At 44.1% G+C, this 56,740-nt stretch carries 62 protein-coding genes and 2 tRNA genes (1 of these 64 only partly in view); 17 read left to right on the top strand and 47 right to left on the bottom strand.

The features are described 5' to 3' along the window. Positions 1-408, top strand: a 408-nt coding sequence (locus tag ICE89_RS02750) for a hypothetical protein (protein ID WP_370625313.1), incomplete at its 5' end; no start/stop codon positions are given. A gap of 25 nt (positions 409-433) precedes the next feature. Here ICE89_RS02750 and ICE89_RS02755 read toward each other — a convergent pair. The 16 genes from ICE89_RS02755 to fliF all read right to left on the bottom strand — a co-directional run bounded on the left by ICE89_RS02755 (position 434) and on the right by fliF (position 14,132). After that, a complete protein-coding gene (locus ICE89_RS02755; RefSeq protein WP_216264758.1) occupies positions 434-2,281 on the bottom strand; it encodes an acetylglucosamine transferase in 1,848 nt (615 codons plus the stop codon). Between the two features lie 35 nt (positions 2,282-2,316). Next, positions 2,317-3,093: a flagellar biosynthetic protein FliR gene (fliR, locus tag ICE89_RS02760; protein ID WP_216264759.1), complete on the bottom strand. Its 777-nt coding sequence runs from the start codon at positions 3,091-3,093 to the stop codon at positions 2,317-2,319. 33 nt (positions 3,094-3,126) lie between these two features. Next, positions 3,127-3,396 (bottom strand): flagellar biosynthesis protein FliQ, encoded by a 270-nt coding sequence (fliQ, locus tag ICE89_RS02765; protein WP_216264760.1) that lies wholly within the window; start codon positions 3,394-3,396, stop codon positions 3,127-3,129. Between the two features lie 9 nt (positions 3,397-3,405). Continuing rightward, positions 3,406-4,209, bottom strand: a complete 804-nt coding sequence (gene fliP, locus ICE89_RS02770; protein WP_370625315.1) for a flagellar type III secretion system pore protein FliP — start codon at positions 4,207-4,209, stop codon at positions 3,406-3,408. Next, positions 4,196-4,813 carry a flagellar biosynthetic protein FliO gene (fliO, locus tag ICE89_RS02775; protein ID WP_216264762.1) on the bottom strand — a complete coding sequence of 206 codons (618 nt, stop codon included), beginning with the start codon at positions 4,811-4,813 and terminating at the stop codon, positions 4,196-4,198. The genes fliP and fliO overlap by 14 nt, the downstream gene beginning before the upstream one ends. A 17-nt stretch (positions 4,814-4,830) precedes the next feature. Beyond that, the gene (gene fliN / locus ICE89_RS02780; protein ID WP_216264763.1) at positions 4,831-5,181 is read right to left on the bottom strand and encodes a flagellar motor switch protein FliN; all 351 of its coding nucleotides are present in this window, start codon (positions 5,179-5,181) and stop codon (positions 4,831-4,833) included. Continuing rightward, positions 5,168-6,187: a flagellar motor switch protein FliM gene (gene fliM / locus ICE89_RS02785; RefSeq protein ID WP_216264764.1), complete on the bottom strand. Its 1,020-nt coding sequence runs from the start codon at positions 6,185-6,187 to the stop codon at positions 5,168-5,170. Before fliM ends, fliN begins: the two co-directional genes overlap by 14 nt. A gap of 18 nt (positions 6,188-6,205) precedes the next feature. After that, positions 6,206-6,691 (bottom strand): flagellar basal body-associated protein FliL, encoded by a 486-nt coding sequence (gene fliL, locus ICE89_RS02790; protein WP_216264765.1) that lies wholly within the window; start codon positions 6,689-6,691, stop codon positions 6,206-6,208. Between the two features lie 172 nt (positions 6,692-6,863). Further along, positions 6,864-7,283, bottom strand: a complete 420-nt coding sequence (locus tag ICE89_RS02795; protein WP_216264766.1) for a hypothetical protein — start codon at positions 7,281-7,283, stop codon at positions 6,864-6,866. Positions 7,284-7,399: 116 nt separating this feature from the next. Continuing rightward, positions 7,400-7,750: a BLUF domain-containing protein gene (locus ICE89_RS02800; protein WP_216264767.1), complete on the bottom strand. Its 351-nt coding sequence runs from the start codon at positions 7,748-7,750 to the stop codon at positions 7,400-7,402. 6 nt (positions 7,751-7,756) lie between these two features. Continuing rightward, positions 7,757-8,926 (bottom strand): flagellar hook-length control protein FliK, encoded by a 1,170-nt coding sequence (locus ICE89_RS02805; protein ID WP_216264768.1) that lies wholly within the window; start codon positions 8,924-8,926, stop codon positions 7,757-7,759. Between the two features lie 12 nt (positions 8,927-8,938). Next, entirely contained in the window at positions 8,939-9,400 is a 462-nt protein-coding gene (gene fliJ, locus ICE89_RS02810) for a flagellar export protein FliJ (protein ID WP_216264769.1), read from the bottom strand. A gap of 2 nt (positions 9,401-9,402) precedes the next feature. Beyond that, positions 9,403-10,860, bottom strand: coding sequence for a flagellar protein export ATPase FliI (fliI, locus tag ICE89_RS02815; protein ID WP_216264770.1), 1,458 nt, complete (start codon positions 10,858-10,860; stop codon positions 9,403-9,405). Further along, complete coding sequence (locus ICE89_RS02820; protein WP_216264771.1) at positions 10,857-11,504, bottom strand: FliH/SctL family protein; 648 nt, start codon at positions 11,502-11,504, stop codon at positions 10,857-10,859. Before ICE89_RS02820 ends, fliI begins: the two co-directional genes overlap by 4 nt. 1 nt (position 11,505) lies before the next feature. After that, complete coding sequence (gene fliG, locus ICE89_RS02825) at positions 11,506-12,513, bottom strand: flagellar motor switch protein FliG (protein WP_216264772.1); 1,008 nt, start codon at positions 12,511-12,513, stop codon at positions 11,506-11,508. Further along, entirely contained in the window at positions 12,513-14,132 is a 1,620-nt protein-coding gene (gene fliF / locus ICE89_RS02830) for a flagellar basal-body MS-ring/collar protein FliF (protein WP_216264773.1), read from the bottom strand. The genes fliG and fliF overlap by 1 nt, the downstream gene beginning before the upstream one ends. A 252-nt stretch (positions 14,133-14,384) precedes the next feature. Here fliF and fliE point away from each other — a divergent pair, with 252 nt between their 5' ends. Further along, on the top strand, positions 14,385-14,765 hold the full coding sequence (gene fliE, locus ICE89_RS02835) for a flagellar hook-basal body complex protein FliE (RefSeq protein ID WP_216264774.1): 381 nt from the start codon (positions 14,385-14,387) through the stop codon (positions 14,763-14,765). A 19-nt stretch (positions 14,766-14,784) separates the two neighbouring features. Here the strand turns inward: fliE and ICE89_RS02840 are convergent, their stop codons facing one another. The 14 genes from ICE89_RS02840 to ICE89_RS02905 form a co-directional block, all read right to left on the bottom strand. Next, the gene (locus tag ICE89_RS02840) at positions 14,785-15,099 is read right to left on the bottom strand and encodes a hypothetical protein (protein WP_216264775.1); all 315 of its coding nucleotides are present in this window, start codon (positions 15,097-15,099) and stop codon (positions 14,785-14,787) included. A gap of 127 nt (positions 15,100-15,226) precedes the next feature. Continuing rightward, positions 15,227-15,493 carry an EscU/YscU/HrcU family type III secretion system export apparatus switch protein gene (locus tag ICE89_RS02845; protein ID WP_216264776.1) on the bottom strand — a complete coding sequence of 89 codons (267 nt, stop codon included), beginning with the start codon at positions 15,491-15,493 and terminating at the stop codon, positions 15,227-15,229. Beyond that, positions 15,486-16,391: a flagellar hook-length control protein FliK gene (locus tag ICE89_RS02850; RefSeq protein ID WP_216264777.1), complete on the bottom strand. Its 906-nt coding sequence runs from the start codon at positions 16,389-16,391 to the stop codon at positions 15,486-15,488. The genes ICE89_RS02845 and ICE89_RS02850 overlap by 8 nt, the downstream gene beginning before the upstream one ends. Positions 16,392-16,406: 15 nt before the next feature. Beyond that, the gene (locus ICE89_RS02855; protein WP_216264778.1) at positions 16,407-16,706 is read right to left on the bottom strand and encodes a flagellar protein FliT; all 300 of its coding nucleotides are present in this window, start codon (positions 16,704-16,706) and stop codon (positions 16,407-16,409) included. Positions 16,707-16,877: 171 nt separating this feature from the next. Beyond that, complete coding sequence (locus ICE89_RS02860) at positions 16,878-17,528, bottom strand: response regulator transcription factor (protein ID WP_112294491.1); 651 nt, start codon at positions 17,526-17,528, stop codon at positions 16,878-16,880. A gap of 78 nt (positions 17,529-17,606) precedes the next feature. Next, complete coding sequence (locus ICE89_RS02865; RefSeq protein WP_216264779.1) at positions 17,607-18,908, bottom strand: EAL and HDOD domain-containing protein; 1,302 nt, start codon at positions 18,906-18,908, stop codon at positions 17,607-17,609. 198 nt (positions 18,909-19,106) lie between these two features. Beyond that, positions 19,107-19,460 (bottom strand): hypothetical protein, encoded by a 354-nt coding sequence (locus ICE89_RS02870; RefSeq protein ID WP_216264780.1) that lies wholly within the window; start codon positions 19,458-19,460, stop codon positions 19,107-19,109. Between the two features lie 175 nt (positions 19,461-19,635). Further along, entirely contained in the window at positions 19,636-19,842 is a 207-nt protein-coding gene (locus ICE89_RS02875; protein ID WP_216264781.1) for a hypothetical protein, read from the bottom strand. A 26-nt stretch (positions 19,843-19,868) separates the two neighbouring features. Further along, the gene (locus ICE89_RS02880; protein ID WP_216264782.1) at positions 19,869-20,234 is read right to left on the bottom strand and encodes a hypothetical protein; all 366 of its coding nucleotides are present in this window, start codon (positions 20,232-20,234) and stop codon (positions 19,869-19,871) included. Positions 20,235-20,291: 57 nt separating this feature from the next. Then, positions 20,292-21,338 carry a fumarylacetoacetate hydrolase family protein gene (locus ICE89_RS02885; protein WP_255558638.1) on the bottom strand — a complete coding sequence of 349 codons (1,047 nt, stop codon included), beginning with the start codon at positions 21,336-21,338 and terminating at the stop codon, positions 20,292-20,294. 73 nt (positions 21,339-21,411) lie between these two features. After that, positions 21,412-23,028 (bottom strand): EAL and HDOD domain-containing protein, encoded by a 1,617-nt coding sequence (locus ICE89_RS02890; RefSeq protein ID WP_215368818.1) that lies wholly within the window; start codon positions 23,026-23,028, stop codon positions 21,412-21,414. A 52-nt stretch (positions 23,029-23,080) separates the two neighbouring features. Beyond that, positions 23,081-23,536, bottom strand: coding sequence for a CBS domain-containing protein (locus ICE89_RS02895; RefSeq protein ID WP_216264783.1), 456 nt, complete (start codon positions 23,534-23,536; stop codon positions 23,081-23,083). Between the two features lie 237 nt (positions 23,537-23,773). Next, complete coding sequence (locus ICE89_RS02900) at positions 23,774-24,793, bottom strand: murein L,D-transpeptidase family protein (protein WP_216264784.1); 1,020 nt, start codon at positions 24,791-24,793, stop codon at positions 23,774-23,776. A gap of 33 nt (positions 24,794-24,826) precedes the next feature. Continuing rightward, the gene (locus ICE89_RS02905) at positions 24,827-25,804 is read right to left on the bottom strand and encodes a tetratricopeptide repeat protein (protein ID WP_216264785.1); all 978 of its coding nucleotides are present in this window, start codon (positions 25,802-25,804) and stop codon (positions 24,827-24,829) included. A gap of 359 nt (positions 25,805-26,163) precedes the next feature. On the opposite strand from ICE89_RS02905, the gene ICE89_RS02910 reads away from it, so the two are divergent. Both ICE89_RS02910 and ICE89_RS02915 read left to right on the top strand, forming a co-directional pair. After that, the gene (locus tag ICE89_RS02910; protein ID WP_216264786.1) at positions 26,164-26,955 is read left to right on the top strand and encodes an SPOR domain-containing protein; all 792 of its coding nucleotides are present in this window, start codon (positions 26,164-26,166) and stop codon (positions 26,953-26,955) included. A 107-nt stretch (positions 26,956-27,062) separates the two neighbouring features. Continuing rightward, a complete protein-coding gene (locus tag ICE89_RS02915; RefSeq protein WP_216264787.1) occupies positions 27,063-28,028 on the top strand; it encodes a M23 family metallopeptidase in 966 nt (321 codons plus the stop codon). Here the strand turns inward: ICE89_RS02915 and ICE89_RS02920 are convergent. The 3 genes from ICE89_RS02920 to ICE89_RS02930 form a co-directional block, all read right to left on the bottom strand. Next, a complete protein-coding gene (locus ICE89_RS02920; RefSeq protein ID WP_216263772.1) occupies positions 28,025-28,489 on the bottom strand; it encodes a polymer-forming cytoskeletal protein in 465 nt (154 codons plus the stop codon). The genes ICE89_RS02915 and ICE89_RS02920 overlap by 4 nt on opposite strands. Positions 28,490-28,498: 9 nt before the next feature. Further along, a complete protein-coding gene (locus ICE89_RS02925; protein ID WP_216263771.1) occupies positions 28,499-29,368 on the bottom strand; it encodes an AAA family ATPase in 870 nt (289 codons plus the stop codon). A 496-nt stretch (positions 29,369-29,864) separates the two neighbouring features. After that, a tRNA-Arg gene (locus tag ICE89_RS02930) sits at positions 29,865-29,941 on the bottom strand. Between the two features lie 18 nt (positions 29,942-29,959). On the opposite strand from ICE89_RS02930, the gene greB reads away from it, so the two are divergent. Beyond that, a complete protein-coding gene (greB, locus tag ICE89_RS02935; protein ID WP_216263769.1) occupies positions 29,960-30,460 on the top strand; it encodes a transcription elongation factor GreB in 501 nt (166 codons plus the stop codon). A gap of 22 nt (positions 30,461-30,482) precedes the next feature. Here greB and ICE89_RS02940 read toward each other — a convergent pair whose 3' ends face one another. From ICE89_RS02940 to ICE89_RS02955, 4 genes are read right to left on the bottom strand one after another with little or no spacing between them, the layout of a single operon-like run. After that, positions 30,483-32,849, bottom strand: a complete 2,367-nt coding sequence (locus tag ICE89_RS02940; protein WP_216264788.1) for a RelA/SpoT family protein — start codon at positions 32,847-32,849, stop codon at positions 30,483-30,485. 15 nt (positions 32,850-32,864) lie between these two features. Beyond that, positions 32,865-33,068 (bottom strand): DNA-directed RNA polymerase subunit omega, encoded by a 204-nt coding sequence (rpoZ, locus tag ICE89_RS02945; RefSeq protein WP_011902918.1) that lies wholly within the window; start codon positions 33,066-33,068, stop codon positions 32,865-32,867. A gap of 44 nt (positions 33,069-33,112) precedes the next feature. After that, positions 33,113-33,751: a guanylate kinase gene (gene gmk / locus ICE89_RS02950; protein WP_216264789.1), complete on the bottom strand. Its 639-nt coding sequence runs from the start codon at positions 33,749-33,751 to the stop codon at positions 33,113-33,115. Positions 33,752-33,767: 16 nt separating this feature from the next. Further along, a complete protein-coding gene (locus ICE89_RS02955) occupies positions 33,768-34,697 on the bottom strand; it encodes a YicC/YloC family endoribonuclease (protein WP_216264790.1) in 930 nt (309 codons plus the stop codon). A 68-nt stretch (positions 34,698-34,765) separates the two neighbouring features. Between ICE89_RS02955 and rph the strand changes: the two genes are divergently transcribed. The 3 genes from rph to hemW are packed head-to-tail and all read left to right on the top strand — an operon-like array spanning position 34,766 to position 37,285. Next, positions 34,766-35,506 (top strand): ribonuclease PH, encoded by a 741-nt coding sequence (rph, locus tag ICE89_RS02960; protein WP_216264791.1) that lies wholly within the window; start codon positions 34,766-34,768, stop codon positions 35,504-35,506. Positions 35,507-35,514: 8 nt separating this feature from the next. Next, positions 35,515-36,105 (top strand): RdgB/HAM1 family non-canonical purine NTP pyrophosphatase, encoded by a 591-nt coding sequence (gene rdgB, locus ICE89_RS02965; protein WP_216264792.1) that lies wholly within the window; start codon positions 35,515-35,517, stop codon positions 36,103-36,105. Further along, a complete protein-coding gene (hemW, locus tag ICE89_RS02970) occupies positions 36,098-37,285 on the top strand; it encodes a radical SAM family heme chaperone HemW (protein WP_216264793.1) in 1,188 nt (395 codons plus the stop codon). The genes rdgB and hemW overlap by 8 nt, the downstream gene beginning before the upstream one ends. A gap of 27 nt (positions 37,286-37,312) precedes the next feature. On the opposite strand, the gene ICE89_RS02975 is transcribed toward hemW, so the two are convergent. Further along, positions 37,313-38,110, bottom strand: a complete 798-nt coding sequence (locus ICE89_RS02975) for an enoyl-CoA hydratase/isomerase family protein (RefSeq protein ID WP_216264794.1) — start codon at positions 38,108-38,110, stop codon at positions 37,313-37,315. Positions 38,111-38,117: 7 nt separating this feature from the next. Further along, a complete protein-coding gene (locus ICE89_RS02980) occupies positions 38,118-39,107 on the bottom strand; it encodes a tripartite tricarboxylate transporter substrate binding protein (protein ID WP_216264795.1) in 990 nt (329 codons plus the stop codon). A 76-nt stretch (positions 39,108-39,183) separates the two neighbouring features. On the opposite strand from ICE89_RS02980, the gene ICE89_RS02985 reads away from it, so the two are divergent. Beyond that, entirely contained in the window at positions 39,184-40,431 is a 1,248-nt protein-coding gene (locus tag ICE89_RS02985) for a CaiB/BaiF CoA-transferase family protein (protein ID WP_216263757.1), read from the top strand. Between the two features lie 104 nt (positions 40,432-40,535). Here ICE89_RS02985 and ICE89_RS02990 read toward each other — a convergent pair whose 3' ends face one another. Continuing rightward, positions 40,536-42,641 (bottom strand): alkyl/aryl-sulfatase, encoded by a 2,106-nt coding sequence (locus ICE89_RS02990; RefSeq protein WP_216264796.1) that lies wholly within the window; start codon positions 42,639-42,641, stop codon positions 40,536-40,538. Between the two features lie 85 nt (positions 42,642-42,726). Next, complete coding sequence (locus tag ICE89_RS02995) at positions 42,727-44,175, bottom strand: sensor histidine kinase (RefSeq protein WP_216264797.1); 1,449 nt, start codon at positions 44,173-44,175, stop codon at positions 42,727-42,729. A 46-nt stretch (positions 44,176-44,221) separates the two neighbouring features. Here ICE89_RS02995 and ICE89_RS03000 point away from each other — a divergent pair, with 46 nt between their 5' ends. After that, on the top strand, positions 44,222-45,175 hold the full coding sequence (locus ICE89_RS03000) for a hypothetical protein (RefSeq protein ID WP_216861937.1): 954 nt from the start codon (positions 44,222-44,224) through the stop codon (positions 45,173-45,175). A gap of 106 nt (positions 45,176-45,281) precedes the next feature. Further along, entirely contained in the window at positions 45,282-45,860 is a 579-nt protein-coding gene (locus ICE89_RS03005) for a hypothetical protein (protein ID WP_216264798.1), read from the top strand. A gap of 104 nt (positions 45,861-45,964) precedes the next feature. Here ICE89_RS03005 and ICE89_RS03010 read toward each other — a convergent pair. Next, positions 45,965-46,054: transfer RNA gene (locus tag ICE89_RS03010), tRNA-Ser, on the bottom strand. Positions 46,055-46,222: 168 nt separating this feature from the next. Between ICE89_RS03010 and ICE89_RS03015 the strand changes: the two genes are divergently transcribed. Further along, entirely contained in the window at positions 46,223-46,480 is a 258-nt protein-coding gene (locus ICE89_RS03015) for a type II toxin-antitoxin system Phd/YefM family antitoxin (RefSeq protein WP_216264799.1), read from the top strand. Between the two features lie 8 nt (positions 46,481-46,488). Then, on the top strand, positions 46,489-46,908 hold the full coding sequence (locus tag ICE89_RS03020) for a type II toxin-antitoxin system VapC family toxin (protein WP_216264800.1): 420 nt from the start codon (positions 46,489-46,491) through the stop codon (positions 46,906-46,908). Here ICE89_RS03020 and ICE89_RS03025 read toward each other — a convergent pair. Then, positions 46,905-48,038 (bottom strand): NAD(P)/FAD-dependent oxidoreductase, encoded by a 1,134-nt coding sequence (locus ICE89_RS03025; RefSeq protein ID WP_216264801.1) that lies wholly within the window; start codon positions 48,036-48,038, stop codon positions 46,905-46,907. The two genes, ICE89_RS03020 and ICE89_RS03025, sit on opposite strands and share 4 nt — an antisense overlap. Before the next feature lie 100 nt (positions 48,039-48,138). Between ICE89_RS03025 and pgi the strand changes: the two genes are divergently transcribed. From pgi to nadC, 4 genes are read left to right on the top strand one after another with little or no spacing between them, the layout of a single operon-like run. Continuing rightward, positions 48,139-49,629, top strand: coding sequence for a glucose-6-phosphate isomerase (gene pgi / locus ICE89_RS03030; protein ID WP_216264802.1), 1,491 nt, complete (start codon positions 48,139-48,141; stop codon positions 49,627-49,629). A 43-nt stretch (positions 49,630-49,672) separates the two neighbouring features. Beyond that, positions 49,673-51,058 (top strand): phosphomannomutase/phosphoglucomutase, encoded by a 1,386-nt coding sequence (locus ICE89_RS03035; RefSeq protein WP_216264803.1) that lies wholly within the window; start codon positions 49,673-49,675, stop codon positions 51,056-51,058. 39 nt (positions 51,059-51,097) lie between these two features. Beyond that, on the top strand, positions 51,098-52,225 hold the full coding sequence (gene nadA, locus ICE89_RS03040; RefSeq protein WP_216264804.1) for a quinolinate synthase NadA: 1,128 nt from the start codon (positions 51,098-51,100) through the stop codon (positions 52,223-52,225). A gap of 2 nt (positions 52,226-52,227) precedes the next feature. Then, positions 52,228-53,082 (top strand): carboxylating nicotinate-nucleotide diphosphorylase, encoded by an 855-nt coding sequence (gene nadC, locus ICE89_RS03045; RefSeq protein WP_216264805.1) that lies wholly within the window; start codon positions 52,228-52,230, stop codon positions 53,080-53,082. Between the two features lie 8 nt (positions 53,083-53,090). On the opposite strand, the gene ICE89_RS03050 is transcribed toward nadC, so the two are convergent. From ICE89_RS03050 to nadB, 4 genes are all read right to left on the bottom strand, one after another. After that, positions 53,091-53,429, bottom strand: a complete 339-nt coding sequence (locus ICE89_RS03050; protein WP_216264806.1) for a DNA-binding transcriptional regulator — start codon at positions 53,427-53,429, stop codon at positions 53,091-53,093. Next, positions 53,422-53,799 (bottom strand): type II toxin-antitoxin system RelE/ParE family toxin, encoded by a 378-nt coding sequence (locus ICE89_RS03055; protein ID WP_216264807.1) that lies wholly within the window; start codon positions 53,797-53,799, stop codon positions 53,422-53,424. Before ICE89_RS03055 ends, ICE89_RS03050 begins: the two co-directional genes overlap by 8 nt. 176 nt (positions 53,800-53,975) lie before the next feature. Beyond that, positions 53,976-55,355 carry a TAXI family TRAP transporter solute-binding subunit gene (locus ICE89_RS03060; RefSeq protein WP_216264808.1) on the bottom strand — a complete coding sequence of 460 codons (1,380 nt, stop codon included), beginning with the start codon at positions 55,353-55,355 and terminating at the stop codon, positions 53,976-53,978. 63 nt (positions 55,356-55,418) lie between these two features. Beyond that, positions 55,419-56,740, bottom strand: partial view of an L-aspartate oxidase gene (gene nadB / locus ICE89_RS03065; RefSeq protein WP_216264809.1) — the 3' portion only. 337 nt of this gene lie beyond the right edge of the window; the window shows 1,322 of its 1,659 coding nt (coding positions 338-1,659); the start codon falls outside the window, past its right edge; its stop codon occupies positions 55,419-55,421.

Below are 56,740 nucleotides of genomic sequence, written 5' to 3' on the forward strand. Positions count from 1 at the left end.
CTGACCGCGCTTGGTACTACAGGCATTGCCGGATTATCTACTTCGGCTATTAGTGGTATCTCTAGCGCAGCACTTGCTGGTCTGACTTCTACCCTAGCCGGTGCTTTGAGTAGCAGCGCTATTGCCAAGCTCAACTCTAGTCAATTGAATGCTTTGAGCACTTCTTACTTTGCCAATTTAACAAGCTCTAATATTGCCGTGCTTTCAACTTCAGCAATTGCTGGACTTACATCAACGAATGTTTCACAATTGAGTAGTAGTCAGTTTGGAGGATTAACTGCCGCTGAACTCAGTGCTATGACCACATCTGCACTTGCAGCACTTAATTCTAGTGGTGTTGTGACATTGACAAGCACGCAAACAGCAAGGCTTTCAGACAGTCAATACAGTGCTCTGATGGTAAGGTAGAGCCTTCACCAAGTCGCTCAACTTACTAAATTACTGAAGAAATTAAATCAGCCAAATCACTAGCATAGACTTCTGATTTGGCTGACCAGTAATCAATTACCGCCTTTTGCTTAAGATGTTCATTTAAAGCTGTTCTTTTTTCCTCATTAAGAGCTAACTCTAATGCTATTTCATAGTATTGGTCGTAAGAAACCGCAGAAAGCTCTCCAAGAGATAGGTCTGAAAGCAAGCTAGAGCAAACACGGGAAGCAAAAGATTCGCCTCGTATGGTAACAACTGGCAGACCTGCAAATAATGCATCACTACAAGTAGTGTGTCCGTTATACGGGAAAGTATCTAAAAAGAGGTCTGCCAGGCAATATCGGGCTAAGTGCTCATCGATACTAGGAACCCGCTTTGCAAAAATAATGCGACTAGGATCAATAGACTTCGAAGCATAAGCAATTAAATTTTGTTTCGCTGTTTCGTTTAGATCCATAAGCCACAAACAACTACTCTTTACTTCTTGAAGTAGCTTGATCCAAACCTCAAAGATTTGTGGAGTAATTTTATAGTTGTGATTAAAGCAACAAAAGATAAAGCCCTCTTCAGGCAATCCATACTGAGCTCTGGTTGCTATTTTTTCAGGCCGCTGAATACTTGCATCTCGCGGTAGATAGCATTGCGGTAGATACAATAATTTTTCAGCATAAGATCCCGCATACTGTGGGGGGGCAATATTTTGGTCCGCAATCAGACAATCAACATAAGGCAGACCTAAAGTGCCTGGATAACCTAAATAGGTCATTTGAATGGGAGCTGGTCTATGAGCTAGCACTCCTAATCGGCAGTCCGCTGTATAGCCCGATAGGTCAATTAAAACATCGATTTCAAGTAAATCTACCAATTGAGCAATTTCGACATCAGTCTTAACTGCACAATTAAAAAAATGATCAAAGCTAGAAGCGTAGCGCTGATAAATCACACTACCATCTTTTGCGCCAGTAAATAAACCGGTTAATTCAAACTTTTGTCGATCAAATTTTTCAATCGCTCCAATTAAAAGATAACCAACAGGATGCTCCCGAAAATCCCCCGATATAAAACCAATTCTTTTTTTATAGTGAGCATATTTTTTACCCGCATTCATTGGCTTTAGGTTGGGTAAAAATTTATGCTCACCAAATATGGTGGCACATTTTTTAGCTAAATCTACCGATCCGGAAATAGCCATGAATGCTAATGGATTACAGACTTTTCGACCTTGATCTACACCTTCAAAAATAGTAGCACAAATAGCATCATAATCTTCCCAATCACAAATATGCATTTTTGCGTTCATAAGTTGCCCCAATGCATAGGGAGCATCTTTATCAATATTAAGAAGATTTAAAAATACTAACGCAGCCCTCTCATACTCTTTAAATTGAGAAAGTAAAAGGCCCTGACCTTCGTGGGCGACGGCATCAAGTGGATTAACCTCAGCAGCCTGCATGAGGGTCAATAATGAATCTTTATGCCTTCCCAGAATTTGCAACGCACAGGCTTTATTGTGATACACGCCGGACTGACTTGGATCAATCTGAGTAGCTTGATCATAAATGGCAAGAGCATCCTCAAGGCGACCAAGATCTTGAAGACACTTTCCAAGTGCAGCGAAGCCCATGCCAACATTTGGATAGAGGTTTACTAAAACTGTAAAGCACTCTAAGGTCTGTAGCAATTCACCTTGATAGGTTTTCGCAACCCCCAGAGAATATAAAGCTACATAATTATTAGGCTCTAGTGATAACGACTCAAGTAAGTAAGGTTCTGATTCAAAATACTTACCCTCATTTTGAAAAGACAATGCTATCTCGTTGAGTTCTTCATAGCGCTTTTTTTGCTCGGACATAATCTAGCCTTGAGTTCTATTTAGTTTTTTATTGATTATCTAAACTTCAGCATGGCTTTACTAGCTTCCATGCCTTGCTCGAGAATAAACTGATAGGGAGCAGCCATGGTTGGCAGCATCAACATGATGACTAAAAATCCGACCGTCAATGTAATTGGAAAGCCAATACCGAAAATATTGAGTTGCGGTGAAGATCTTGTCAAAATACCCAAGGCTATATTGGTAATCAGTAAAGTGGCCACCACCGGTAAGGAGAGCTGCAAACCAATACTAAAAAGCTGGGCACCCCAACTTGCAATCATCTTGCCATCGATCATATGGGGCTCTAGGGTTACTGGAAAACTATAAAAACTATCTAACAAAGCCGCAATCATCATCAGGTGGCCATTCATACTGAGAAAAACTAACAACGCCAAGATACCCATCAGTTGGCTAATCACAATCGTACTACCTCCAGCTGATGGATCATAGGTGGTTGCAAAACCAAAACCCATCGTCATGCCGCATACCTGCCCCGCCATCTCAATGCCGCTAAAGATAATTTGCACCATAAAGCCAATCGCTAATCCAATCACCACCTGTTCTGCAATGACCAAGAGTCCACTAAGCGAGAGTAAATCAACCGCTGGCATGGGAGGTACTGCCGGCGCAATAATAATCGCCAATAAAATCCCCATGGCTACTTTAATGGGCATGGCAATAGCAAGATTGCCGAAAAATGGAGCGATAGAAACAAAACCTAAAATTCTAATAGCAGGCAGTAGGATGCTGACTACCCAAGCCTGAATCAAATCACTATTGAGGGTTAGCATTTTTTATTTTTGATTGCAGCTAAGATTGTTTTATCAACCCATTAATAGAGAGAAATTACTAAACATCCCTCTCATGTAGGAAACTAGAACGGCAATCATCCAAGGCCCCGCTATTAGGAGTGTGGCAAGGATACCTAATAACTTTGGAATGAAAGATAAGGTTGCCTCGTTAATCTGGGTGGCTGCTTGAAAAATAGAGACTATTAAACCAACCACTAAGGCGACAATTAATAGTGGTGCTGCAACCATTAAGGTAGTTTCCATAGCCAATCGGCCGATATTCATGACTGATTCTGGGGTCACGATAATTCCTTAAGAAGCAAAACTGGCTGCTAAAGAGCCTAGTAAAAGTTGCCAGCCATCTACCAAGACAAACAGCATGAGCTTAAACGGCAGAGAAATAATTGCCGGCGAGACCATCATCATACCCATGGCCATCAACACACTGGCAACCACCATATCAATAATTAAAAAGGGAATAAAAATACTAAAGCCGATCTGAAAGCCCGTTTTGAGTTCACTAGTCATAAAGCTGGGCACTAAAACACTCATCGGAATGTCATCTGGAGTGGCTACTTTTTTACCAGACATATTTAAGAACAAAGCGAGATCGGTTTCACGGGTTTGCTTGAGCATGAATTCTCTGATCGGAACTGATCCTTTGTCTAGAGCTTGCTGCATCGTGATCTTATTTTCATTGAGAGGCTGATAGGCTTCGTTATAAACGCGATCAAATACGGGACCCATCACAAAGAAGGTTAAGAATAGAGCTAAGCCCAACAAAATTTGGTTCGGTGGAGTTGCCTGTGCACCAATCGCCTGACGCAATAGGGAAAGCACAATAATGATGCGAGTAAAGCTAGTCATCATCAATAAAAGGGTTGGTAAAAAAGATAATGATGTCAGCAAAATCAGAGTCTGAAGACTCAGGCTGTAATTTTGGCTTCCACCAGGACCAGCGGAGCTAGTCAAAACATTCAATGATGAATTATTGGCTGCATAACTTGGTATCGTATAAAAAATACAAGCCAAGGCAAAGCCCAAGCACAAGGCCCAAAACAGAGTCTTGGCGTTAAGTGTGGCGGGTTTGAATTCATTTAGATCATTCATTGCCATCACCTACTTTAAGAATTTTCCGTAAAAAACGCTTCACATTCTCTTTGTGAAACTTGGCAGAATTGGTTTGAGGTATAAAGCTACTTTGTGTCTTGCGTGAATCTTCTCGATCTGCAGAGGACGTGAATGGCTGCCCTTCATCAAATTCTGGTCTAAATTCAAAACGAGGTTCGGGTTGATATTGTTCACGTCCACTACGCTTGGTACTTGGTGCTGTCTCATCCTCATAGAAAGGAGCCTCATCGTAGCCATCACTAAAGTCGAGTTCTGACACCTTAAAATTAGCCAAACTATTGACTTGGCCTGATGCCACACCAACAACTACCCAATTACCACCGATTTCAACCACAACTACGCGCTCGCGAGGCCCTACACTCACTCCACCCACTATTTTTGCAACGGACTGATTACCAATCTTCGCGTGATTGAGTTTTTTCATAGCCCAAGCTAATCCAGCAATCAATCCTAATACCAAAAGTAAGCCGAAAATTACTCGGAAAGGTCCGCCATCTGATTCTGGGACACGAGTGATCTGGGCCATAGCAACTTCACTAAAGAAGATGCTTGTGAGTATTGCCCAGTTTCGTATTGTCATGATGGTCATCGTGCTCTTTTTCTAGCTTATTTATTTAATTTACGAATACGCTCGATTGGCGTAATGATCTCAGTGAGGCGAATACCAAACTTTTCATTAATCACCACCACTTCGCCTTTAGCAATCATGGTGCCATTGACTAGAATATCCATTAAATCGCCAGATGCGGCATCTAACTCAACAATAGAGCCCTGTGTTAACTGCAGGAGAGACTTGATTGGAATTTTGGTTCGGCCGATTTCTACTGAAAATTGAACCGGAATATCTTTAATGAATTCCAAATCCTTTTCCTGTGGCAGGGACTTGTCGGCCCCTTCTAACTCATTAAACACTTCGGCGCCCGCTTGATTGCCAGATTCAATTTCATTTGCCATCATTGGCTCCTTTAATATATTCAGATGCGTCAGGTTTCAAGAGTTTTTCAACTCGCAATGCGTATTGATTGTTATAAATGCCATAGCGACAAGACAGCACAGGTACGTTATCTACTGTTACCGGTATTTCTGCTGAATAAGGGAAGGGAATAATATCGCCGCTCTTTAAGGCAATAATTTCTTCCATCAGCATCGTTTTATTACCTAAATTGGCAACTACCTCTACTTCAACTGCTTCTACCTGTTGAAGCAAAGTCTCTTCCCAAACATGATCATGCTCAGCAACCATGCCCTGAGTCTGCGATGTCAGAATATCCATGATTGGCTCGAGCATCATATAAGGTATGCACAAGTCAATCTCGTAAGGGGTTTCACCAATCGTCAGCGTAAACGTAGTGGTTGCCATTAACTCACTTGCCATAGCGATATTCACAAATGACAAATTCATTTCTGAGCTCACGTGATCACATTGGATCTCGTATGCTGGGGCCCATGCATCTTGATATGAATCAAAAAAGGTCTTTAACAGTGTGCCCACAATTCGCATCTCAGTAGCCGTGAATTCGCGACCCTCGATAGAAACTGGGAAGCGCGCTCCACCGCCAAAAAGATTATCAACGGTGTACAAGACCAAATTGGGATCGATGATCAACAAACCAGTACCACGTAGTGGTTTTAGTTTGATCAAATTAATATTACTAGGTTGACTGTGTTTAGATAACAACTCGCCATACTTACAGGTAGTCGTTGCTGAGGTCTTTACTTCTATCAACGTACCAAATAAGTTAGAGGCTGTAATTCTTAACAAACGAATAAAACGTTCATGAACTGTTTCAATCGTGGGCATACGGCCACGAACAAGACGTTCTTGGGTTCCTAGATTAAATGTCTTGGCTTGGGTACCATGCAGGCTTTGCTCCTGCCGTTGAGCATTTTTTTGTTCTTCAGTGAGCTCAACGTCTTTTAACAGCTCGTTAAGTTCACCCTCTGTGAGATTTTCATCTGCCATGATGGGCTCTTATTTTGCTTACTGAATGATGAAAGAAGTGAAATAAACGCCAGTGATCTTTTGCTCAGTCTCACTGCCACTAAATGGTTTTTGGAGTTGCTCAATAATTTCAGTCATCAAGGCATTTTTACCTTCTACTGAAGTAATTTCAGAGGCTTTTTTATTGGTGAGAATTAACAAAACACGACTTCTCAACTCTGGCATACGAGCTTTCAAATTGGCGCTCATTTCCTCAGAAGGTACTTGTAAGTTCAGCGTAGTTTGCAAGTACTGTTGCGGTTCAGCAGCCTCAGGACGCAAGTTCACTGTGAATATTTCCAAAGGAACAAAAATCTGCAGTTCGGGAACCTTTGGCTTTGAGGATTCTGCCGACTTAGAATCGGCTTTCATGACCAGGAAATAGTAAGCTGCTCCGCCACCAATGGCCAATGCGAGCACCGCACCTAGGATGATGAATAACATCTTTTTAGATTTGGGCTTAACCGGTTGTTCATTATCTGCCATTTACCGCTCCATTGTGAAAATTATTCCTCATTATCAATGGAATTGATGACACTAGATACTTAGAAAAGAGGGAGAAACACCCCTTATAAAGGCGTTTAGAGGCTACTTTGAAAACTGCTTTGGAGGTTTACTGCAGACTCAATTCCCTAAAATGGGAATATTCAGCAAAAGCTTAAGCCGATGTAATGAAACTAGCCCCCGGGAAAGCAGTGGGCTTAGCCTGATAAGGGTGACGCGGAACCATTTGACCGGCTGTGGCAGCCATTCCAGTTAATACTGACATCTCGTTTTTAGGAGCACTCGGGGTTTGCGAGCTTAGCAAACCATGTAACAAGGTGCTAGCTGCTGCATCACCTAATTTAGAGATACCCAAAGATGCTCCAGGCATGGCAACAGAGGCAACAGCCAAACCCCCAGAGAGAGTTTTACCTAAAAAGCTGCCTAATCCATCCATAAAACTAGATGAAGGCTCACCTACAGAAGATTTGCTTTTCCCTGCTACACCATGAAACTCAACGGAAACCCCTTTAGCAAGAAAGCCGGAATTCACTGAATTACCAAAAGAGCTAGGTAAATTGCCTAAATTAGTCATAGTCTGATTTTAGAGGGGTGAGCAGGATTCAAATCGGAGAATAAAAGGGTTTTTTACCCTTACTTCTGAACTTTGGGCAGGCTCTTGGCAGATGAGTTGGCTATTCATGACCGGTTTCAAAGCTTGTCCTGCCACTGAATTGGCGAGCCTACATGCTCGTATTCCTCAGTTTTGGGGTTATAAAAAGTCATTGCCCAGCTAGGATATTCGCGGGCGCTAATTTCACCCTCTTGGATAACACTCACTAGCGTATGACGAGAATCTTGCTCAATTTTGCCAAAAAGTGCTTTCACAGCCAACTCCTCGCCCTCGAGGACTTCCATGAAATTACCATCCTTAAATACCAACATACCGGTGATACCAACCTTGGTATTTTCACTGCTCATCACAAAAGCCATATCCAGAAACTTTTCTCGAGTAAAAGTCTCTGTTGCAGAGCTGACGTAGATGAGTTGATAAATAGCCATAAAAAATTAGACAAATACGCTAACAGTGCCATCGTACTGCATTGACAGACCTTGAGTCTGAGCTTTGCCCTCCTTGGGTGCTTGTTCACTGAGCAGCTGGCTCAAGGCGTTTTGATGTTCCGATGAAAGGTCAGAGTTGGCACCAGACTCCGCCTGGGAAGCTAGGGAGCTCGCCTGGCTATCTTCATAGCTAGCCCCAGAGCGCACATCCGCCTGCTCCAAAATGAGATCTGCTTGATGCATCGAGCTACGCAAATGCTCTAAGCCCTCTTGCAAGGCTTGGCACACATCGGCATTGTTTGACACAAAAGTCGCATTCACCTGATGATCTTTAACGGTAATCACAATTTTCAGAAGCCCAAGATTGTCAGGGTTTAGATTTAAAACAGCTAAATGCATATTAGCACCAACCATCAAAATCATTCTCTGAGAGATCTCCTCGCTCCACTGTAAAGAACCAAATAAAGCATGGACTTGACCATGCATGGTATTGGCTTGAATAGGTACTTCGCCAAATAGAGATTCGCTACCGGTACCAGCTTGACCGCCTTGGCCCTGGTTTTCTGAAGCAGAAATTCCCATGGCAGTAATCGCTTCGGTTTCTGGATTTGCACTCTTTTTGGGCGCTAGCTGATCTTTCTCATGAACTTCAAAACTAGTAGACTTTAATACTGCCTGGAAAGAACCTAGACGAGAGCGAGCTTGGGCCTGGAGAACCTCACCATCAGTATTTGGTCCAGATTCTCTAGAAAAAACACGCATATTTTTAGCTTGCGCTTGCATTTCGGCCAACTTGGCATACGCAAATTCGGTACGATCCCGGTTCAGTGTGCTTGCTTGAGGTGTAGATAATCGGGCAGAATTCACCTCGCCAGATTTAGCAATATTGACAAAAGCATCTGCCTGCCTATTAACAGCAGCCCTCACCTCATCTTGATGAGGATTATCTTTTGCTTGCAGTTTACTAGCCTGAACAATATTAGGTGACAGAAGTTGGGCGGTGTTCACCGTATTTTTAGCATCTAGCTCTTGAAATACCTTGACCTGGGAAGTGAGTAGTTGACTAAAAATAGGCAAAGTTGCTGCTCCAGCACCAGAATTAGATGACTTTATATTTTCTTGCCCAGCATTGGCGTTAAGTAAAGATTGCGTTTGGGCTTTGAGGTCAATATTCATAATGATCTCAATTTAGGCGCTATGGTTATTAGCAGCTAAGAAGCGCCTTTGATTACTGCTGAACTCGTCCATTTGCTTCTGCTCGCGTCTTGCAGCCTGCTTTTGGATCTGGAGTTGATTTCTTTCAATAATGACTTCATATGATCGTTTTTTAGCTTGGCATTTTTGCCAGTAGGCCAAATGATGCTTAACAATTTCTTCATATTGATGAATGGCGCTACCCTGACTCACAATTGCCTGGTCTAGGTTCTTCAAAAAAAGAATGTAGTTTTGCAAATCGGTGGCTGTGACGCCTTCGAGCGATAAAGCATTGCGCTGTGAGATATATTCATCACGATAAGTTTGTAAGCGTGTTTCTTGCTCACGAGCCTGGGCTGCTTCACGATTTGCCTTAGCCAACCTTTCTGCAGCCTTATCGAGATTGCGCTTGGCAAGCTCTAATAGGGTATTCATACCGCTCAAAGTGCTCGCCATGTTTAGCCTTGATGCCCAATAATTTGATTAAGCTGCTCGATACTATCTTGAGTATTGCATTGGGTTGCAAAATCTTGCTGCAAGAAACTTTCAATCACCGTACGTTTCTGAATCGCCTCATCTAAAACGGCATCAGCGCCAGGAACATAAGCGCCCACATTAATCAAATCTTGATTGCGGCTGTATTTAGAGCTAAGTTGTTTAAGCTTACGAGCTGATTGTTGATGCTGAGTATCCACAATACTGTGCATGACACGACTAATCGATTGCTCAATGTCAATTGCGGGATAGTGACCTGCTTCTGCTAGCACCCTATCAAGCACAATATGTCCGTCTAAAATTGCTCTGGCAGCATCAGCAATTGGATCTTGCTGATCATCGCCTTCTGTCAATACAGTATAAAAAGCAGTAATCGAGCCGCCGCCAACATCACTATTACCAGCACGCTCGACTAACTTCGGTAGTTTTGCAAACACGGAAGGCGGATAACCCTTGGTTGCTGGAGGCTCGCCGAGAGCAAGGGCAATTTCACGCTGCGCCATAGCAAAGCGGGTTAATGAATCCATAATCAGTAAGACATGCTTACCTTGACTGCGGAAGTGTTCCGCAATCGTAGCTGAATAATTGGCGCCTTGTAAACGCATCAGAGGCGATGCATCTGCAGGTGCTGCAATCACAACAGAGCGGACAAGACCAGCCTCACCCAAAATGTGTTCAATAAACTCTTTGACCTCGCGTCCACGCTCACCAATCAGGCCTACTACGATGACATCAGCATCGGTATAGCGGGCCATCATGCCGAGCAACACACTTTTACCAACTCCAGAACCAGCAAAAAGACCCATTCGCTGCCCGCGCCCTACTGTAAGTAGACTATTAATCGCTTTCACACCAACATCCAAAATTGTGTCGATTGGTGCGCGCTTTAAAGGATTGATCTGCTCGGACTGTAAAGGCGAAAAGTGATCTGCCTGCAGAGGACCCAAACCATCTAAGGGAACACCGGCAGCATCGAGCACACGGCCCAAGAGATGGTCACCAACAGGCAAGCGGGTCACCCTGCTTTCGCTCTGAACGGAATCAGTATGTTGATCAAAAGGCTTATGAAATTGTGAAGTACGAATAGGCATTGACTTCAAGATCACTTTGGCAGAAGGAGCAATTCCTTCAATATTACTTTGGGGCATCAAAAATAAACGCCCATGATCAAAGCCAACTACTTCCGCCTCAATCTGCTGACCATCACCCATTGGAATAACACATACACTACCAATTGGTAAAAATATTCCGCCTGCTTCGATCACTAAACCCGTCACCTTAGTAACGCGTCCAGCAACTTCAACATTATCTACAGTCGATACTGCACTGGAACAATGACGCAAGTAATTATTGAGAAGCCCGTCTAAATTTAGGTGAGCTTGATTAGCGACAGTTGCATCTAATTGGTTAGCAATAGTCATGACTTCTCCACAAGCCAATCATGGTTTTGACCTAAGGCATCACAAATTAAGCGCCAACGATTCTCATGCGAGGCATCTACGGTGTTGCCAGATGTTTCAATCATACAAGCACCACGTTCAATAGAAGGGTCTTCCTCTATTTGCCAGTTACTTAATTCATCTTGTAAATATTTCTGCACAATTTGGACATCTTCAGGATTTAACTTCAGATTGAGCGGTCCTTCGCTATCAATCAGGCTATTCGTAGCCTGTCGCAAAATCGGTAGGATAGCCTCTTGGTTAATCTTCAGATGCTCTTTGAGCATGGCTTTGGCGATATCTAAAGAAAGTGCCAACACATCTTCACATAAGACCTTGCTTTTTTCTTTAGCGGTATTGGAAAATCCGTTCATCAGATTTTTTATATCTGCTTGCTCTACTGCTAATTTTTCATTAGCTAAATTCATACCTGCTTCGTGACCACTTTTCATGCCGCGGTCATAGCCATCCAGATAGGCTTTGTCTAAGATTTCCTTAATTTTTTCAGGAGAAAAGCTAATAGATTGTGCAGCACTAGGTTCAGGCTTAACAGCTGGTTTAGTCGGAATCAGATCCGTAAAAAAAGATTCGCCGATTGCCTTGGGCCAGGCGCGAGAAGTTTCCATATTAGAGATAATCCTCACCGCCTCCGGCGCCCGGTAACATTACCGTGCCATCTTCTATTAAGCCCCTCACCACAATCAAAATCTCCTTCTGCTGCGCCTCTACTTCAGAAAGCTTAACTGGGCCTTTATTTTCTAAGTCGTCGCGCATCATATCAGCCGCACGGGATGACATGTTCTTGAAGATCTTTTCACGCAACTCAGCACTTGCACCTTTGAGGGCAGTTACCAATGCATCTGATTGAACATCACGCAAGATGGTCTGGATACCGCGATCATCAATGTTAATGATGTCGTCAAAGGTAAACATCTCATCATTAATCTTTTCGGCGATTTCAATATCATATTCTTTAATACGGTCCATTAAGACTTGCTGCGGAGCCTGACCAATATAGTTCATAATGTCTGCAGCAGCACGAATACCCCCAATTTGCTTTTTGGTAGAGGTCTGCGCTCCACTTAGTAGTCGAGCAAGTACTACATTCAGTTCTTTAAGCGCCTGAGGCTTTACTTCTTCCAAAGTAGCAATACGCAACATGGTGTCTTTGCGTAAATCTTCATTAAATAAAGTCAGAATTTGTGAAGCCTGCTCAGGCTCAAGATGCACTAAGATCGTAGCGATAATTTGTGGATGCTCATAACGAATAAGATCGGCTACGGCAGTTGCATCCATCCACTTAAGGTTATCAATACCCTCTGAATCTTTATTTTCTAAAATACGCTCAAACAGACCAGAAGCAGTTTCTTGACCCAAGGCCTGAGTTAAGACATTTCGAGTAAATGAATCGGTATCAATATTGAGAGAAGCACCCTCACCAGCATAACTAAAAAAATCGCGCAGTGTATCCGCAACTGTGGCCTGCTCTACCCTGCGAAGGGTAGTCATAACAGAGCTCAGCTTTTGCACATCTCGTGGTGAGACGTGCTTCATCACTTGTGATGCACCCTCTTCGCCGAGGGCAAGCATCAAAATCGCTGCTTTTAGAACACTACTCTCGCTTGGATTTGCCATTAGCCGTTTCCTACCCACCCTGCAACCACATCAGCCACCACTTTTGGATTTTCCTTAGCTAAGGCTTGTATGGTCTTGAGGTCTTTTTGATACGGAGTTAATTTTGGTATAGGTCTGCCATTTTCGTCAAGACTATCATCAATTACAGGAGCTTCATCTGGCGCCAGTAAATTTGCTAACATCGGTTTAATAGCTTTACGATACATAATAAAGAGAACAATTAATCCCAAAACAAGCTGGCCAATGTTTTTTGCCATTTCAATGTAAACAGGATCTTTCCAGACCGGCAAATCAGATATGTCAGCCTCCTTAACGGGTGTAAATGGGGTGTTAACTACGCTAATGCTATCGCCTCTAGCCTCATTAAAGCCCATAGCCTGCTTGGCTAAATCGATGATCTGCTGTTTTTCAGCGTCATTTAATGGGCGTGTAGTTGGCTTGCCTTCATCATCAACGTCAGTTTTATTGTTTACCACTACAGCAACAGAAAGACGCTTCACTCCACCCATGGATTTTTGAGTAAAGGAAATTGTTTTATCAATCTCATAATTTGTAATCGAATTTCTTTGTGTACTCATTGCGCTCTGAGCCGCAGCACTATTGGCGCCAGCACCAGCACCAGCTGCAGCGCCACCAGGAGCTGCATTATTCGTCGTATTCAAAGGGGCAGTTCCATTTGCAGGCGGTTGATTGGTTAGGGCTCCCGGTACACCACCATTGCTTGATCCTTGGGGAACAATGGATTCATTGGTTTGCAAGCTGCGAATAACGGCAACCTCAGGCTTTTGATTTGGCTTATAAATTTCATTGGCTTCTTCAGTATTCGAAAAATCAATTTCTACATTCGCCTCGGCCCGTACATTTTTCTCACCCAAAATTGGAGAAATAATCGCTTGGACACGAGAAACAATATTTTTCTGTAGATTTTCAACATACTTGAGTTGATTTGCATCTAAAGTTTTGGATCCGCCTTTGCTAGCATCGGAAAGTAAATTACCGTTTTGATCAACAATGTCAACATTAGCAAGGCTCAAATTGGGTACGCTACTTGAAATCAGATGCGCTATCGCGCCGACTTGATGTTGATCTAGAGTGCGGCCTTGCATCAACTTGACCAAAACAGATGCCGTTGGTTTTTGTGCATCCCGCACAAACACCGTTGATTTAGGTATGGCCAAATGGACTCGTGCGCCATCCACTCCGGAAATCGATTGAATGCTGCGCTCTAGCTCACCCTCTAAAGCGCGCTGAAAATTCACCTGCTCAACAAATTGAGAGACGCCAAATTTTTGGTTCTCAAGTAACTCAAAGCCAACATTACCACCTCTTGGTAGCCCCATTGCCGCTAGTTTTAAGCGCGTCTGGTAAGCCAAATCTGCCGGCACTAAGATTGAAGCCCCCCCATCAGCCAATTTATAAGGAATATTTTGCTGCTCTAGCACAGCCACGATGGCGCCGCCATCCTTATCATTGAAATTGGAAAACACAACCTTGTATTTAGGGCTCTGACTCCAAATCCAAAAGACTGCCATCACGGCAATCACCGCAGCGATACCGGCTGATAGAAGCACTTTTTTACTAGTGCCTTGCAAATTTAAGCGCGCTAACAAGCTTTCCATAACAATTTTCCCAGCCAATTAGTGAAATGAAAAGGTGGATTGAAGATCACTCTGGAAACTGATAAAATCGGTTTTTTGCATGATTAGTCCAATACGCCCTAATTAAATATGAAGATTAGCGCTTATTATGAAGAGAACAATTTCATTTCAATTGAAGGAATAAGGCCTTTTTTTCCTTCTTATTGCCAAAACTGCCGCCTTTCTTTACTGATACATTACATCCATTGATAAGTTTCAGTGAGGAGTTCAATCATGAGTGTCGGCGCTATTGATTCAGGGCGTATTCAAGCAATGTTAGCCCAGCTAAAGGCTGCGTCTTCTGCCGCCCCTGCAAACTTGGCCGCCCCCATTCAGGGTCTAGATGGTATCAAGGGACTTAATAACGGGGATGGCCCAAAGTCTGCCCCATCCATCGATTTTGCAACAGCACTGAGGTCATCTCTTGACCAAGTAAACCAAAACCAAGCCAAAGCCGTCGAGCTGGGTAAAAACTTTGCCCTAGGTGATGATAGCGTCAACCTATCTGATGTGATGGTAGCCACACAAAAAGCGAGCCTTTCTTTTCAGGCTACTGTCCAGGTACGTAATAAGCTCGTTTCCGCATATCACGATATCATGAATATGCAGGTGTAATAGTTGTATAAATTGGGGTCTATGCAGTAACTTTTTGTTCGGTAGCCTCAATCAACTCAGCGTGTGAATATTTAGAACCGACAACGTCGCCCACTAGATAAACAATTACATCCACGGCAAATTTTCGCAATTGCGATCTGGTTGTAAAGCTTTTACCACTAGAAAGAAGTACCAATACCTCTTTGGGATTAATCGCTCTGAGTTTGGGATGCAGAGAATTGCAAGTTTCTATCATATGAATCAGCGCTTCACCTGCGTTTGAACTTTGCATAAAGTGAGTGTTATAAGCAGCGCTCATTTGCAGAATCAGAGTGCTCTCAATGGATACTGACATTTTTTGGTCTCATTGTATTTAGATATTTCAACTAAGTTAACTACTTTCATAATTAATGCAAGTCAAGTATAACTTTATCTAAAAACTGAAGTGATAGCAATATTAGACCCCTAAGGTAAATGAAGACCTAATTACGCTCTTCCAATCGATATAGCCATGCTAGGATTTCTGCAACTGCTTGGTATAAAGCTGGTGGAATATTCTCATCAAGATCGACCTGCATTAATAAACCAACCAAGCCTTTGGACTCATGAATATAAATATTATTTTCTTTGGCTCTGGCAATAATTTGTTCAGCAACTAAGCCTTTACCGCTAGCTAAGACCTTAGGGGCAAATTCACCATGCTCATAGGTCAAGGCTACCGCCTGCTGCAAAATCTTTGCCTTATCCATGCTTTTTTACCTCAAGCGCTGCGAGCTCTTGGCCATTAGTATTAAAGGCATTCTTAAGCTCGCTGATTTCTTGACTAAAGAGGTTTTCGGTTTGAGGTTTTTCTGCGCTTAATTGCACACTTAAGACATTAGCTAGTAGAGTCAAGTGCGCTTTTACCTTACCTAATTTGGGTAACTCTAACTCAATCACACTCATCACAGCTTTCTCTACACCGCCATCAAAAGGCCATGAAGATGACTCCTCTTGCTCATAAGTCAATTGCCAATCTAGGTGCTGACCTGGCCAAATATTTCCGCTCCAGCGAATCGTTTGATTCTCTAAAGCATCTAACTGTTTATTTACTACTTGGGAAGCATTGAAGTTGGGACGATTTTGCGGCTCCTTCTTTAAATCAGCCAATGACCACTTACCTTTAACAAAATTCGCTAGATGGGACTCATAAAAAAGCCCACTCATGATGATGGCATTTTGGAGTTGGGCTGCAGTCAACTGTGCATTTTCAGGATGTTGCAGGAGAGGTGGTAATAAACTTTGAGCTTTTGATAGCTGTCCTTGTAATTGCGCTTCATCTTGCAATTGCGCAATGAGCAAACTCGTTCCACTTAAAATGACATTTTCCAATGCCGCCTGATTCGCACCAGCGCTTAGCAACAAAAAAGTAGGGTTTGGGTTATTGCCTAGAAAACGAAAATGCAGGACATCTCCTGGAGCAAAATGGCTCTCCAGTTTCATGCCAAAAACTTGATCGCCAATTTGCACCTCAGCTGTTCCCGAGGAATCAAAGGCAATAATTTTTCCTAGGTAATCCAGGCCAAGCTTTAAAGAGAGTTGGCTAGACTGCCCTATTCCCGTTGGAGCAATCACTGGATTGATGGCGCCAATCGGGTTTATGGGCATAAATCTTCTATCTATTTATTTCTTGAAAGACTGACCGCTCATGATGTCTGACAAGCGCAACATCCAGGGCTGCATTAAATCCATAATTTCTTTATCGTTTGATAGGATAGTTTTGAGGCAAGCAATTTTTCTCTCAAGAGCCTCAGGAGTCAGGGGCGCTTGCTCACCATGTACTGGAATTTGATGAATATAACCCTGGCACAGGATTTCTAATTTTCCGTAGCCATCCCAGTCTTTTTGACGAGCGGCTTCCAACATCTGCTGACTGATTTCAGTCACAGCTTCATACAAAGAGAGCATATCGCTATTGGGCATTAAATTTTGACTTGTAAAAGCGATTGCGTAATCGAATAAAAAACCTTGTTTATCTATAGTAGATTCTACAAAACCTCGGACTTAAACAATTCCAATATAAAACCCCTAAAAGCGGTTTAACTAAATTGATTAAGTAGGCCTCTAGTAACTTTTATACTGCAAAGACCAAAATTAAGCCAATAAATTGTTTTTAATCGCGTAATGCACTAATTCTGCATTTGTTTTCATGCCCATCTTTTTAAGTGTTCGGGTTCGATACATGCTGACAGTTTTAGGGGAAAGACTCAACTTTTCGGCAATGGCATTGACGGTAAGACCGGTAGCGACCATCATCATAAATTGATGCTCACGATCAGATAGGCATTGATGTGGATCAGCAGCAGTCTGAGCATCACCAAAACGTTCTGCCAAAATTTCTGCCACGATTGGGCTAATATATTTTGCGCCAGTAGCAACCCGACGAATCGCCAAGACCAACTCCTGGGTGGGCTCGCTTTTGGTAATGTAACCCAAGGCCCCGGCAGACAGAACCCGGGCGGCATATTGCGAAGGAGGGTGCATTGATAGAACCAGAATAGGTAACTTTTGATTATTGCGGCGAATAGATTTAATGACCTCAATACCATTTCGGTCCTGCAAATCAATATCGAGCACCAAACAGTCGAGCTCAGGGTTATCTGCTAGCTTAATAGCCTCTTTACCAGACTTCGCCTCAGCCACTACAGCTATGCCAGGGTGTGTGTTGAGCACCTGAATGAGCCCCTCACGGATGATCGCATGATCATCTGCAAGTGCAATACGTAGGTGCTTCATTAATGTCATAAAAGCTATCTCAATTAAGTTTTATGACATTCTAACGAAATCTTCAGAATTACCGAAAATGATAAATTTACCAGTAAATCAGCCCTTAACTGCACTCATTTGACGATCAAGTTCATTTGTCCAAGCGATTGCCTGAAGCTGCAAGTCTGTTAGTGACTGAGCTGAAATTCCCAAATGGCTTCTGGAGGCTTCCATGCGGCTAAAGTCGGCGGCCTCAATGGCGTCAGTTAAGACTAGCAATTGGCCCAAAATACCCTCATGGTGTAAGAGCGCATTTTGTAAATGCTCTGCTAGGTGAATATGTTTAAGCACTTCCTCAAGGGTTTGGCCAGTTACCCTATGGGCCAAAGAAAGAAGGCCTACCACAAAAGCCTGATCACTTAATCCAGGCTGAGTGATATCTTCATGTTGAGATAGAAGCTCAATTAAGCGCGCACGATTGACTACGCGGCGCTGTAGTTCTGAGGTGGCAGCATTACCAGCCTCTGTATAGATTAAGAGCAACATCCATTGCAATAACTGCTTTTGACCCAGAGTGACTAAAGCCTGGCGTACAGAGCTAATTTGTAAATGCCCTGCCACACCAACAGAATTGACCAAGCGAAAAAGTCCTAATGTGAGATCCGGGTTTGTCTTAAAAAGAGGCTCCAAAGTAGTAATACCCTCATCCTTAAACAGGAGGCCAACGATCTTCATCAAGCTCACTTGTAATGCTTGTGGTTTTTTACTACGCATCACCAAAGGCTGTGAAAAATAGGGGCCGCTGAATAAGTCAAATCCTTGTACTTTACAGGCCGCGAGTTCTTCTCCAGTCTTTACTTGGGTTGCCCAAAAAATGGGGTTTGCAAATTGACGTACATAATGAATTAAAGCAACAATTACCTCGGGGGAGCCAGCCAGCAAGTTCACTTTGACAATGTCCACCAAAGGCAAAACAGCGTCGATAGTTTCTCTGGCACCTTTTGCTTGGCTTGTATCGCCTAAACTAGAGTCTACTAATGCAATACGAAAACCAGCCGTTTTTAGCTCTTGTAAGCGCTTAAGCATTTCCGCATTGAGAGAAACGTCGGGCATGATTTCCAGAATGATGCGTTGAGCAGGCAAAATCTCCAGTGTATTACTCATGAGTAGCTTTTCAGTCACATGAATAAACCCATCAGCAGAACCCAACACCCCTTCTAAGCCAAAGTGACTCATTGAATTGACAATGACTTGGGTGCTAGTCGCTAAATCATCAGGTCGTCCCTCGTCTACGCTTTCGCGAGAACGAAAGAGCATTTCATAGGCCATCACCCTTCCCGAGCGATCAAACACAGAATTGCGGGCTAGGAAGATTTCAGAGGTACTTAAATCTGCAGAAGACTCAGTAGTGGCAATCATATAATCCTTGTTTAAAGATGCTCCAGCCAGCAAAAGGGCGGACTTTGGCTATCCTGATAATTAAGATACCAATGTAAAACGGATGGGGGATTTTCATATCTAAGAATAAGGCCATTTTTTTGGGCTTATTCTTGAAAACGCGTCTGCAGTGTGTGCAGAAAAAGAATAGTCTAAGGAGACCTTCTAAAGCTATTAGGTTTATACCTTGATATTAACTAGTTTTCCAGTCCCTGATGCTGGCATTAAATCGCTAGATGAAGGGCTTACGGAATCCTTAGGTGTAGGCTTAGAAGCTCTAGAAGCATCAAGCAAAGAGGATGCTGCTTTCATTTCCTCTACCTTGCCGCTATTTAGGGCGCTTTCAATCGTATTAAAAACGGCGGCTGGACTTAAACCACCAGCAATTCCACTCAATCCGAGAAGGGCTTGTTGCGCTGCAACTACATTTCCATTGCGTAAAGCAGACGTCAATGCGCCCAAGTATGCTTGGCGATTATTGTCGTTGGAGCCACCTGAACTAATGGCGGAAGTAGGTGTGATATCAATGCCCATAATATTCTCCTGAGTAGAACTATTCCTTTCAAACTTTTGTTAATAAACTTAAACATGTTGGCTAATATACAAGCCCTCACCATCTCTTACGGCCCCCAATCTAAAAACTTAAGCCCGATTCTCAGAAATAGTACATATTTACAATTAAAATTTAATAAGCCTTTGATTTATATAGTTATTTTTTATTCTCGAGAGCGTTTATTTTGGTAGCGATATCCATCGATTCTTGGCTTGCTTGCAAAATGGCTTGAATTTTTTTCTTAATAGCATCTGAACCAGATTCACCAAGAGAGTGCATTAATAACTCCGCATTTAAGCGAATGGATAGCAAAGGCTGACCCAAATCATGTAAAAGAGCCTCTATTTGTGTTCTCTGGTCCATTACGCTATCAATTTACACAGCTAAATCTAATTACAGGTCTTTTTGTTGCCCTGCACCACACAATTGCTGCCATTAGAGTAAATCGTTCGATTGCCGTTTGTCACTGAACTCCCCCCAGGAGAGTAGTAAGTAGTGGTACCAACTTGGGTTTGAGTTGAGCCGTTTGGGCCATTCATCACAGTTACGGGCTGATTACTATTAGGAGCACCTGGTATGTTGCCAGCGTCATATGGAACTACGACATAGTTGTTATTGTTGCCGTAGCCGTTGTTCCCATTATTGCCACCACGGCCAATATCTCGGGCCCCTGCACCACCAATTTCAGCGGCAAAGCCAGTGGAAGAAAGCATGATTAGAGCAACTGGGGCTACGAATAGTTTGAGCTTCATCATTTTATTCCTTTAGATCAATCTAGACCTCTATCCTACTCTCGAACCTAGTTTTAGCAACTATCCCAAAGTAAATTTGAGCTCACCAAGCTTTTCCACCACGCTGGTAACCACATCGCCTTTTTTCAGCCAAACTTGTTGATCTTTAGGCATGTTAGCAATAACTCCCTGGGGGGTGCCAGTGAAAATAATATCGCCTGGCTCAAGCGCCCAGTAGGTGCTGATGTAAGCAAGCAACTTTTGGACATTGTGAATAAAGTCTGAGGTATTGGAGTTCTGGCGCATCTCACCGTTTACAAAGGTCTGAATTTGTAAGTTATTAGGATCCCCTACCAAATCGGCCGTCACAAAATGGGGGCCAATGGGTGCGTATTGATCTAGCGTTTTACCAATCATCCATTGTCCACCTGGAAGATCAAGCTGCAAATCACGTGAAGTAAAGTCATTTGCAGTGCAGTAGCCAGCAACGTAATTAAGGGCTTCAGACTCAGGAATATTGCGGCCTTTTTTTCCAACCACCACTAAGAGCTCGGTCTCGTAATCTAGCTTATAAGAAACATCGGGTGGTGGTATTTCAAGAACGCAATGATGGGCTGCCAGACTATTGTCATACTTATTAAACAAGGCAGGAACTGCTGGCTTGGCTACCCCAACCTCTTCTGCATACAGTCGGTAATTGATTCCAACACAAATAATTTTTCCAGGATTCTTAAAAAGTCTGCCATACCGAATCTTCGATTCCATTAAATAGGGCACCCCGGACTTATCAGCGCCAGCTACGACTTTATTAAATGCAGTGGCGTTACCCTCTTGTAGCAGCTGATCCAAAGTGTATGGAGCAGCAATATTCAGCTTCTTAGAGACAGCCCGAATGTCGATCACCCCTTTTGGGCTGATGACACCCATCGTCTCAGAACCATCACTATTTTTAATGGAGAGGATCTTGGCATTCTTAACCATGATATGGGGACCACTATAGGATTCTTGCTCTTTGGCAAATTTAAATCTGCGCGCAGCAGCATCAGAAGAGAATCCCAAAGTTGAGGCTGCCACAATACCGATTCCAGATAAAGAAAAGGTCTTTATAAAGTGGCGACGTGCACTCATGTTTGCTCCAGCTTGATTAGTGATTTTGATAGTTTAACGGCTAATTAAGTCACTAATTTAATAACTTAGTTAGTTACTCATCAACCGGAGCTTCTGCCTGTTCCCAAACATCTTCATCCGGAGCCAATTGAGTTTGGGCAACGAATGTTTTAATAGCTAGAAGAGAATCTTGGGCAACATCATCCAAGGTAAGCAATCCCAATTCTCCTGAGCATAGCTGCTGGCATTTTTGTAAGTCACCAATTTCAGCAGCTTCAGCAAGAGTTAGTAAACCGCCCAAAACGCCACTTCGATCGGCAATGGCATCCACAACAACACCGGGCAAATTGAATTTGGATAGGATATCTCGACTAGATTCATCGAAGAGATTGTCAATCAAGGATAAACCGCCGACTAAGAATGCCAAATCGCTAGAGCCCAAGCCCGCTCCAGCAGGTAATTTGCCAGATGCCAATTCCATAAAGAAAGCTCTGACACAAACCAATTGAAGCAAAGGAGTCGACTCTAGTGAGACCTTAGCCTTACTATCTGCATATAACAATAATTGAGTCCAACGAGTAATACGTTTGACCCCAGAAATCACCGCCGCATCTCGAATATTTTCTGGCTTGGCTCGCTTTCTGCCAGCATCCACTTCCGCAATCACCATTAAATGCTTTGCTACGACTGGGTTCAACTCAATCTCATCGACAAGTTCGTGTAATTCGGGAGATGAAAGCAGTAAAGTAAGCAGCTTTAATATTTTGCGATAGTCATCGCCGCGATGCAATGAAAGTTCTGGATCAGGCTTAATAAAATAGAAGCCTTCGTAAGCATCAAAACCCAAGTCACGGGCTTTGTGGAAATCTTCTGGAGTCTCTACATGGGTTGCAATCATTTTCATTACAGCACCATCATCGCCAGTCTTTGCGCCCTTCTTCGCAGGAGACTTGGTATCTCTTGGTAAAGGAGTGGCTTTACAGAATTCGATCAGACTTGCCGCATTCTCAACTTGGTGAATATCAAGTTTGACATAACGAAACTTCGGCAAGATATCTTCAAGGCCATCAAACACTTCTGTCAAACCAGTAAGTACAAATTTGTACCCGATGTTCGCTAGCTTTTCGAGCTTTTCTATGATCTCTGGCACCTTAGGCTCATCAGAAGCATCAGGATTTTTGACATCTTTCTTGCTATCCTCTAGATCCTCATCCTCAGAAGCTTCCTTTTGAATTGCCTCCAGGATCTCAGCTAAATCCAATTGCAAAGGAAACTTCACGGCAGGAATACCGCGAAGCTCATCTCCCAATTGATGAGGGTGGATTTTGATAAAGCCAAGATGCTGGCCAAGTGACTGAGCTACACCTTTTGTCTTGAGTGCATAAAGCATCTCACTAAGCGTGACTTCTTTGACTTCATTACCATCGTCATCCCGCAAATTGGCATCCGTAATTTCATCAGGATAAGTGACTTCTGCCTTAGGATCTTCTGCCAGACGCTTAGCAATTTGAGCCAAGACCGCATTGCGTTCGTTAATTCTTTTGGCTTTGAGAGTGGTTCCTGGACGGAAGAAAAGTTCATAACCAATGATGGCTTGGTCACGATCAATAATTGGTTCGCGCCCTAGATAGGAATTTTCCGGAGCTACTTTTTCAGGCTCCCTGGGAGTCTGAACAGGAGTGGACTGAGTTTTTTTACCAAAGAGTGCCATTTATTTTCTTACTAAAAAGAATGCCTTTCTAATGAATAATGTATTGAGTAGGCTATTTATCAGCATTTTGTGAGTTATCCCACTCTTTAATGTAGCGCTCTAAAAATTTGATTTGGCCAGTTCTGTGCTCCAAAGTATCTTTGACGACATCGCCAATAGAAACAACACCTCTCACTTTGTCTTCATCCAATACTGGTAAATGACGAATCCTTTTAGAAATCATGATTTGCATACAGTCACGCAAATCATCTTCATAACCAACTGAGATTGGATTAGCAGTCATCACATCTTTGACCAATACTTCTTTAGCGCTTAGGCCAGGAAGCAGCACTTTAATAGCGCAGTCCCCTTGAGAAATAATTCCCACCAACATTTCGGAATCAATGACCAACACCGAGCGCACTAAATTATCGCGCATTAGCTCTAATACTTTTACAACATAATCAGAGGGCTTCACTGAGATGAGTGTATTCGATTTATTAGCCAAGCAATTTTTTACTAATGGCATACAGTGCTTATCCTTTTGTGTCTGGAGAGCAATATCAGCGCTGGAGCACCCAACAAGTAACAATATTGGTCATTGTAGATTCTATCTAAGCAATAGACTTTTTAATACAAATTCAAACAGCAATCCTTGATATAAGACTATCTTAGCCCCATCAGCATGGATTTGTATCAATATTAGGGAAAATCCTAAATAAGCTGGGGCGCATCAAATGCTGTTTTAGAGGATGCTTGTATTTTATTAAGTACGACTTTTGAACTTTAAGGTCCAGCTATTGCCGTTTTTATCCCAATATTCTCTGTAGACTGGGGAGCCCTCTGCCTGGCCAATCGGCTGATCAATCACCAAGGTGGATGTTGACTCTGGGGCATAAATTGCCTCAGGTGGTCTAGAAGTTTTTATTTTTAGGCTTTCGGCCCTAAATGCTGCGATTTCGTTGCTGACCTGAGCTGAACGCGCATTCCAATCAGACTTCTTTAGCCATTGAACTGAAGGAACCACACTCACATGGATCTGGCGTTTTTTAGCTAACTCAATAATTTCTCGGACATCATCGTTGGCAAAAGCAAGGCATCCATCAGAGGCCTTAGGGGCTCTACTGTAAGTGTTTTTGGGCACACCATGCAACCAAATTCCTGAACCGCTAATGTCTAACTTCTTATCGAGCGCATTTGGGAAGCTTAATTCCAGTGCACCAGCCCCAAAGATGGACCTTAATTGTTGCTTAGGGATCTGCATCGTGACAGAGTAGACGCCTAAGGGTGACTTGAGATCACCCTCTTTTTTCTTGCCTACACCTAATTTACCAATAGTGACGAAATAATCTTTCTCCCAGACAGGGTCACCATCTTTATTGCGCAAAAGATAGGCGCGAGAAATGGAGGCATCAACCAAAATGACATCTGCATTCTTAGGCATTTTCAGAACCTGAGCTGGGCGAAGATCTGTCAAATTAGGGATAACGGAATATCTTAACTGAAGCTCCGATAATAAATTTTGAGGGGCTTCAACATCCCGCACCTCGCTCGTAGACTTATTGGCAATTGCCCCGCCGGTAAGCGCAGTTAATAATTCAGCACGCATAAATGTTGCCAAACGGAAATTGGGATACTCAACTTCAGACTTATTTAATAAGTCTAGGGCTTTGTCGAGATTACCATTGCGAACCAATTCTTGAGTGGCCTGACGAACAGTAGCATCGCCATTTGCCAAACAAAGCATTGGGGCTATCAAAAAGCCAGCGATCAATAAGGTCTTCAAGCGCAATTTAGGTGTCCGCTATCAAGGTGAGAGTTATTTGTTAAATTCACGAGCAATCAACCAAGTTCCCTTGTCATTTACCCATTCCAAACACTTCACAGAATTTGTATTGACGTTTGCAGAGTTGTACTTCTGCCTAAAGGTAACAACAATCTTGCCTTTCGATTTAACCACTTTCATGATGCTAATTTCAACATTGATAGCACCTGGTTTAGCGACCCTTTGCTTCCTTTGCTCATACCACTCTGAATAGGATAAGCCTTTGTCAGGTGAAAAACTTGGCGAGTAATAAGCCAAATACGATTTCACGTTTTTACTTGACCATGCCTTAACCCATCCATTCATATTTGCATTGATGGTTTCGAGCTCTTGCGGAGGAGGTGCAGCATCTTTCTCGACTACTGCAACCTTAGCTGGTGGCGCCTCTGTAACTGGGGTAGCTACAGGGCTTGTCTTGGGCGCCTGGGTACTAGGTGCTGGAGCTGCTGCCGTCACTGTGGGCGTTGGGGGTGCGGGGGCTTTGGGAGCCTGTGTAACGACTACCGGCTTATCCACCAAATCAGTGCCGCCACTAGAGCCTGCTAATAGAACGGGTGGAGGAGACAAATTTTTTTCATTTAAAGCTTTTGCATAGGCCTCAGCTGCCTGAGCTGAATAAATTTTACGCAAACTTCTGAATGCAGGCGACGCAGTATTGAGGGAGGTTTCTAAAACCTTGCGCGCCTGATCTTTTTTATCTATCCCCCACAAGGCAACTGCGTAATTATTGGCCAGCAATAGATTTGTGTGGTCCTTTTCATAATATGGCTCTAAAAGGTTAGCAGCCTCTTGCCAGCGCCCCAACATTAATAAAGCTGAGGCTTTAGTGTTGGCATAGTCAACCGGTGATAAATCCTTCTTAAGCGCATCAGCTTGTGCAAGAGCTTCTTTTGAATCGCCTTTTAATAGAAGATTTTCTAGAGGCTGTGGAGAAACATAAGCAAATGCAGGAGCAATGCTTACAAAAAACAATAAAAGAGCACCCTGAAAAAATTGTATGAATTTGTGCGCTAGGCACAATTTTCTAGATAAGCGAATTTCAGTCAAAATGGATGGCATCAGGGGGAATGTGACAATTAAACCCGTCAATTTTAGCATTTTTGCAAAAACTATCAATGCGAACAGTCTTTTAGAGCGCTCTGACCCAATCGGCCCCCTCATATGAACCTTTAAATTTTTGCTCCATAAAGGGGCATTTTTACCCACTGATTGTAAGAATTTCTCTGTCTTTTCAAAAGCCAGCAAGACGAGCATCATCGATCACCAACTACATTAAAATAACCCTCTCTTGCAACCTCGCAAAAAACCTAGCATCTAAGGCCCGTAATTACGTGAAATACCTTATCGCCATCCTCCTTTTATCTACACAATTGGTTTTTGCTCAAAATGCCGATAGCGAGAAGCAAGGTGTTGTTGGGGTTCGCTACACCAAAAACGCCGATGGGATGATCGTCATTAAGTATGTCGAGCACAATTCACCAGCAGCGCAGGCTGGCATTCAAGTTAATGACATCATGATTAGCGTCGATGGATCAAGTCTTAAAGGAATGGATCCAGGCAATATTAAGAATATGCTTCGTGGCAAAGTAGGCAGTACTGCTGAGATCAAGCTGGAAAACTCTCAAACCAAGAATGAATATTCCGTTAGCGTGGTCCGCAAGATTGTCCGCTTTGGGGCGGACGATGGCTCAAAAGACTCGCTTAAAAAAACGACTGTAGTTGAGGCAAGCAATGCGGATAGGAGTGAGGCAGCCATCAAAGCCTCACCTCCTAAAACTACCACCAAGCCACCTGAAAAAATTCCAACAGCCACAACTCCATTGGCTGCAACACAAAATGTCTCTACTTTAAACCCAGAGAAAGCCTCTGCAAACCCTTCCAGTGACTCCAAATACTTTATTCAAACTGGGGCTTTTTTCACAAAAGAGATTGCCAATGATCAGGTTGCGGCCTTTAATCAAAAGGGCTATACAAGCTTTGTTGATCCTGCAAAAATTAATGGTAGTAATGTGTTCCGCGTGCGCATTGGGCCCTTGCCAACACAACAGAGTGCTGAAGCAATATCTAAAAAACTCGCTAGCCAAGGTATTAGCGCCTCAATTATCGAAGCCTCAAAGAACTGAGCGTTTGTAATATGAAAATGACGTATCCATTTAAGACCATAGCAAGTGACGCTATAGCAAAGCAAGCAAGCTAAGCCCCTCCTTTATTTCAAACATCGAATTACATTATGCAAATCATCTGGATTTCAGGGGCAACCTCCCACTGTAGAAAATTTAATATTACTAAGACGCAGTTAACACGTTTTACTGTTGCCCTCGGTATTCTGCTGATCATGATTGGAAGCGCAGTTTATTTCTTGGGTTTTAGGGTCGCCATCAAATTTGATCCCGGCATGGCACGCGATATGGGCGGTGTAATTACCTCAGAAGAGCTTTACCAGCTTGAGGACGAATATCGTGAAAAACTTGCCAAGCTCCAAGGCAACCTTAAGGCGATGGACCGGAAAATTGACGCCCTAAGTAAGATTAACGAACAGTATGCTGCGCTAGCAACACCACTCCCTTTAAAGGAAAGACGCAAAGATAAGGATAGTGAAGCGGGCGCAGGCAAAGGCGGTCCTTATCTACCCCTTTTCCCTTATCAAGTGAATTTTGACGAAAATGCTGGCCTTAGAATTAATCTTAGTAAAACCCTAGAATCCACAGAGAGTCTGAATCAGAAAATACAGTCCCTAAAAGAGGTTTGGCTTGAGAAGTATGAGCGCCTAATTCCTCTGCCTACAAAACCACCATTAGCCGCTGGCTACGGCTTAAGTAGCAATTTCGGTGCACGTGTCGACCCGATCACTAACAGTCCTGCCTTTCACCCTGGCATTGATTTCAATGCAAAAGCCGGCACTCAGGTTTTGGCTGCTGGTAATGGCACCGTCATTAAGGCAAAGCAGGATCCAGAACTTGGAAACGTGATTGAAATAAAACATACTGAGGGATTCACTAGTCTGTATGCTCATTGTCAAAAACTACTAGTAAACAAAGGTGACGTAGTCAGTCGCGGTCAACTCATTGCGGAGGTCGGTAATACTGGCCGCTCTACAGGGCCACATTTACATTTCAGTATTTATAAGAACGGCACACTACTCAATCCAATGGATGTCTTGGCTTTCACTAAGCCAGCAGCAGCTAAAGAGAACTAAGAAGAAATTCCTGCGTCTTGCTTGATCTTGTTGATAGTATCTTGCAGTTGCGTAGCTGAGTCGGAACTAGAGTTTGGCTCTGCCCTTTTCGAGATCATTTGACCATTGAGTGTGGCGCCTGGCTCAATGCCGATGGTGTCATACGTAACATCCCCATGAACGTTGGCGGTTGTATGCAACTCCACTCTTTCATGTGCATACGTGTTTCCATTCACCATGCCAGCAACGAGAATTCGGAATGCGAAGATATCACCATGCACTTCACCACCTTTACCGATAGCTATGGTGATTCTTTGGCCAGCACGCTCCTCGATATTGCCGAAAATCTTGCCATCTACTCGCACACTTTCAGAAACAATTAAGGAGCCATGAAATTCTGTAGCGCCCCCAATGATGGTTCCAAATGATTCAATCAACGGTTCAGAAAACTTGTGCTCTTTATTCTTTTTACCAAACATCATCGTACCTCGTTAATTTTGCTTTATCAGAAAGGCAGGAATAGACGCAGAAGTATTATCAATCAACTCACTAGACTTCAGTGCATGACCTTGAGAACGAGCTTGCATGCTTGATAATTTTTTGTTTTGACGGTAGCGATCTAATATCAAAATACCCTTACCTAGACCAGAATAAATGGAGCCCAATTTAGAAGTAGGCGCTTCACGCTCACGCCTTTTATCTAAAATCTGTTGGGCCACAAACTCCCCAAAGCGGCAAAAGTAATTTGAGATAGTGGCATTGCTGGATACGCAGAAAAAATCTTCATAAACAAAGTTATCAATATCATTAGCACGCAATACAGGAGGAGTGACGTAACACATTTTCAATGAAGCAAGATTTGTAGAAATACTGGTTTCTGCAAAATTAGTTTCGACTCTACTAGGAACTGCCATGATTGCTTGTTTATTTTTCGCAATAAAAGGGGTGTTGCGTAATACATATTCCAAGATAAATATTTCGGTACTAGCTAATTCAAATTTCGAAGTTGAAGTTGGAACTAAAATGATATCGAAATCATGCATGAAATTCTCCGCCATATTTGGCGTCCAAGTAAGATCCGAAATGCTGACATCAAAACCTGTTGAAAATTTACGCAAAGAAGATCTGGCGCTCAATAGTGTAATGCCAGCACTTTGATAAGACATCTCAGCTCGAAAAGTCTCAATACCAATATTAGGAGCCTTTTTAATCCAGGCAGAAGATGAACTTTGCTCGTCGTAATCAATCAATGAAATTTTCAAGCCCTTTTGAAGAGCTAGGTATGCAGCAAGATTAGCGGCAATCGTGCTTTTACCAACTCCACCCTTACGGTTTGTGACGAGTATTTTTATTGTTTCCATGAAAATCTCTTGCTCTGCTTTGCTGAAATAGGATATTCATCCTATTGCTATGCATCACAATTTGCAACAAATTTCTTAAAAATTAAGGTATTGCAGATCACTCTTCAATTTAAAAACTAACATTTGGGAGGATCGTTGTCGGAAATGTCATCAATATCCTTACATTTATAGACTTACTAGGATGTTGACACAATTAAAATAAGCTAGCTTATTTTGCCCCTGATGGAAAACTATTTGAGGCTTAACGACTGATAAAAGACTGTTCCCGCTAACTAATGGGGTCTACAAAATATATTTCATTAGAAATGATGGCGTTTGTTCAGCACTTACGCGAACTCTCCGGTGGCAAACCAGCAGGCTTCAAATTATGTATTGGACACCCCTGGGAATTGTTCGCTATCGTAAAAGCTATGCTCAAGACACAAATTTATTTTATTGTACAAAAGGCGATCTACTGTATAAAAGGTAAGGGCCCCCGACAGGAGGCCCTTATAGTTGGTGCGGCTGGCAGGAATTGAACCCACGACCCCTTGGTTCGTAGCCAAGTACTCTATCCAGCTGAGCTACAGCCGCAACAGCCATAATTATGCCATGAAAGAGAAGAACTACATTACACCCGCAGGTCATGAACGCATCAAGAGCGAGCTCCTGCAGCTCTTAAACCTTGATAGACCAGAGGTTGTGAAGGTTGTGCACTGGGCAGCCAGTAACGGTGATCGATCGGAAAATGGCGACTATATCTATGGAAAAAAGCGCCTGAGGGAGATCGATAGACGAATTCGTTTACTCAATAAACGCCTCGAATTTGCTGTGGTTGTTGATAATTCCACTCGAAAAGCTGGTGAACATGATGCCGAACAGGTGTTCTTTGGAGCAACCGTGACCTATGCGGCCTTAGAAGGTATGCAGGCCGGCAAGGAGACTTTGATCACCATTGTTGGTGTGGATGAGGTTGATTTGGATCAGGGGCATGTTAGCTGGGTTTCACCTTTAGCAAAAGCCCTCATTAAATCCCGCATTGGAGATTGTGTTTTTATCAAAACTCCAACTGGACCGGTTGAAATAGAGATTTTAGATGTTCAATATCTTTAAGGACTGAATAACTTAGGCTAGCCTAAGCAGATCGAGTACGCGTTACCCGCATAACGTCAGGATTAGAGCGCAGACTGCGCATCACTTTAGAGAGATGCAAACGATCGTAGACTTGGATCGTAAAGCGAATGGTGACCGAATCTTCTTTGAAGCGATCTTCCATAGAAACATTCATGATGTTGGAATCCGCAGCCGTTACGCTACTCGCCACTCTCGCTAACACACCCTTACCTTGCCGCGTATCAATCGCCAGATCTAACTCAAACTCACGATTGAGCTCTTTAGCCCACTCTACCTCAACCCACTTTTCACTGTCCTTAGACAACATACGCAATGCAATGGGGCAATCATTTGTATGGACTTGTAGCCCCTCACCTTTGCCGAGATAACCAATGATGTTGTCTCCCGGAATAGGATGGCAGCAAGTTTGAAAATGAATCGAATTGCCCTCGCGTCCATCAACTAAGATGGCTTGGCGTTGATGATGGTGGCTTGCCTCTTGATTGGGCGCAACCCAATCAGCAACACCTAAACGCATTTGCTCAGCCCCACCCTCATCATCAATCAAAATTTTCAGACGAATAGCCAGCTCTTGCGGAGAGCGTCTGCCTAAAGCAATATTGACACAAGCTTCTTCGCGGGTTTTATCACCGGTCCAATGCGTTAGCTTTTCCCAGATCTCAGGACTTAACAAGGCTGCATCAACGCCTTGCTGACGTAAAGCATTTGCCAAAAGACGCTCGCCCAGTTGAAGTGATTCAGAATAATGTTTTGTTTTAAGTGAATGTCGTATAGAAGCGCGCGCTTTTCCGGTGCGCACAAATGCCAGCCAACCTGGATTAGGTTGTGAGCTTGCTGAAGTAATAACTTCAACAATGTCGCTATTTTTAAGCTCACTACGCAAGGGCAATTGCAGACCGTTGATTTTGACGGCTACGCAGGTATTACCCAGATCACTATGGATAGAGTAAGCAAAATCTAGAGCAGTTGCGCCCCTTGGTAAGGCCCTAATCTGCCCAGTGGGTGTAAATACATAGACCGCATCTGGGAACAAGTCAATTTTGACGTGTTCCAAAAATTCTTGAGAGTCGCCACTGCTATCCTGAATATCAATCAAGGACTGCAGCCATTGGTGAGCTCTGTTTTGTACCTCACTCATATCAGGGGAGCCGTCTTTATAAGCCCAATGCGCAGCTACCCCAGCTTCAGCTACCGCATGCATTTCCGTTGTACGAATCTGAAACTCCACCGGCACACCTGAAGGACCCAATAAAGTGGTGTGTAAAGATTGATAGCCATTTAATTTGGGGATCGCAATGTAATCCTTAAATTTCCCTGGCATGGGCTTGTATAGAGAATGTAAGATACCGAGTGCGCGATAGCATTCATCAATGGAATGTACGGTAACCCGGAATGCATACACATCTAATACCTGCGAAAAGCTTAAATGCTTTGAGCGCATCTTAGTATAGATGCTAAAGAGCGTCTTCTCACGACCGCGCAGATCAACCTCTAAATTGGCTTTAGCAAAGGCCATGCGTGAAGCCTGCAAAATCTTCTCCACCATTTCCTTGCGGTTGCCGCGTGCACGCTTAACAGCGCCCTCAATGACTCGGAAACGCATGGGCATTGAGTAACGGAAACTGAGATCTTGTAGATCACGGTAAATGATGTTCAACCCAAGACGATGGGCGATTGGTGCGTAGATTTCGATTGTTTCAGCGGCTACACGACGGCGCTTCTCCATGGGTACAGCGTCCAGGGTGCGCATATTGTGGGTGCGGTCAGCAAGTTTGACCAAGATTACACGCACGTCACGCGCCATAGCCATGAACATCTTGCGAAAGCTCTCTGCTTGCGCCTCCGCATGACTTTGAAATTCTAATTTATCGAGTTTGGTTAAGCCTTCAACTAACTCTGCCACCTTATTGCCAAACTTTTCAACCAAATCTGCTTTAGTGCAGCCAGTATCCTCAATCACATCATGCATCAATGCAGCCATGATGGATGGCGCATCCAAGCGCCATGTTGCGCATAACTCGGCTACAGCAACAGGATGGGTAATGTAAGGTTCGCCGCTATGACGGTATTGACCTAGATGAGCAGCATCAGAAAACTGAAATGCCTTTTTAACCTGCGCAATTTCTTCAGGCTTTAGATAGGAAAGCTTTGCCAGCAATCCTTCAATTGAAACTACCTGATGCTTTAGAGGAAGGTTGGGCGCAGATGTCGGACCGAACAAATGACGACTCGATTGCGCCAACAAACTCGCAATGATGGATTTTTTACCGCTTTGAGCTGAGTCTCGTGATGAGTCAAGCGAAGCATCCTTAGACGAGATGCTTCCAACTTTTTCCGATGTATTGGCTAGTCCTAAAGGGAGCTCCACACCGGAACCCCTTAATTACAAAGGTACTTTGGTCAACATGTCACGGTCAGTCACACCAGCAGCTACTTCGCGCAATGCAACTACGGTAGCTTTATCTCTGGACTCAACGCGTGGGGAGTGACCTTGTACTAATTGGCGAGCACGATATGTCGCAGCCAAAACCAGTTCAAAACGGTTTGGAATAGTTTTAAGGCAATCTTCTACAGTAATACGTGCCATGCTGTACTCACTTAATTTAGCTTCAATACCTATAGGATAACTGATTAGACCCCGAGGCGCTTCAAAAGGGCTGGATTTCTGGCCATACTGGGGCCAGAGCGCAGACGGCTGGAAGCCAATATGTGCTTTAAATCGACCAAAGCCTGGTCAAAAGAATCGTTCACCACGATGTAATCTGCCTCATGAGCATGCAAAAGCTCTACATGGGCAGCTGCCAAGCGGCGTTGAATCGTTGCTTCATCGTCCTGACCACGCTTACGTAGACGCTCTTCTAAAGCCTCTATGGATGGCGGGAAGATAAAGATCCACTGCACAGAGGGTATTAACTCCCGAATTTGTTGGGCACCTTGCCAATCAATCTCCAACATGACATCACTGCCAGCTTGCATTTGAGATTCAATCCAAGGCTTTGAAGTCCCATAAAAATGACCATGGACTTCTGCCCACTCTAAAAAATGTCCCTGATCACGTTCTTGCAAAAAATCTTCTTTTGTCAGAAACCGATAATCCTTGCCATCTACTTCACCAGGTCGTGGCGTACGCGTGGTAGTTGATAAAGATAACTTCAACCCGGCTTCGTCTTTCAGCAAGGCATTAACCAGAGAAGATTTTCCTGCGCCTGAGGGCGCAACAATCATCAACATACTGCCTTGATAGGATGGTGTCGAAGTGGAGTTAGTCATAAATCAATAAAAAGGATTACTCGAGGTTTTGAACTTGCTCACGCATTTGCTCAATGAACAACTTGAGCTCTAGAGCTGCTTGCGTGCACTCTTCAGATACAGATTTGGAACTTAAGGTATTAGCTTCGCGATTCAACTCTTGCATCAAAAAATCTAAACGCTTACCAACAGGGCCTTTGCCTGCAAGTGCAGTGTCTACCGCTTGAAGATGGGTCTTTAAGCGCGCAAACTCTTCAGCTACATCGATGCGTACTGCATAAAGAACAACCTCTTGACGAATACGCTCCATCAGTTCAGCGCCCGCCTTGGCTTGTTCTTGAGCAGCTAGCGCTTCAGCGAGACGCTCTGTGAGCTTTTCTTGGTACTGGGCTACATATTCAGGAACTTTGGGCTCAATGATTTTAACGATGCCGCGCATCTTGCCAGTGATACTGGTAAGTACGCCAACCAAGGCCTTGCCTTCTGCATGACGACTCTCCATGAGAGCTGCTAGGGCTGCGCGCCCAGCTTCAACTGTGGCAGTGATCCAGCCATCTTCCTCGCCACGAGGCTCGGAAACAATGCCTGGCCAACGCAACACTTCAGCAATACTCAATTCTTGTGCTTTTGGAAAAGCCTCTTGGGCTTTCTCTTGAAGGGTATAAAGGGCATCAAGACGATCTCGACTAATTGCACCTAGGGCATGGGGATTACTTTTGGCAGCACCTGCTGCTGCACTATTGACCCGCCATGCCGCTCTAAACTCGACTTTTCCGCGCGATAGGCTTTGGGTAGCCAGTTCTCGCAAGGCAGGCTCTGCCCCACGACACTCGTCCGGAAGACGAAATCCTAGATCTAGAAAGCGGCTGTTAACAGCCCGACATTCCACCTGCAGATCAGCAACTACGCCCGCTCCTAGGGAGACTTGGCGAGAAGCGCTGCCATAACCAGTCATGCTCGATATCATATGGACATTGTAGATTCATTATTGAACTAGACCCGATCCAGACCTTAACCCCACAGGACCCCATTTCCATGAGCACAGCAAACCCAGCCAACATTGCCCGCCCTAGCGGCCGTAAGCCCACCGATTTGCGCCCAGTAACCATCTCTAGAGCCTTTACCAAGCATGCTGAAGGTTCGGTATTAATCGTCTTTGGGGATACCAAGGTGCTGTGTACTGCCAGCATCCTCGAAAAAGTGCCTCCACATAAGAAAGGCTCTGGGGAAGGTTGGGTTACTGCTGAATACGGCATGCTACCCCGCTCCACCCATACCCGCAGCGATCGTGAAGCTGCCCGCGGCAAACAATCTGGTCGCACTCAAGAAATTCAGCGCCTCATTGGCCGCGCCATGCGTAGCGTCTTTGATTTAAAAGTATTGGGCGAGAGAACCATCCACCTCGATTGCGATGTGCTACAGGCTGATGGCGGAACACGCACCGCATCCATTACTGGCGCCTATGTTGCGGCTCGAGATGCAGTAAACCAACTTCTTAAAAGTGGCGCACTGAGTAAAGACCCAATCATTGATAGTGTTGCTGCAATTTCTGTTGGCATCTACCAAGGCATTCCAGTGCTAGATTTAGACTACCCAGAAGACTCTTCTTGCGATACCGATATGAATGTGGTCATGACCGGTAAAGGCGGCATGATTGAAGTGCAAGGCACAGCTGAAGGTGCGGCATTTTCAAGGGTAGAACTCAATGCACTCCTAGACTTGGCTGAGCAAGGCATTCAAGAGCTCACCCAAATGCAAAGCGATGCATTGAAATAAAGATCGACATGCAAAAACTCGTTCTCGCATCTAACAATGCCGGCAAGGTAAAAGAGTTTCAGGCACTATTAGCGCCCTTGAACTTTGAAGTGATCCCCCAAGGTGAATTAGGCATTCCTTCTGCAGAAGAGCCTCACTTCACCTTTGTGGAGAATGCTCTTACCAAGGCAAGGCATGCAAGCGCTGCATCAGGCTTACCGGCGTTGGCCGACGATTCCGGTATATGTGCGCATGCTTTAAACGGCCAGCCTGGCGTTTTGTCGGCCCGCTTTGCTGGCGAGCAAGGTGATGATGCTGCGAATAATCGAAAACTCATTCAAGACTTGCAAGATCAGCCAGATAGAGGGGCGCATTATGTGTGTGCCTTGGTTTTCGTGAATAGCGCAAATGATCCAGAACCTATCATTGTGCAAACACGTTGGTATGGGCAGATTGTTGAGCAAGCTGCCGGTAGCAATGGTTTTGGGTATGACCCCTATTTCTTTTTGCCGGATCAAAAATGCACCGCTGCTGAATTAGAGCCAGAAAAAAAGAATTCAATCAGTCACCGGGGTCAAGCGCTACGTGAATTGATTGCACAACTCAAAAGTCGTGCTTAATTCAAGCCCTAATAAAGTAACGTTGACTGCATTGCCTCCATTGGCTTTGTATATTCACTTTCCTTGGTGCGAAAAGAAATGCCCCTATTGCGATTTCAATTCACATCAAATTAAAGAAGGCGATAGTAAGGCGGGCTTTGATGAGCAGCGCTATATCAATGCACTGATTGCTGACCTAGAAACTGAATTGCCTAATATTTGGGGTCGACAGGTTCACAGCATCTTTATTGGCGGCGGAACGCCTAGCCTGCTATCTGCCGAAGGCATGGATCAATTACTTTGTGCCGTTCGTGCTCGAGTGAATCTTGAGCCTGATGCTGAAATTACGATGGAGGCAAACCCAGGATCCATCGAGGCCGATAAATTTGCCGGATTTGCAAAGGCAGGCATTAATCGAGTATCGATTGGAGTTCAAAGCTTTCAGGATGAGCAGCTCAAAGCATTGGGCCGTATACACAATGGCGAGGAGGCCAAGCGCGCAATAGCAATCGCCTTGAAACACTTCAAATCGGTGAATCTGGATTTGATGTACGGACTCCCAAAGCAGACATTAGAGTTAGCCAAAGCGGATATTGAGACGGCGCTTTCTTTTAAAACGCCCCATCTGTCTTTCTACAATCTCACGCTAGAACCGAATACCTACTTTGCAAACTTTCCTCCGCAATTACCTAGTGATGATGAAGTGGATGCCATTTTTGAGCAAAATTTAGATTTACTCACCAAGGCAGGCTACAAACGTTATGAAGTCTCTGCCTATTCACTGAAAAACCAAGAGTGCAAACACAATCTGAACTACTGGCGCTTTGGTGATTACATTGGCATTGGAGCAGGCGCTCATGGAAAAGTTTCTTTTCCAGACAAAATTACTCGCCAAGTAAGGGAGCGCCATCCAGACAGTTATATGCATGCAATGGAAACTAAAGGTAATGCGTTAATAGAATCCAGGGTTCTTGAAGCCAAGGATCTGCCTTTCGAATTCATGCTCAATACCCTAAGACTGACAGATGGCGTTGCTACCAATACTTTCAGCGAGAGAACTGGTCTGCCTTTAAACGTGATTAGCAAAGGCCTAGCTGAAGCTAGTAATAAGCAATTGCTGGATGAGAATCCCAGTCAACTGAAAGCCACTCCATTAGGTATGCGCTACCTGAATAATCTGCAAGAGCTGTTTTTGGATTAAACCGCTTTAGTTGCTGTGCGTTAAGCACTAGCGACCCGTCCAAATAGGTGGCTCACCCTTTAAAAATGAAGCAACTCCGTTTTGGAAATCATTACTGCCATAGGTTTCACTGATGAGATCACTACAGTCGGGCAGATTGTTTTTAATTAATCTTGCCAATACCAGCTTGCTAGATTTTTGGGTAATGGGAGCTAGCTTACTCAGTCGCTCTGCGAGATTGACGGCCTCTTGACCTAGCTGCTCTTGTTCGTATGTTGCTAAAAGATATCCTTGCTTAAGTAATTCTGGAGCAGTAATCATCTCCGCAAGAAGCAGCATACGCTTAACAATATTGATACCTAGATGAGCAACTAACCAAGCAACATTTGCAGCAGATAAACAGTTACCAAGTGTTTTGGCTATAGGTACGCCAAACTTTGCATCAGGAGTTGAGATTCGAAAATCACAGCAACTGGCTATTGCTAATCCGCCCCCAACAGCCATACCATCGACAACGGCAATTGTTGGGATGGGCAAGGTGGCAAGAGGACCCAGGTAATCATCAATACCCTCTTCATAGCGAATGCCGTCTTGCCCCTCTTTAAAACTAGCAAATTGCGCTATATCGCTACCGGATATAAAAGACTTGCCGCCAGCGCCGCGCAAGATAGCTACACGTATCTTGGGATTCTTAGCAATATCTTCACAGATCGACTTCAGGCTTTGATACATCCCTACTGTCATTGCATTACGGGCTGCTACATGATCAAAGGTAATGTGGGCAACATGGCTGCGTATCTCTAATAAGACCTGTGCAATATTGCCCACCTTATTTTGTTCAGTCATAAAACGCTTATTCAGCCTTGATATTCAGACTCTTTACTAAACGCTGGTATTTAGCCAGTTCGCCAGCCAAGAACAAACTAAATGCAGCAGGTGTTGCTGGCCCCTCAGGCTGCAAGCCTTGTGAATCTAGCGTCTTTTTAATTTGTGGATCAGCCATGGCGGCTTTAACAGCTTGGTCAATCTTGTTCACAACTGCTGGATCCATACCCTTTGGACCCATGATGGAGTACCAGTTGGTAACGTCAAATCCTGTAATACCCACTTCGTTAAACGTAGGTACGTTAGGAAGAATAGATAATCGTTTTGGGGTGGAGATTGCCAAAGCCTTCAAGCTGCCGTCTTTAATTTGCTGCAAGTTCGGTGGCAAGGTATCAAAGTTCATCGTAATTTGACCACCTAACAAATCAATGATGGCCTGACCGCTACCTTTATAGGGCACATGGTTTAACTGAATGCCGGCAATCTTAGCAAACAAAGCGCCTGCTAAGTGTTGCGTACTGCCAATACCAGACGAACCATAAGTCATCTGACCTGGATTTGCTTTAGCAAGGGAAATCAATTGTGATACCGAGTTCACAGGCAAAGAAGCCTTCACTACTAAAACATTAGGAACATATCCCAAATAAGTAATAGGTGTGAAATCCGTTGCAGGATTGTAGGGAACATTCGTTAATACAAATGGTGCAATCGCATTGGAATTGGAGTGCCCCACCAGCAAGGTGTAGCCATCCGGATTTGCCTTGGAGACTTGATCGGCTGCAATAGTTCCTGCTGCACCCGATTTATTTTCCACAATCACGCTTTGACCTAGAATCTCACCCATTTTTGGAGCAAGGGCTCGTGCAACAATATCGGTGCCGCCACCAGGCGCAAAACCCACAATCAATCGTATAGGTTTAGTTGGATAAGACTGCTGACCTAAAGCAAAGAAAGAACTCGTGGCTAGCGTAATTGCAAACAAACTACGAACAGCCCACTGAGGCGATTTAAGCAACATAAAGTCTCCAATATTGTTTTTATTGTGTTTGATACTATTAGAAGCTAATTCTAAACATATAAGAAGCAACGAGACAATGACGAAAACACCTATAAATGACACTTTAAATAGCGCGCGTGATGGATCAAGACCATTACCCCTCTCAGGAGTACGTGTGCTTGACGTCAGCCAGGTCATGGCCGGCCCTTACTGCTGCATGCTCTTGGCCGACCTTGGTGCGGATGTCATCAAAATTGAGCCTCCTGGTACCGGTGATCAGACACGTGGCGCAATGGGTTTCAAGATGAAAGGTTCAGATAGCATGGGCTTTCTGAACATGAACCGCAATAAACGCAGTCTCACTTTAAATCTCAAAACCGAGGCTGGTAAGAAAGTATTTTTCGAGCTGGTCAAAACCGCTGATATTTTGGTGGAGAACTATCGGCCTGGTGTTATGAAAAAACTAGGAATCGATTACGCCTCTTTAAAAGATATCAATCCTGGTTTGGTCTATGCCAGCATTTCTGGTTTTGGCCAAACTGGCCCATGGGCAGATCGCCCTGGTTTTGATCTCATGGCGCAAGCGATGTCTGGCGTCATGAGCGTTACAGGATATCCAGATGGTCCTCCAGTTAAAGCCGGCGTTCCGGTAGCTGATATTGGCTGCGCACTTTTTGCGATATACGGAATATTGTCGGCATACATTGGCAAAACGAAAACGGGTGAAGGTCAGTTTATTGATGCCTCACTCTTTGATTCCGCTTTGGCATTCTCCATTTGGGATACCGCTCAATACTGGGGTACCGGAGTTGAACCCTATAAGCTTGGCACAGCCAATCATATGAGCGCCCCCTACCAGGCCATGAAAGCTGCTGATGGGTATTTTGTGATGGGAGCAACCAATCAGAAACTATGGAAGTTGCTTTGCGACAAGATTGAACGCCCCGAATTATTTGAAGATGTCCGCTTCAAAACAAATCCACTACGCTTAGCTAATCGCCTAGAGCTCGCCGCCGAATTAGAAAAATCATTTGCCAATAAATCTGCGGATCAATGGGTTAACGCACTACTAGATGCAGGTATCCCAGCGGGTCCAATTAATACTTATCCAGAAGCATTTGATAGTGAGCATGGCCGCCATCGCAAGATGCGGATGGAGATTGATCATCCGGTAGAAGGCAAAGTTCCTAATATTGGCTTTGCCGTCAAAATGAATGGCACACCACAACAGGTGTATCGCCACCCTCCTTTGCTGGGCGAACATACGAGCGAGCTTCTTGCTGAGCTCGGTATTGCGGGTGATGAACTGAAGTCTCTTGAAGCGGGTGGTGCCTTTGCACCCTAGTTTGCAGCTTAATAAACATAATGATTAAGTAAAAAGATAACTAAAAAGGACTCCACAGAGTCCTTTTTAGTTATAGAGAAGTCTAATTACCTTAGCTGCCTTGGTTACTCGCCAGCAGTAATAGCCATCTCCTGTGCCGAGAATGGATCCTTGACTGGGGCAGTTGGCTTGGGAGCCGCCTTGCCTTTAGTGCCTGGCATGAGTTCAAAATCAGGCACAAAGACCGTCAAGGTGCTTCTGAGTTGATCGAATGATTTGCGATCACCATCGAACTTCACCCTACCTTCAGCTAGCAACTTTTCAAACGTTGTCTGTCCACCCATCACCCGTTCGAGATCACTGCGATTTAATGTGATAGTCAGATTTGGATTCTTGGCCTGCTGACCTTTAATGTTGGTCAGAGCAGAATTACTCATCTCAATCACAAATTTTTCGCCATTGTCTGGTGTAGAGAGATTGATTACAAAGTTCATGTCCGCCGCTTTCTTGCTGTCCATACTGATAGCCAAAGCATTGAGCCAGAGTTCGGTTTTCATGCCTTTAATCATGTCTGGACCATTGGATTTCGGTGACGTCCCTGAAGGCATACCATGACGCAATTCATAAGCAGCTCCCAAGAAGCTATTGCGCATACTTGGGCTTTCTTTTTGGTAGCCAATCTGCTCAAAAATATCTGCCAGCAAGTCTTTGGCGGCCGTATTATTCGGTTGTGCATAAACCAGCTTGTTAACAATTTCCATAGCTTCACGGTATTTGCCTTGCTTATAGAGCTCTTTACCCCTGGTCATGATCTTGGCTGGGCCACCCATCATCTCCACATAGAGTGGTGCTGAGTCTTTTGGAGATAGTGGCGCTAGTGTTGCTGGATTAGCGTCCCAGTAACCGAGATAACGATTAATCACGGCACGACTATTGTGTTCTTCGGAACCATGATAGCTATGAGCTGCCCATTGCCTCTTCAGACTCTCAGGCTGTTTATATACATTCTGGATTTCATTAATAGTGACGCCATTATTTGCTAAATGAAGCACTTCGTTATGCAGGTGAGCATAACTATCTCGTTGGGTACGCATCACCTCTTGTATGCGCTCGTTACCCCAGCGTGGCCAGGTATGTGACGCAAACATCACCTCACTCTCATTGCCATAACGATATAAAGCGTTATTAATATTCTTAGACCATGCCAGTGAGTCCCGAACTAAGGCGCCACGTAAGGTGTAGATATTATGTATGGTGCCAGTGATATTTTCTGCTGCCCAGAATGCCTTAAATTGCGGGAAGTAGGTATTCATCTCCGCAGGAGCTTCAGTGCCTGGTGTGTTTTGGAATTCCATTTCAACGCCATCAACCGTCATTTTTTCATAAGGTTGGTTGATATAGACGTTAGGCTCGATCAGACCTAAATTACCAGCAGCGGTATTTTTACCAATGGATTGATCCACGTGACCAAATGGGCTACGGGGCAATAACACGCCGTACTGGAAGTACATTCTACGAGTCATGGCATTACCTGCATAGACGTTTTCCGCAATCGCATGATCCATAAAACCTGCTGGCGCAATGACCTTGACTTTGCCGCTCTTCACATCTGCCTCATCGACTACACCACGCACACCACCAAAGTGATCGCCATGCGAATGCGAATACACGACAGCTACAACTGGGCGTTTACCAAGCTTTTCATTTACGAGCTCTAGTGCAGCACGAGCCGTTTCTTTGGCAGTTAATGGATCAAACACAATCCAACCAGTATTCGTCTTGATAAAGCTAATGTTGGCTAAGTCAAAGCCGCGAACTTGATAAATTTTTCCAGGCACAACTTCATATAAGCCGTAGCCCATATTGAGAATGGCTTGACGTTGCAATGAAGGGTGCACACTATCAAAGTCTTTGCCCTGTAGGAGAAATTCATAGCTACCCATATCCCAGGCAACATTGCCGGCATCAGCCATGATCGTTTTATATGGCGGGGCTGCTATGAAGCCTTTTTTTGATTCCTCAAAATCACGCTTATCTTCGAAAGGCAGCGTCTTACGCAATCCATTTTGCAGCTCAACCGTATAGCTTGAAGGCGCCTTACCTTTTGGATCGAAATGCTTCCCCTGCATTGCACCAGGATCCGCAACCACACCACCACCCCCTGCCGCCATAGCAAAACCTGAGCTTATTAATGCAGCTGCAATAAAAAATTGTGTGAGTTTGATTTTCATAAAAGCCTCAAGTAAAAGTTTTTTGATTACTTCAATGATATGTTTGAGATAAACCATGGCAATTAGCCCTATAGCTAATATATAGTTAGATTGAGTAAGCCGCCACAAGAGGCAGGCTTACAAAAAAGGTAGTTCCTTTTGCAGGTAGAGACTCAAACCAAATCGAGCCGCCATGTCTCATGACAATATGTTTACATAACCAAAGACCAATTCCCATGCCGGAACCCTTAGTAGTTGAAAGTAGCTCAAACATGTGTGCCTGCACATTTTCATCAATTCCTGATCCTGTGTCTGCGATCAATATTTGAATACCAGTACGAGTGTGCTCGCCTCGAATCGTGATTGATTTAATTAAATTTTCAGTCGACTTCAATGCATCAATTGCGTTGTTGACCAAATTCAATAGGACTTGTTGAAGTTCCCCCTTATTAGCAGTGATAAACAAGTTTTCCTCTAACTTGAGAATCATCTGAATATTCTGCTTAATAATTTCTGGGCGCGCAATGGTAAGTACTAAATCAATTAATTCAGCAAGGTCAACTTTGGCAGATGCCATCTTTTCATCAGCGAATACCGACCTAAGGGAGCGGATAATACTTGCTGCACGCTGATTATCTGCCAACAAAGAATCCAAAACCTCTCTCTGTAGGTTGGGATTCAATTCTCCTTCTGATAGTTTCTTTTGCAAAAATTGAATATTTAAACTAGAGGCACCCAAGGGCTGATTAAGTTCATGTGCAATGGAGGCTGATAAAGCCCCGGTACTGGCGGTCTTATTGGCTTTTAATAGCGATGCGATTAGGAGCTCTCGCTCCTGTAAATGGGCTTTAGTAGCTTCACTTTCATTCGCTGTTTTGATATTGGCAATGGTAATTTGCTCGGCCCAGTATCCCCCAATCGCAATATATGACAAGGTATTCATCACGAGCTGGGAAATGGTAAACAGGATCAGCAGCTGAGGGATCTGATCAACTTGACGAATGGTAAAGGCCGAGGCAACCATAATGACGAATCGCCCCATAGCAAAAAACATTTCCGCAAAATTGGCATATTGCATATAAACCAATTGCTTAGATGGGGATGATTTTCTCTTCTTGCCTAGCTCATAGATTTGCCAGCAATAAAAAAGACTAGCAAGGCCTGCCATTACCGCAGTGCGACTTTCAAAAGATCCATATAGACGCATGGAATCAAATACGGCAATAAAAATGAGGACCGAAACTGAGGCAGCTATCTTTACTCGTTTAGAAACCTCATGATTGAGTGATTGACAAAATAAAGCTTGTAACATCGTTGCTATATAGAAGAAGGTATTGGCTACGGTGAAATTAAATTCTGGATTAGTAATATTTTGGAGAGTAATAATTCCTATCCCAAAAATAAATAACCCGACCACATTCACTAGCAGGGAGGACATCCAATACAAACTGGGTCTCAGGATGTTCTGAGAACGATAATAGTGATAGATACCAAAAAATAGGCCCACCTGAATGATGGCCAAAATGAAGAAGTAGATAGAAATGAGCAGCTTCATGTTTGCTATGGTACATCCACCGAATTGATTCGCTAAAATGCCTGTCATGCGGCTTTTTAGTAGATCCCAGCTCCTTTTCTTTGTCACCCTATTAGCCGCTGGGATTGGTTTTGCTCATGCCCAATCGGCTTTTTATACCGCCGCTAACAATTACCTCAAAAAGCGCGCTGATGCTTTTATGACGATTACGGGCTATTCGCTTACACCAGACGTAACAACAGGTTCGCTATCGATCCGTAACAATGGTGGTGATAACTCCGACTTGCAAATGATTTCTCTAGGAGGTGGCGATCGAATTAGTGCAAACTTTCCTCTTTATTTAGAGGGAACCTTAGCGGTTAATCGCTACAACCCAACTTTTAGCGATGGCATCGCCAATACATCCGTTACGGTACCAGTTCATTGGAACAGCATCACAGGCACCGGCGGTATTGGTTGGGATTTTCCGATCACCAATGAATTGCGCTTCCGCCCTATTGCCAATGTCATGCTGGGTCATTTAGAAAGCGACCTCTCGATTGCGTCTAGAGTCATTCAAAATCAGAAAGGCGTGGACTTGCAGTTCCTCAATGGCGGCCGTATGAATTCTTATGGTTTGGGCGGCTCGGTCATGCTCGACTATGAGAACTACAAACCGGATCAAGAGATTGATGTCGAGCTGCGTTACACCAATATCCCGGTACAAACATTTGACACCTCAACTGCAGTGCAAGGCTCTGCCGATTCGCAAAGTCTGGCGCTTTGGGCTCGCAGTCGCATTCCAACCCCGATTACATTATTAGATAGGCCACTAAGAGCGGTATTTGAAGTGGCGCATACCGAGTTCCTGGGCGACTTACGAGGGGCTTTGGGGTTTAACTCCCTCTCCTCCGTAGGTACCGGCATAGAATTAGACCGCAGCGCCTCTGATCCCATTTTTACCCGCATTAGAGTCGTATTTAGGTATCAATTTGGTCAAAATGTGCACGGAACCTCTATTGGCCTAGCTGCCAGCTTCTAATATGGGCAATACAATAGCTATAAATACTAAATTCCTAGTATTTACTTATTTCCGCATCGCCATCTAATGGTGACGTGCTTTCAACATCCTTAAGGATCAAATTATTATGAAAAAAATTATCATTGCTGTCGTCATTGCTGCAATCGCAGTTGGCGGCTACTTATTCCTCACTAAACCAAAGGCTCCTATTGCTGGCGTAGCTGCTCAAGAATCCGCGCTTATCTATGATGGTGAAGTAACCAAAATTGATGCTGCAACTCGCACAGTTACCCTCAAAAACCAAGACGGCGAAACTTCTATCGTTGCGGGCCCTGAAGTGAAGAACTTTGCTGAAATTAAAGTGGGCGACCATTTTGATGTTGTGTATGAACTTGCTGTAGCTATTGAATTAGTTAAGGTAAAAAATCCAGGCACAACTAGTGAGCAAGTTAGCACCAGCACTACAACTGCTCCTCAAGGCGATAAGCCAGGCATGATCACCACCAATACCGTAACTGCAACTGCTAATGTTGAATCTATTGATGCAGCTAAAAATATCGTTTCTTTAAAAGGTCCACAAGGAAATATTTTCAAGGTTAAGGTTCAGAATCCTGACTTGATGAAAGATATTGCCGTAAACGATCAAGTAAAAGTGGTTTACACAGAAGCGATTGCTGCAGTGGTAACTGCACCAGCTAAGAAGTAATCAAGAAATGCAGTAGTTCTTCAGCAGTTCTTCAGTAGCTCTTTTCTAGGAGCTAGAAAGACAAAAAGCCCAGCAAGTAGTTGCTGGGCTTTTTACATGTAATTTGGCGGAAGAGGTGAGATTCGAACTCACGGAGGACTTTCATCCTCGCCAGTTTTCAAGACTGGTGCATTCAACCGCTCTGCCACTCTTCCTTTGCGAATTGAGTCCTAGATTATAAGGAATTCGGTGAATCCCTACTTAAAAATGCAATAAGCCCCCTTTTAAAGATCGCTTTTATTGGCTTAAATACTCTATTTGCGCCAATCAAAATAGCCTTTTCTCTGATAAACTAGTCAGATAACTAGTCAGGAGCATGGGTGATGAATAAGCACTGGGCAGTTCAAGATGCCAAAGCAAAATTTAGCGAGCTACTAAACGCCTGCCTTGAAGAAGGGCCCCAAGTGGTCACAAAGCGAGGGCATGAAGCAGCCGTATTAATCACTATCCAGGAGTGGAATACATTGAAAAAGTTAGCTAGACCTTCTCTTAAATTGCTTTTGCTTTCAGAGCAAGCTAAGGGTGACCTAGTACTGCCAAAGCGTGGCCAAGGTGCATTTCGCAAATCCATCAAACTGTAAGACAAATCATGTACTTACTAGACACCAATATTATTTCAGAACTACGTAAACCAAAACCGCATGGGGCAGTATTAGAGTGGTATGACAATATTTCAGACAATGATCTTTATATTTCCGCAGTCTCGATCGGTGAAATTCAAGCAGGCATTGAGCTGACTCGCGAGCAAGATAAAAACAAAGCAAAGTCTTTAGAAAGTTGGTTGCAACAAGTTTCAAATGCACATCATGTCTTACCGATGACGGGATCTATCTTTAGATTGTGGGCAAAACTCATGCATAAAGAAAGCAATACCGTTTGGGAAGATGCCATGATCGCAGCGACAGCTATTGATCAGAAACTCATCGTGGTCAGTAGAAATATAAAAGACTTCAAGCGCTTTAAGATTAATTTACTGAACCCATTCGAATATCGAGCCCAAGCGAATTAAGGCCCCTTAACTAAGCCTTCTAAATGCTTGGCAATCGCAAGGCTAGAGGTTAATCCAGGGGACTCAAAGCCATATAGGTTAAAGAGGCCCTGGAGTCCATGGTCCTGGGGGGTGTTAAAACAAAAGTCGCCTGCCGGGGCGTTAGGCGGGACTATTTTGGCTCTAACACCTGAATAATCGGGTTGTAATGCCTGGTCTTTAAGTCCTGGCCAATAGCGCCTTACTGCTTCATAAAAGCCCTCACCTCTTTTGGGATTGACCGTGTAATCAATTTGGTTTTCTTCATCGATTTCAAGCCATTCCACATCGGGACCAAATTTAGCTTGTCCGCCCATATCTAAAGTGAGATGCACTCCTAGACCACCAGGCTCAGGAATGGGATAAATCAAATGATTAAATGGTGACTTTCCTGAAAGAGAGAAATAATTTCCTTTAGCGAAATATGCTTTTGGAATTTGATCTTTGTTTAATGATGCAATTTTTTGTGCCACTGCTGGAGCACTCATGCCTGTGCAATTAATCAGAAACTTTGTTTGAATCTTCATTCCATCAGCGCCACCGATTTCTAACTCAAATCCGTCTTTGGCATTGTTACCGATAGGTTTTGCGCTGATCAGCGGTGATTGATAAGCTACCATGCCACCCGCATCCTCAAAGCCACCCAGAAGAGAGAGCATATAGCCATGACTATCCACAATGCCCGTACTTGATGACAGAATAGCTGCTACACAATTGAGCTGTGGCTCGAGTTGCTTAGCTTCTTCGCCAGAAATCATCTTGATCTCAGGAACGCCATTGTTCTGAGCTTTATATAAAAGTGCCTGCAGATCATCAATTTGGTTTAGATCAGTAGCAACGATGAGCTTGCCATAGGGTTGAGTTGCTACTTGATGGTTCCGGCAGTACTCGTACAGCATGTGATTACCTTCAACACAGAGTTTGGCTTTGAGTGAATCCTTGGGGTAATAGATTCCAGCGTGAATGACTTCGCTGTTACGAGCGCTGCTGATGGTGCCAAAAGAAGACTCGCGTTCCAGCAGAATCGTTTCTCTGCCTTGAAGCGCCATCTCCCTGGCAACGGCCAGACCAACTACCCCGGCACCGATGACGACACAATCAAGTCGCTCCATCTACTACTCTTGCTTTGTTTTTTTAGGTATCGACATACCTAAATCGTAACATTTTCAGTGTTTTAGTGGGTTTTGGGGCACTTCTTGATAAAATCTATAGATGTCTTCCAAACCAACTGCAGATAACCCGAAAACCCTATTTAGCACCCAAGATATCGTTTTAGATAGCGCTTATCAGGGTATTGATGCTGCCGGCTGGAAATCCCTCTTTGCCCAAGCCAAAGAAGCCAAATTAGAGCAATTTATTGCCGATCTATTTGCTGGTAAGCCAGTGAATAACTCCGAGAATCGCCCCGCCATCCACTCTGCCCTGCGTAACCTGGATAAAACTCCGGTTTTGGTAAATGGTAAAGATGTCATGCCAGATGTTGCTCAAGTTTGGCATCGTATTGAAGATCTATGCAATAAATGGGTCGGTGTTACTGATGTGATTCATATTGGTATTGGCGGATCTGATTTTGGTCCCCGTTTAGCGATTGAAGCCTTAGCCCATGTTCCCGACATTGAGAGTCGTGGCATGCGCATGCATTTCCTGGCCAACATTGATACCGCAGACCTGAATCGCATTTTGCAACGTGCTTTACCGCACAGCACTAAAGTCATCATTGTCTCCAAGTCCTTCACAACACTTGAGACCATAATGAATGCCAAAGCGGTGGTGAAGTGGCTTAAAAATAATGGCCTTACTGATACTCAAGTAAGTAAATCACTTTATGCTGTAACAGCTAACGCTCCTGCTGCAGAAGCGTTTGGCATTGATCAAGACCATATCTACCCCTTTTGGGATTGGGTGGGCGGTCGTTACTCCGTATGGTCTGCAGTTGGATTGCCAATTGCCCTGCAATATGGATTTGATACTTTCAAGCAATTCCTGGCTGGTGCCCAAGCTATGGATCAGCACTTTAAGTCTGCTCCTCTTGAAGAAAACCTTCCGGTGATCATGGCGCTGAGCTTGCTCTATCAGCAAGAGAAACACAACATCAAATCGTATGCAGTCATTCCGTATGCAGATGCATTGGATTGGTTTCCGAAGTGGTTACAACAGCTCGATATGGAAAGCAATGGCAAGAGCATCGATCGGGATGGGAAGCACGTCAAGTTTTCCTGCCCCGTAGTGTTTGGTAGCTCCGGCAGTAATGCGCAGCACTCCTACTTCCAGCTATTGCATCAAGGTACAGAAATCATTCCAATTGATTTCATTGCGGTACGTGAGCCGATGAGTCATTTACCAGAGGCAAAAGAACATCACCGCATCCTCTTGTCTAACTGCTTAGCCCAAGCTCAGGCCTTGGCTAATGGCAAGAAAACTGATAACCCAAACAATACTTACCCAGGCAAACGCCCTAGCAACCTACTGATCCTGCCTAAGCTTAATGCCTTCTATTTAGGGGCACTCTTAGCGCTATATGAAAATCGCACTGCTGCACTTGGCGCTTTGTGGAACATTAATAGCTTTGACCAACCAGGCGTAGAGCTTGGCAAAGTACTAGCTAAGCCGATTGAGGATGCCTTAAAGAATGGTGGCTCTGCTCAGGCGGATTCTGGTATTGATGAAGTAACTGCAGCCCGCATTAATTTATTTAATCAATAGTTTTATTAGCTCCAACCCTTGCCTAGACACCGAAAGAAGACTCATGCAACTCTCTCCATCTATTTTCAAAGCTTATGACATTCGCGGCATCATTGATGAGACGGTAGATCCATCGATTGCCAAGCTGATTGGCCAAGCCTTTGGCACAGAAATGCGTGAACTTGGTGAAACAGAAATTGTTATCGGACGCGATGGTCGCTTATCAGGCCCTAGCTTGATTGAGGCTTTAACTGAAGGTCTGCTCTCTACTGGTATCAATGTGATTGACTTGGGTATGGTTGCCACACCGATGGTGTACTTTGGTGCCAACAAAGAGATCAATGGCAAGAAGCCAAAATCCGGCATCATGATTACCGGTAGTCATAACCCCCCAAATTACAACGGCTTCAAGATGGTTCTGGGTGGCGCTGCAATCTACGGCGATCAAATTCAGGCTCTACGTAAGCGTATTGAAGCTAAGCAATTTACTACAGGTCAAGGTAGCCGCAGCACCTTTGATATTTTCCCGATGTACTTAGAGCGCATTGTGAGCGACGTTAAGCTAGCTCGTCCCATGAAGATTGTGGTTGATTGCGGTAATGGCGTAGGTGGCGCATTTGCAGGCAAACTCTTCAGAGCCTTAGGCTGTGAAGTGCAAGAACTCTTTTGCGAAGTGGATGGACATTTTCCAAACCATCATCCAGATCCTGCACATATTGAGAACTTGCAAGATCTCATCAAGAACTTACAAACTACCGATAATGAATTAGGTCTTGCCTTTGATGGTGATGCCGATCGTTTGGGTGTAGTAACTAAAGATGGTCAGGTGATTTTCCCTGACCGCCAAATGATGCTATTTGCTAAAGACGTGCTCTCCAGAAATCCTGGTGGACAGATTATTTACGACGTCAAATGCACTCGCAACCTAGCAACCTATGTAAAAAAACATGGTGGCGAGCCTTTGATGTGGAAAACGGGTCACTCCTTGGTGAAGGCTAAGCTTAAAGAAACTGGCGCACCTCTAGCCGGTGAAATGTCTGGTCACATCTTCTTTAAAGATCGTTGGTTTGGTTTTGATGATGGTTTATATACAGGCGCGCGTTTGCTAGAGATTCTCTCTAAAGAGAAGGATCCAAATCAGACACTGAATGATTTGCCAAATGCTATTTGCACGCCTGAACTGCAATTGGCTTGTGCTGAAGGTGAGCCATTTGCCCTGCTAGAGACTATCAAGGCAAATGCCAAGTTCCCTACTTCTGAATCCATCAATACCATTGATGGCGTACGTGTGGAATATGCGGATGGCTTTGGCTTAGCTAGACCTTCCAACACCACACCGGTGGTGGTAATGCGTTTTGAGGCGGATAGTGAAGAAGCAATTGCCCGCATTCAGGCGGAGTTTAAGGCGGTATTACTTACTGCCAAGCCGGATGCAAAGCTGCCGTTCTAAGGCTTTAACAAAAATTCTTGGGGTCAAGTAAGATTTCGTATGAATTCAACTGTTAGCACCCCAATTGCCTTTGATTACCCCCAGCAAGACTCTGCTGGAGTAACTTGTACCGCCCAAGCCTGGGCCAAGACTCCTCCCCAGTTTCATGGTTCTGAAAAGGCCGCCGTAATTGCTCGCATCAAACAGCTCCTAATAGAAAAAGATGCTGCATTGGTTGCTCACTATTATGTAGATGGCGATATTCAAGACTTAGCCATGGAAACCGGTGGATATGTAGCCGACTCTTTGGAGATGGCGCGCTTTGGTAAAAACCACTCTGCCAAGAATCTAATTGTTGCTGGTGTTCGCTTCATGGGTGAGTCTGCTAAGATTCTCAGCCCAGAAAAACGCGTCTTCATGCCTGACCTCGATGCAACCTGCTCACTTGATTTAGGTTGTGATGCTGATGACTTTGCAGCATTTAGATCTGCACATCCTGATCGTGTTGTCGTAGTTTATGCAAATACGTCGGCAGCTGTAAAAGCGCAAGCCGATTGGATGGTAACCAGTTCTTGTGCATTGGCTATCGTGCATCAACTGAAAGTTGAAGGCAAAAAGATTTTATGGGCACCCGATCGCCATTTGGGTCGCTATATTCAAGAACAAACAGGTGCTGATATGTTGTTGTGGAATGGTGCTTGCATTGTTCATGACGAATTTAAAGCTGTTGAATTAGAGATGCTTAAAGCGGCTCATCCTAACGCCATGATTTTGGTTCACCCTGAATCTCCACAGGCTGTTGTTGACCTTGCAGATGTTGTAGGCTCTACTTCTGCCATGATTAAGGAGGTAGTAGAAGGCGCTGCTACTGAATATATTGTGGCAACTGATAATGGCATCTTGCATCGCATGCGCCAGCTTGCCCCCAACAAAAAACTGATTGAAGCACCAACTGCTGGTAATAGTGCAACGTGCAAGAGTTGTGCACACTGCCCTTGGATGGCCATGAATGGCTTGCAAGGAATTTTAGATTGCCTAGAAAATGCCTCTGGTGAAATCTTCATCGAAGAGTCTATTCGTGTTCAAGCATTGGGTTGCATAGAGCGTATGCTCGATTTCACAAAAAACCATCCCGACCTCTTAGCAAAAGCGCAACATGGCTTTGTAAAGAATATTGGCGCAGCTTAATTATGTTTGAATACAACGAAACCTTAGAGCAAGCTCGCCAACGCAATATTCATGATGCCCTCATGGAAGATATTGGGACTGGCGATTGGACTGCCAAACTCGTTCCAAGCAAACCTGTTCATGCGCAGTTAATCGTTCGTCAAGAAGCTGTTTTATGTGGGGTTGACTGGTTTGAAGGAACACTCAAGAAGCTTGATCCCAATGCGAAAATTACTTGGCATTACCTAGAGGGCGACATGATGAAGCCCGATACTAAGGTTTGCGATATTGAGGCTGACTCTCAAGCCCTACTCTCTGCTGAACGTACTTGTATTAATTTCCTACAAACGCTTTCTTGGACAGCTAGCATTACGCGTCAGCACGTTGATGCCATTGCAGGTGCCAGCCCAAACCCCAAAGGTTGCGCTGTATTGGATACTCGTAAGACTATTCCTGGGCTACGTCAGGCTCAGAAATATGCAGTATTAGTAGGCGGCGGTAAGAATCAACGTCTAGCCCTCTGGCATGGCATTCTGATTAAAGAAAACCATATTGCTGCTGCAGGCAGCGTTACTGCTGCCTTAAAAAATGCTCAAGCTTTAAATGCTGGGGTAGATATTCAGATTGAAGTAGAAAACTTTGCTGAACTAGAGGAAGCATTGGCTGCTGGCGCAAAGAGCATCTTAATTGATAACTTTGATACCGATCAAATGAAGCAAGCGGCTACCATTACTGCTGGACGCGCTTTGCTGGAAGCCTCTGGCGGCATTAATTTAGATCAAATGCGCGCTATTGCAGGCACTGGTGTTGACCGCATCTCCCTTGGCAAGTTAACTAAGGATGTGAATGCAGTTGATTTCTCGATGCGCATTTTGTAGTAATTTAGCTATACCAATAGCACTTGAATACCCTTGGTTTCAATTAGCTGCAGCAGCTTGGCAGCGGCACCGCTAGGATGTTTTCCAGAGCCTGTCGACTCCCATTTTTGAACTGTAGAGACGCTTACATTCAGTAGTGAGGCAAAAATGGATTGGCTCATTCTTGCTTGATGAATACGTATGTCCGTTACTTTTTTAGGTGTAAATAAAGGTGGCTTTTCTAAGCAAAGAGTCTTCATTTTTGCATAATCATGCTTCGTTAAAAGACCGTGCTCCTCCAATGCCTGCGCCATTTCTAACAGCTCGTCAAACACCCTTCTTTCTTCAGATTTTAATTTTTTACTCATTGCAAATTTGCTCCTTCAATATTCCATCCCTAACTAGTGCCCGCAATCTATTTGTATCCGCCTTCTCGAATGACTTGGCAATAATTGTTGCCGCCTCTTGCTCGACATCACTAATGTCAGAGCCGGGGGAACTCTTTTCTCTGCCAACGACAAAAATAATTGCCTCCTTGTTTTTCTTGGCAACAATAGTACGGACACCCCCGCTTTTGCCTTGACCTGGCAGTCGAATTCTCTTTTTACACACCCCGCCACCTAAGTCAACCTCATACACTCCTTGCTCAATCTCTCTAGCGGCCTTACAAAGCTCTGTTACTCCAATAATTTTTCTTGCCCAACGATCGAATGTTTTTGTTTTCAAGACTATTTTCATAGTCGAGAGTTTAATATATAGCACTGAGTGCTATAACATTGTATCCGACAATGGATTAGGGTTGCAAGTAAAAATGCTTTTATAGCAAGGGGGTATATCCAAAAGCCAATGAGGGAGGGCTACCAAGGATTAAACATACCAATAGGGGTGCTCACGACCTAACGCGCTAAATTACCTTACCCCGCCCTGCCCTTGTAAATCAACTGCTTCTCGAGTGCATTACGTATAAATTCAATATTATTTCTTAGGCTATAGCATTCAGCAGTTGCTAGTTTTGCCGCTTTTGATCTGAGTATTCTGCGCTCCATCTCATTGAGTACCTCAATATATTCGCCACGTCGAGCTGGATCAAAGTTCTCGATCGTATTTTTCTCAAATTTATCCAGATCTTTATAGATTGAGTTAATTTGCTTCTTGGCCAGATTGGTTCTGTAAGTAGGAATTGATTTAATAACGGGATAAGCAAAAGCAGCAAACGGGAGCAAGAGGAAGAACATACGCTCCAAGAACTCCGCCAACCAAAACGGCAAATACTTCATCAAAGTCGGCGTCCCTTTTTCATAGAAGAACTTTGCCTCATCACTTAGTGGTGCTTCGGTATTCATATAGACCGGAAACTCTCCAGCCTTAGAAAAATAGGATTTATTTCCATTGATTTCTTTTGCAGCCTCCAGAAATAAAACCTGGATAGCAGGATGAAGGCGGTCATCAATCAACAGGTTAGTTGTAGTTGATATGAGCTGAACTGGATGATCCGGGATATTTTTCCCAAGATCAAAGCCGCCCATGGGCACAGTCACTTCCTCGAAGTAAGGCAATAAACGGGTATAGGCGTCTGCACGCGTAAATGAAGTTAGCTTAATTGCTGGATTTTTAATGAGTCTCTGTACATTTGGTGAATCAAAACCATCTACCAAAATCACGGCATCAATTTCGCCACGCTCCAAAGCGCTTACACCTTCGGCATTCCCAAGACTAAGTAAATTAGGGGCATCACCATTTAAGCCATTAAGTTTAAATATTCCGAGAGCCTGCGTACGCGTTCCACTCCCCACCGGGCCAATATTGATTTTGAGTTTGGCAATATCTCTATCGGATACGTGAATACTTTCATTGAAGGCATTCTTACGATAAAACATCCAAAATGGTTCATAGTCAACACTACCAAGGGATTCGACACCAGAGAGATTATCTACAGCAATCATTCCGCCCTGAACCAGGGCTGCTTGAATTGGATCTTTGCGATCCATGAGATGTTGGAGATTCTCTTTCGATCCGTGGGTTTCTACTAATTTAAGTTCAATACCTTTTTTCTCAAAATAGGTCTTATATTTTTCACCCAATACTTTGTAGGAGCCACCGGTACCGGTCGCCATTAATACTTTGTTAGGTGGCGCAGGCTTTGCAAACCAAATCAAAATAAATAGCGCTAGAATTAACAGGAAAACAAGGGGCCAGACTTCTCTTAAAGCACTAAACCAATTCTTGATTTCATCTGCTGCTGTTTGATAAACCGCAGAGATATGTTCGCTGACTTCTTCTTTAAAACTGGCCATGTCATTCCTCGTGATATTGGGCTAGCTTATCACCAAAAAACGGGGCTTTATAGCTTTGGAGGCCTAGGAGGCAGAATCAGTCTCAGCACCCTCTGCTTGAGGAGTCAGGATAGTTGGGTAAGAGACAGCCCAAGTGCCGGGGTAGTCACGGCTGTAATGGAGACCACGGCTTTCCCTACGCATGAGCGCTGAACGTACGATCAACTCTGCACATTCTAGTAGGTTTCTGAGCTCAATGAGATCGCGCGTAACCTTAAAGTTGGCGTAATACTCCTGCACTTCATAACGCAGCAACTTAATTCGATGTAGAGCTCGCTCCAAGCGTCGATTGGTTCTTACAATGCCTACGTAATTCCACATCAAAGAACGCAGCTCATCCCAGTTGTGGGCAATGACTACTTGCTCATCCGCATCCTCAACTTGGCTCTCATCCCACAATGGGAGGGGAGGCATCACTGGGGTCTTGAGACTTGATATATCTTCTGCAGCAGCCTTACCAATAACTACGCATTCCAATAATGAGTTACTGGCCAAACGATTGGCACCATGCAGGCCGGTATACGTCGCTTCACCTACTGCATAAAGTCCTGGTAAATCAGTGCGCCCCTTGAGATCGGTCACCACGCCACCACAGGTGTAATGTGCAGCAGGAACAACCGGAATTGGTTCTTTGGTGATATCTAGACCAAGACTTAAGCAGCGCGCATAAATCATCGGAAAATGCTCTTTAATAAATGCTTCGCCCAGATGTGTGGCATCTAGATGAACATAGTCCAAGCCGTGCTTTTTCATTTCAAAGTCAATGGCACGGGCAACGATATCGCGCGGTGCTAATTCGTGGCGATCATCGTGGTCAGGCATGAAGCGTGTACCATCAGGGAGCTTTAATAAACCACCCTCACCCCGCATGGCTTCGGTAATCAGGAATGTACGATCACTTGGGTGATACAGACATGTCGGATGAAATTGAATAAATTCCATATTGCCTACTCGGCAACCTGCGCGCCAAGCCATAGCAATGCCATCGCCTGTAGCGGTATCGGGGTTGCTGGTGTAGCGATAAACCTTGCCTACGCCGCCAGTAGCTAAAACCACTGACTTGGCTTCGATTGTTTCTACGCGATTATTTTTAATATCAAGTGCATAGACACCGTAACAACGATTTGGCTTGGTGCGCTGAGTCTTAGCATCGAGTTGACGATTGGTAATGAGATCAAGCGCAATCCAATGCTCCAAGATCTGAATATTTTTATGTGCTCTGGCTTTATCTAAGAGCACCTCATGAATCGCTTTGCCAGTGGCGTCTGCAGCATGCGCAATACGACGATGGCTATGCCCGCCCTCGCGAGTTAAATGCAAACCCATTGGACCAGATTCATCGGCTG

Origin of the sequence: Polynucleobacter sp. AP-Kaivos-20-H2 (assembly GCF_018882215.1) — a bacterium.
Taxonomy (GTDB): Bacteria; Pseudomonadota; Gammaproteobacteria; order Burkholderiales; family Burkholderiaceae; genus Polynucleobacter.

Excerpts from the sequence above, each read along its gene's own strand:
- ICE89_RS02755 (WP_216264758.1), bottom strand. The coding sequence starts at position 2,281 with ATGTCCGAGCAAAAAAAGCGCTATGAAGAACTCAACGAGATAGCATTG.
- fliR (WP_216264759.1), bottom strand. The coding sequence starts at position 3,093 with ATGCTAACCCTCAATAGTGATTTGATTCAGGCTTGGGTAGTCAGCATC.
- fliP (WP_370625315.1), bottom strand. The coding sequence starts at position 4,209 with ATGGCAATGAATGATCTAAATGAATTCAAACCCGCCACACTTAACGCC.
- fliO (WP_216264762.1), bottom strand. The coding sequence starts at position 4,813 with ATGACCATCATGACAATACGAAACTGGGCAATACTCACAAGCATCTTC.
- fliN (WP_216264763.1), bottom strand. The coding sequence starts at position 5,181 with ATGATGGCAAATGAAATTGAATCTGGCAATCAAGCGGGCGCCGAAGTG.
- fliM (WP_216264764.1), bottom strand. The coding sequence starts at position 6,187 with ATGGCAGATGAAAATCTCACAGAGGGTGAACTTAACGAGCTGTTAAAA.
- fliL (WP_216264765.1), bottom strand. The coding sequence starts at position 6,691 with ATGGCAGATAATGAACAACCGGTTAAGCCCAAATCTAAAAAGATGTTA.
- ICE89_RS02795 (WP_216264766.1), bottom strand. The coding sequence starts at position 7,283 with ATGACTAATTTAGGCAATTTACCTAGCTCTTTTGGTAATTCAGTGAAT.
- ICE89_RS02800 (WP_216264767.1), bottom strand. The coding sequence starts at position 7,750 with ATGGCTATTTATCAACTCATCTACGTCAGCTCTGCAACAGAGACTTTT.
- ICE89_RS02805 (WP_216264768.1), bottom strand. The coding sequence starts at position 8,926 with ATGAATATTGACCTCAAAGCCCAAACGCAATCTTTACTTAACGCCAAT.
- fliJ (WP_216264769.1), bottom strand. The coding sequence starts at position 9,400 with ATGGCGAGCACTTTGAGCGGTATGAATACCCTATTAGAGCTTGCCAAG.
- fliI (WP_216264770.1), bottom strand. The coding sequence starts at position 10,860 with ATGACTATTGCTAACCAATTAGATGCAACTGTCGCTAATCAAGCTCAC.
- ICE89_RS02820 (WP_216264771.1), bottom strand. The coding sequence starts at position 11,504 with ATGGAAACTTCTCGCGCCTGGCCCAAGGCAATCGGCGAATCTTTTTTT.
- fliG (WP_216264772.1), bottom strand. The coding sequence starts at position 12,513 with ATGGCAAATCCAAGCGAGAGTAGTGTTCTAAAAGCAGCGATTTTGATG.
- fliF (WP_216264773.1), bottom strand. The coding sequence starts at position 14,132 with ATGGAAAGCTTGTTAGCGCGCTTAAATTTGCAAGGCACTAGTAAAAAA.
- fliE (WP_216264774.1), top strand. The coding sequence starts at position 14,385 with ATGAGTGTCGGCGCTATTGATTCAGGGCGTATTCAAGCAATGTTAGCC.
- ICE89_RS02840 (WP_216264775.1), bottom strand. The coding sequence starts at position 15,099 with ATGTCAGTATCCATTGAGAGCACTCTGATTCTGCAAATGAGCGCTGCT.
- ICE89_RS02845 (WP_216264776.1), bottom strand. The coding sequence starts at position 15,493 with ATGGATAAGGCAAAGATTTTGCAGCAGGCGGTAGCCTTGACCTATGAG.
- ICE89_RS02850 (WP_216264777.1), bottom strand. The coding sequence starts at position 16,391 with ATGCCCATAAACCCGATTGGCGCCATCAATCCAGTGATTGCTCCAACG.
- ICE89_RS02855 (WP_216264778.1), bottom strand. The coding sequence starts at position 16,706 with ATGCCCAATAGCGATATGCTCTCTTTGTATGAAGCTGTGACTGAAATC.
- ICE89_RS02860 (WP_112294491.1), bottom strand. The coding sequence starts at position 17,528 with ATGACATTAATGAAGCACCTACGTATTGCACTTGCAGATGATCATGCG.
- ICE89_RS02865 (WP_216264779.1), bottom strand. The coding sequence starts at position 18,908 with ATGATTGCCACTACTGAGTCTTCTGCAGATTTAAGTACCTCTGAAATC.
- ICE89_RS02870 (WP_216264780.1), bottom strand. The coding sequence starts at position 19,460 with ATGGGCATTGATATCACACCTACTTCCGCCATTAGTTCAGGTGGCTCC.
- ICE89_RS02875 (WP_216264781.1), bottom strand. The coding sequence starts at position 19,842 with ATGGACCAGAGAACACAAATAGAGGCTCTTTTACATGATTTGGGTCAG.
- ICE89_RS02880 (WP_216264782.1), bottom strand. The coding sequence starts at position 20,234 with ATGATGAAGCTCAAACTATTCGTAGCCCCAGTTGCTCTAATCATGCTT.
- ICE89_RS02885 (WP_255558638.1), bottom strand. The coding sequence starts at position 21,338 with ATGAGTGCACGTCGCCACTTTATAAAGACCTTTTCTTTATCTGGAATC.
- ICE89_RS02890 (WP_215368818.1), bottom strand. The coding sequence starts at position 23,028 with ATGGCACTCTTTGGTAAAAAAACTCAGTCCACTCCTGTTCAGACTCCC.
- ICE89_RS02895 (WP_216264783.1), bottom strand. The coding sequence starts at position 23,536 with ATGCCATTAGTAAAAAATTGCTTGGCTAATAAATCGAATACACTCATC.
- ICE89_RS02915 (WP_216264787.1), top strand. The coding sequence starts at position 27,063 with ATGCAAATCATCTGGATTTCAGGGGCAACCTCCCACTGTAGAAAATTT.
- ICE89_RS02920 (WP_216263772.1), bottom strand. The coding sequence starts at position 28,489 with ATGATGTTTGGTAAAAAGAATAAAGAGCACAAGTTTTCTGAACCGTTG.
- ICE89_RS02925 (WP_216263771.1), bottom strand. The coding sequence starts at position 29,368 with ATGGAAACAATAAAAATACTCGTCACAAACCGTAAGGGTGGAGTTGGT.
- greB (WP_216263769.1), top strand. The coding sequence starts at position 29,960 with ATGAAAGAGAAGAACTACATTACACCCGCAGGTCATGAACGCATCAAG.
- rpoZ (WP_011902918.1), bottom strand. The coding sequence starts at position 33,068 with ATGGCACGTATTACTGTAGAAGATTGCCTTAAAACTATTCCAAACCGT.
- gmk (WP_216264789.1), bottom strand. The coding sequence starts at position 33,751 with ATGACTAACTCCACTTCGACACCATCCTATCAAGGCAGTATGTTGATG.
- ICE89_RS02955 (WP_216264790.1), bottom strand. The coding sequence starts at position 34,697 with ATGATATCGAGCATGACTGGTTATGGCAGCGCTTCTCGCCAAGTCTCC.
- rph (WP_216264791.1), top strand. The coding sequence starts at position 34,766 with ATGAGCACAGCAAACCCAGCCAACATTGCCCGCCCTAGCGGCCGTAAG.
- rdgB (WP_216264792.1), top strand. The coding sequence starts at position 35,515 with ATGCAAAAACTCGTTCTCGCATCTAACAATGCCGGCAAGGTAAAAGAG.
- ICE89_RS02975 (WP_216264794.1), bottom strand. The coding sequence starts at position 38,110 with ATGACTGAACAAAATAAGGTGGGCAATATTGCACAGGTCTTATTAGAG.
- ICE89_RS02980 (WP_216264795.1), bottom strand. The coding sequence starts at position 39,107 with ATGTTGCTTAAATCGCCTCAGTGGGCTGTTCGTAGTTTGTTTGCAATT.
- ICE89_RS02985 (WP_216263757.1), top strand. The coding sequence starts at position 39,184 with ATGACGAAAACACCTATAAATGACACTTTAAATAGCGCGCGTGATGGA.
- ICE89_RS02990 (WP_216264796.1), bottom strand. The coding sequence starts at position 42,641 with ATGAAAATCAAACTCACACAATTTTTTATTGCAGCTGCATTAATAAGC.
- ICE89_RS02995 (WP_216264797.1), bottom strand. The coding sequence starts at position 44,175 with ATGAAGCTGCTCATTTCTATCTACTTCTTCATTTTGGCCATCATTCAG.
- ICE89_RS03000 (WP_216861937.1), top strand. The coding sequence starts at position 44,222 with ATGCGGCTTTTTAGTAGATCCCAGCTCCTTTTCTTTGTCACCCTATTA.
- ICE89_RS03005 (WP_216264798.1), top strand. The coding sequence starts at position 45,282 with ATGAAAAAAATTATCATTGCTGTCGTCATTGCTGCAATCGCAGTTGGC.
- ICE89_RS03015 (WP_216264799.1), top strand. The coding sequence starts at position 46,223 with ATGAATAAGCACTGGGCAGTTCAAGATGCCAAAGCAAAATTTAGCGAG.
- ICE89_RS03020 (WP_216264800.1), top strand. The coding sequence starts at position 46,489 with ATGTACTTACTAGACACCAATATTATTTCAGAACTACGTAAACCAAAA.
- ICE89_RS03025 (WP_216264801.1), bottom strand. The coding sequence starts at position 48,038 with ATGGAGCGACTTGATTGTGTCGTCATCGGTGCCGGGGTAGTTGGTCTG.
- pgi (WP_216264802.1), top strand. The coding sequence starts at position 48,139 with ATGTCTTCCAAACCAACTGCAGATAACCCGAAAACCCTATTTAGCACC.
- ICE89_RS03035 (WP_216264803.1), top strand. The coding sequence starts at position 49,673 with ATGCAACTCTCTCCATCTATTTTCAAAGCTTATGACATTCGCGGCATC.
- nadA (WP_216264804.1), top strand. The coding sequence starts at position 51,098 with ATGAATTCAACTGTTAGCACCCCAATTGCCTTTGATTACCCCCAGCAA.
- nadC (WP_216264805.1), top strand. The coding sequence starts at position 52,228 with ATGTTTGAATACAACGAAACCTTAGAGCAAGCTCGCCAACGCAATATT.
- ICE89_RS03050 (WP_216264806.1), bottom strand. The coding sequence starts at position 53,429 with ATGAGTAAAAAATTAAAATCTGAAGAAAGAAGGGTGTTTGACGAGCTG.
- ICE89_RS03055 (WP_216264807.1), bottom strand. The coding sequence starts at position 53,799 with ATGAAAATAGTCTTGAAAACAAAAACATTCGATCGTTGGGCAAGAAAA.
- ICE89_RS03060 (WP_216264808.1), bottom strand. The coding sequence starts at position 55,355 with ATGGCCAGTTTTAAAGAAGAAGTCAGCGAACATATCTCTGCGGTTTAT.